This is a genomic window from Micromonospora sp. NPDC049374 (assembly GCF_040677165.1).
GTDB lineage: Bacteria > Actinomycetota > Actinomycetes > Mycobacteriales > Micromonosporaceae > Micromonospora.
Genome location: NZ_JBFAQH010000001.1, coordinates 282,377 through 340,047 on the forward strand (window position 1 = coordinate 282,377; position 57,671 = coordinate 340,047).

51 protein-coding genes and 1 pseudogene (2 of these 52 running past the window's edge) are annotated in these 57,671 nt (G+C 71.6%); 38 read left to right on the plus strand and 14 right to left on the minus strand.

Going from position 1 to position 57,671, the window contains the following annotated elements; genetic code table 11:
- The 5 genes from AB0J93_RS01370 to mutM all read left to right on the plus strand — a co-directional run.
- Positions 1 to 334: the 3' portion of a YceD family protein gene (locus AB0J93_RS01370; protein WP_363916966.1), read on the plus strand. The gene continues 230 nt to the left of window position 1, outside the view; 334 of the gene's 564 nt are visible here — the last part of the coding sequence; its start codon lies beyond the left edge, outside the window; the stop codon is at positions 332 to 334.
- A gap of 5 nt (positions 335 to 339) precedes the next feature.
- Positions 340 to 513 (plus strand): 50S ribosomal protein L32, encoded by a 174-nt coding sequence (rpmF, locus tag AB0J93_RS01375; protein ID WP_091435485.1) that lies wholly within the window; start codon positions 340 to 342, stop codon positions 511 to 513.
- A 129-nt stretch (positions 514 to 642) separates the two neighbouring features.
- A complete protein-coding gene (locus AB0J93_RS01380) occupies positions 643 to 1,596 on the plus strand; it encodes a phosphate acyltransferase PlsX (RefSeq protein WP_363917670.1) in 954 nt (317 codons plus the stop codon).
- Positions 1,593 to 2,465 carry a ribonuclease III gene (gene rnc / locus AB0J93_RS01385; protein ID WP_363916968.1) on the plus strand — a complete coding sequence of 291 codons (873 nt, stop codon included), beginning with the start codon at positions 1,593 to 1,595 and terminating at the stop codon, positions 2,463 to 2,465. The genes AB0J93_RS01380 and rnc overlap by 4 nt, the downstream gene beginning before the upstream one ends.
- Complete coding sequence (gene mutM, locus AB0J93_RS01390; RefSeq protein WP_363916970.1) at positions 2,458 to 3,315, plus strand: bifunctional DNA-formamidopyrimidine glycosylase/DNA-(apurinic or apyrimidinic site) lyase; 858 nt, start codon at positions 2,458 to 2,460, stop codon at positions 3,313 to 3,315. The genes rnc and mutM overlap by 8 nt, the downstream gene beginning before the upstream one ends.
- Before the next feature lie 107 nt (positions 3,316 to 3,422).
- Here the strand turns inward: mutM and AB0J93_RS01395 are convergent, their stop codons facing one another.
- Both AB0J93_RS01395 and AB0J93_RS01400 read right to left on the minus strand, forming a co-directional pair.
- The gene (locus tag AB0J93_RS01395; RefSeq protein WP_363916972.1) at positions 3,423 to 4,265 is read right to left on the minus strand and encodes an endo alpha-1,4 polygalactosaminidase; all 843 of its coding nucleotides are present in this window, start codon (positions 4,263 to 4,265) and stop codon (positions 3,423 to 3,425) included.
- A gap of 108 nt (positions 4,266 to 4,373) precedes the next feature.
- Positions 4,374 to 5,735, minus strand: coding sequence for a CAP domain-containing protein (locus AB0J93_RS01400; RefSeq protein ID WP_363916974.1), 1,362 nt, complete (start codon positions 5,733 to 5,735; stop codon positions 4,374 to 4,376).
- A gap of 371 nt (positions 5,736 to 6,106) precedes the next feature.
- Here AB0J93_RS01400 and AB0J93_RS01405 point away from each other — a divergent pair, with 371 nt between their 5' ends.
- The 3 genes from AB0J93_RS01405 (at position 6,107) to AB0J93_RS01415 (ending at position 10,833) form a co-directional block, all read left to right on the plus strand.
- Positions 6,107 to 6,301, plus strand: coding sequence for a hypothetical protein (locus tag AB0J93_RS01405; RefSeq protein ID WP_093401709.1), 195 nt, complete (start codon positions 6,107 to 6,109; stop codon positions 6,299 to 6,301).
- 297 nt (positions 6,302 to 6,598) lie between these two features.
- Positions 6,599 to 10,213, plus strand: coding sequence for a chromosome segregation protein SMC (gene smc, locus AB0J93_RS01410; RefSeq protein ID WP_363916976.1), 3,615 nt, complete (start codon positions 6,599 to 6,601; stop codon positions 10,211 to 10,213).
- Entirely contained in the window at positions 10,213 to 10,833 is a 621-nt protein-coding gene (locus AB0J93_RS01415; RefSeq protein WP_363916978.1) for an HAD-IA family hydrolase, read from the plus strand. Before smc ends, AB0J93_RS01415 begins: the two co-directional genes overlap by 1 nt.
- A 34-nt stretch (positions 10,834 to 10,867) precedes the next feature.
- Here AB0J93_RS01415 and AB0J93_RS01420 read toward each other — a convergent pair whose 3' ends face one another.
- Both AB0J93_RS01420 and AB0J93_RS01425 read right to left on the minus strand, forming a co-directional pair.
- A complete protein-coding gene (locus AB0J93_RS01420; RefSeq protein ID WP_363916980.1) occupies positions 10,868 to 11,389 on the minus strand; it encodes a DinB family protein in 522 nt (173 codons plus the stop codon).
- 53 nt (positions 11,390 to 11,442) lie between these two features.
- Positions 11,443 to 13,152 carry an alkaline phosphatase D family protein gene (locus tag AB0J93_RS01425; protein WP_363916982.1) on the minus strand — a complete coding sequence of 570 codons (1,710 nt, stop codon included), beginning with the start codon at positions 13,150 to 13,152 and terminating at the stop codon, positions 11,443 to 11,445.
- 187 nt (positions 13,153 to 13,339) lie between these two features.
- Between AB0J93_RS01425 and ftsY the strand changes: the two genes are divergently transcribed.
- From ftsY to AB0J93_RS01520, 19 genes and pseudogenes are all read left to right on the plus strand, one after another.
- Positions 13,340 to 14,524, plus strand: coding sequence for a signal recognition particle-docking protein FtsY (ftsY, locus tag AB0J93_RS01430; RefSeq protein ID WP_363916984.1), 1,185 nt, complete (start codon positions 13,340 to 13,342; stop codon positions 14,522 to 14,524).
- 6 nt (positions 14,525 to 14,530) lie between these two features.
- Positions 14,531 to 15,394 carry an aminoglycoside phosphotransferase family protein gene (locus AB0J93_RS01435; RefSeq protein WP_363916986.1) on the plus strand — a complete coding sequence of 288 codons (864 nt, stop codon included), beginning with the start codon at positions 14,531 to 14,533 and terminating at the stop codon, positions 15,392 to 15,394.
- 250 nt (positions 15,395 to 15,644) lie between these two features.
- Positions 15,645 to 16,970 (plus strand): ammonium transporter, encoded by a 1,326-nt coding sequence (locus AB0J93_RS01440; protein WP_363916988.1) that lies wholly within the window; start codon positions 15,645 to 15,647, stop codon positions 16,968 to 16,970.
- 25 nt (positions 16,971 to 16,995) lie between these two features.
- A complete protein-coding gene (locus tag AB0J93_RS01445; RefSeq protein ID WP_166458079.1) occupies positions 16,996 to 17,334 on the plus strand; it encodes a P-II family nitrogen regulator in 339 nt (112 codons plus the stop codon).
- A 12-nt stretch (positions 17,335 to 17,346) separates the two neighbouring features.
- The gene (locus tag AB0J93_RS01450) at positions 17,347 to 19,722 is read left to right on the plus strand and encodes a [protein-PII] uridylyltransferase (protein WP_363916990.1); all 2,376 of its coding nucleotides are present in this window, start codon (positions 17,347 to 17,349) and stop codon (positions 19,720 to 19,722) included.
- A gap of 217 nt (positions 19,723 to 19,939) precedes the next feature.
- Positions 19,940 to 21,511 (plus strand): signal recognition particle protein, encoded by a 1,572-nt coding sequence (gene ffh, locus AB0J93_RS01455; protein ID WP_363916992.1) that lies wholly within the window; start codon positions 19,940 to 19,942, stop codon positions 21,509 to 21,511.
- A 198-nt stretch (positions 21,512 to 21,709) separates the two neighbouring features.
- A complete protein-coding gene (locus tag AB0J93_RS01460; RefSeq protein ID WP_363916994.1) occupies positions 21,710 to 22,789 on the plus strand; it encodes an amidohydrolase family protein in 1,080 nt (359 codons plus the stop codon).
- A gap of 147 nt (positions 22,790 to 22,936) precedes the next feature.
- Positions 22,937 to 24,343: a proline--tRNA ligase gene (proS, locus tag AB0J93_RS01465; protein ID WP_363916996.1), complete on the plus strand. Its 1,407-nt coding sequence runs from the start codon at positions 22,937 to 22,939 to the stop codon at positions 24,341 to 24,343.
- Between the two features lie 160 nt (positions 24,344 to 24,503).
- Positions 24,504 to 25,151, plus strand: a complete 648-nt coding sequence (locus AB0J93_RS01470) for a DUF402 domain-containing protein (RefSeq protein ID WP_363916998.1) — start codon at positions 24,504 to 24,506, stop codon at positions 25,149 to 25,151.
- A gap of 250 nt (positions 25,152 to 25,401) precedes the next feature.
- Positions 25,402 to 25,881 (plus strand): 30S ribosomal protein S16, encoded by a 480-nt coding sequence (gene rpsP / locus AB0J93_RS01475; RefSeq protein WP_363917000.1) that lies wholly within the window; start codon positions 25,402 to 25,404, stop codon positions 25,879 to 25,881.
- A gap of 1 nt (position 25,882) precedes the next feature.
- Entirely contained in the window at positions 25,883 to 26,116 is a 234-nt protein-coding gene (locus AB0J93_RS01480; protein WP_013732101.1) for an RNA-binding protein, read from the plus strand.
- 2 nt (positions 26,117 to 26,118) lie between these two features.
- Entirely contained in the window at positions 26,119 to 26,673 is a 555-nt protein-coding gene (gene rimM / locus AB0J93_RS01485; RefSeq protein WP_363917672.1) for a ribosome maturation factor RimM, read from the plus strand.
- Between the two features lie 17 nt (positions 26,674 to 26,690).
- Positions 26,691 to 27,464 carry a tRNA (guanosine(37)-N1)-methyltransferase TrmD gene (gene trmD, locus AB0J93_RS01490; RefSeq protein WP_363917002.1) on the plus strand — a complete coding sequence of 258 codons (774 nt, stop codon included), beginning with the start codon at positions 26,691 to 26,693 and terminating at the stop codon, positions 27,462 to 27,464.
- 145 nt (positions 27,465 to 27,609) lie between these two features.
- Entirely contained in the window at positions 27,610 to 27,966 is a 357-nt protein-coding gene (gene rplS / locus AB0J93_RS01495; protein ID WP_093401691.1) for a 50S ribosomal protein L19, read from the plus strand.
- A gap of 183 nt (positions 27,967 to 28,149) precedes the next feature.
- Positions 28,150 to 29,018: pseudogene (gene lepB / locus AB0J93_RS01500) on the plus strand (signal peptidase I).
- Between the two features lie 9 nt (positions 29,019 to 29,027).
- On the plus strand, positions 29,028 to 29,663 hold the full coding sequence (gene lepB / locus AB0J93_RS01505; RefSeq protein ID WP_363917004.1) for a signal peptidase I: 636 nt from the start codon (positions 29,028 to 29,030) through the stop codon (positions 29,661 to 29,663).
- An 89-nt stretch (positions 29,664 to 29,752) separates the two neighbouring features.
- On the plus strand, positions 29,753 to 30,241 hold the full coding sequence (locus AB0J93_RS01510) for an NUDIX domain-containing protein (protein ID WP_363917006.1): 489 nt from the start codon (positions 29,753 to 29,755) through the stop codon (positions 30,239 to 30,241).
- Positions 30,235 to 31,047 (plus strand): ribonuclease HII, encoded by an 813-nt coding sequence (locus AB0J93_RS01515; protein WP_363917008.1) that lies wholly within the window; start codon positions 30,235 to 30,237, stop codon positions 31,045 to 31,047. Before AB0J93_RS01510 ends, AB0J93_RS01515 begins: the two co-directional genes overlap by 7 nt.
- Complete coding sequence (locus AB0J93_RS01520; protein ID WP_007075222.1) at positions 31,044 to 31,367, plus strand: DUF2469 domain-containing protein; 324 nt, start codon at positions 31,044 to 31,046, stop codon at positions 31,365 to 31,367. Before AB0J93_RS01515 ends, AB0J93_RS01520 begins: the two co-directional genes overlap by 4 nt.
- Positions 31,368 to 31,443: 76 nt before the next feature.
- Here AB0J93_RS01520 and AB0J93_RS01525 read toward each other — a convergent pair whose 3' ends face one another.
- The gene (locus AB0J93_RS01525; RefSeq protein WP_363917010.1) at positions 31,444 to 32,094 is read right to left on the minus strand and encodes a class I SAM-dependent methyltransferase family protein; all 651 of its coding nucleotides are present in this window, start codon (positions 32,092 to 32,094) and stop codon (positions 31,444 to 31,446) included.
- 134 nt (positions 32,095 to 32,228) lie between these two features.
- On the opposite strand from AB0J93_RS01525, the gene AB0J93_RS01530 reads away from it, so the two are divergent.
- Complete coding sequence (locus AB0J93_RS01530; protein ID WP_363917012.1) at positions 32,229 to 32,963, plus strand: peptidoglycan DD-metalloendopeptidase family protein; 735 nt, start codon at positions 32,229 to 32,231, stop codon at positions 32,961 to 32,963.
- Here the strand turns inward: AB0J93_RS01530 and AB0J93_RS01535 are convergent.
- The 5 genes from AB0J93_RS01535 to AB0J93_RS01555 form a co-directional block, all read right to left on the minus strand.
- Positions 32,897 to 34,078 carry an aminotransferase class V-fold PLP-dependent enzyme gene (locus tag AB0J93_RS01535; RefSeq protein ID WP_363917014.1) on the minus strand — a complete coding sequence of 394 codons (1,182 nt, stop codon included), beginning with the start codon at positions 34,076 to 34,078 and terminating at the stop codon, positions 32,897 to 32,899. The two genes, AB0J93_RS01530 and AB0J93_RS01535, sit on opposite strands and share 67 nt — an antisense overlap.
- Before the next feature lie 312 nt (positions 34,079 to 34,390).
- The gene (locus AB0J93_RS01540) at positions 34,391 to 35,551 is read right to left on the minus strand and encodes a tyrosine-type recombinase/integrase (RefSeq protein WP_363917674.1); all 1,161 of its coding nucleotides are present in this window, start codon (positions 35,549 to 35,551) and stop codon (positions 34,391 to 34,393) included.
- A 124-nt stretch (positions 35,552 to 35,675) separates the two neighbouring features.
- A complete protein-coding gene (locus tag AB0J93_RS01545) occupies positions 35,676 to 36,896 on the minus strand; it encodes a DNA-processing protein DprA (RefSeq protein ID WP_363917016.1) in 1,221 nt (406 codons plus the stop codon).
- Positions 36,893 to 38,410, minus strand: a complete 1,518-nt coding sequence (locus tag AB0J93_RS01550) for a YifB family Mg chelatase-like AAA ATPase (protein WP_363917018.1) — start codon at positions 38,408 to 38,410, stop codon at positions 36,893 to 36,895. The genes AB0J93_RS01545 and AB0J93_RS01550 overlap by 4 nt, the downstream gene beginning before the upstream one ends.
- 156 nt (positions 38,411 to 38,566) lie before the next feature.
- On the minus strand, positions 38,567 to 38,929 hold the full coding sequence (locus tag AB0J93_RS01555; protein ID WP_363917020.1) for a YraN family protein: 363 nt from the start codon (positions 38,927 to 38,929) through the stop codon (positions 38,567 to 38,569).
- Positions 38,930 to 39,111: 182 nt separating this feature from the next.
- Here AB0J93_RS01555 and AB0J93_RS01560 point away from each other — a divergent pair, with 182 nt between their 5' ends.
- From AB0J93_RS01560 to AB0J93_RS01595, 8 genes are all read left to right on the plus strand, one after another.
- A complete protein-coding gene (locus AB0J93_RS01560; RefSeq protein WP_363917022.1) occupies positions 39,112 to 40,074 on the plus strand; it encodes a hypothetical protein in 963 nt (320 codons plus the stop codon).
- 360 nt (positions 40,075 to 40,434) lie between these two features.
- On the plus strand, positions 40,435 to 41,337 hold the full coding sequence (gene rpsB / locus AB0J93_RS01565) for a 30S ribosomal protein S2 (RefSeq protein WP_363917024.1): 903 nt from the start codon (positions 40,435 to 40,437) through the stop codon (positions 41,335 to 41,337).
- A 133-nt stretch (positions 41,338 to 41,470) separates the two neighbouring features.
- Entirely contained in the window at positions 41,471 to 42,298 is an 828-nt protein-coding gene (gene tsf / locus AB0J93_RS01570) for a translation elongation factor Ts (protein ID WP_363917026.1), read from the plus strand.
- A gap of 155 nt (positions 42,299 to 42,453) precedes the next feature.
- A complete protein-coding gene (gene pyrH, locus AB0J93_RS01575; protein WP_093401681.1) occupies positions 42,454 to 43,221 on the plus strand; it encodes a UMP kinase in 768 nt (255 codons plus the stop codon).
- An 80-nt stretch (positions 43,222 to 43,301) separates the two neighbouring features.
- Complete coding sequence (gene frr, locus AB0J93_RS01580; protein ID WP_093402027.1) at positions 43,302 to 43,859, plus strand: ribosome recycling factor; 558 nt, start codon at positions 43,302 to 43,304, stop codon at positions 43,857 to 43,859.
- 280 nt (positions 43,860 to 44,139) lie between these two features.
- Positions 44,140 to 45,531: a phosphatidate cytidylyltransferase gene (locus AB0J93_RS01585; RefSeq protein ID WP_363917029.1), complete on the plus strand. Its 1,392-nt coding sequence runs from the start codon at positions 44,140 to 44,142 to the stop codon at positions 45,529 to 45,531.
- Positions 45,532 to 45,634: 103 nt separating this feature from the next.
- On the plus strand, positions 45,635 to 46,786 hold the full coding sequence (rlmN, locus tag AB0J93_RS01590; protein WP_363917031.1) for a 23S rRNA (adenine(2503)-C(2))-methyltransferase RlmN: 1,152 nt from the start codon (positions 45,635 to 45,637) through the stop codon (positions 46,784 to 46,786).
- A gap of 31 nt (positions 46,787 to 46,817) precedes the next feature.
- A complete protein-coding gene (locus AB0J93_RS01595; protein WP_363917033.1) occupies positions 46,818 to 47,957 on the plus strand; it encodes a DivIVA domain-containing protein in 1,140 nt (379 codons plus the stop codon).
- Positions 47,958 to 48,105: 148 nt separating this feature from the next.
- Here AB0J93_RS01595 and AB0J93_RS01600 read toward each other — a convergent pair whose 3' ends face one another.
- Positions 48,106 to 48,327, minus strand: coding sequence for a DUF2631 domain-containing protein (locus tag AB0J93_RS01600; protein ID WP_093401678.1), 222 nt, complete (start codon positions 48,325 to 48,327; stop codon positions 48,106 to 48,108).
- 190 nt (positions 48,328 to 48,517) lie between these two features.
- Between AB0J93_RS01600 and AB0J93_RS01605 the strand changes: the two genes are divergently transcribed.
- A complete protein-coding gene (locus tag AB0J93_RS01605; RefSeq protein WP_363917035.1) occupies positions 48,518 to 50,086 on the plus strand; it encodes a Rieske 2Fe-2S domain-containing protein in 1,569 nt (522 codons plus the stop codon).
- Here AB0J93_RS01605 and AB0J93_RS01610 read toward each other — a convergent pair.
- The 3 genes from AB0J93_RS01610 to AB0J93_RS01620 all read right to left on the minus strand — a co-directional run bounded on the left by AB0J93_RS01610 (position 50,075) and on the right by AB0J93_RS01620 (position 56,136).
- Complete coding sequence (locus AB0J93_RS01610) at positions 50,075 to 51,673, minus strand: NAD(P)/FAD-dependent oxidoreductase (RefSeq protein WP_363917037.1); 1,599 nt, start codon at positions 51,671 to 51,673, stop codon at positions 50,075 to 50,077. The two genes, AB0J93_RS01605 and AB0J93_RS01610, sit on opposite strands and share 12 nt — an antisense overlap.
- Before the next feature lie 67 nt (positions 51,674 to 51,740).
- The gene (locus AB0J93_RS01615) at positions 51,741 to 52,619 is read right to left on the minus strand and encodes a YhjD/YihY/BrkB family envelope integrity protein (RefSeq protein WP_363917039.1); all 879 of its coding nucleotides are present in this window, start codon (positions 52,617 to 52,619) and stop codon (positions 51,741 to 51,743) included.
- A 352-nt stretch (positions 52,620 to 52,971) separates the two neighbouring features.
- Entirely contained in the window at positions 52,972 to 56,136 is a 3,165-nt protein-coding gene (locus tag AB0J93_RS01620) for a DNRLRE domain-containing protein (RefSeq protein ID WP_363917041.1), read from the minus strand.
- A gap of 444 nt (positions 56,137 to 56,580) precedes the next feature.
- On the opposite strand from AB0J93_RS01620, the gene AB0J93_RS01625 reads away from it, so the two are divergent.
- Positions 56,581 to 57,671, plus strand: partial view of a ricin-type beta-trefoil lectin domain protein gene (locus AB0J93_RS01625; RefSeq protein WP_363917043.1) — the beginning only. Its footprint extends 6,676 nt past the window's final position; the window shows 1,091 of its 7,767 coding nt (coding positions 1–1,091); the start codon lies at positions 56,581 to 56,583; its stop codon lies beyond the right edge, outside the window.

The window sequence follows — 57,671 nt, forward strand, 5'->3', positions numbered from 1 at the left end:
GATCCGGGGCGAGTGCGGTCGCTGCCTGCGCGAGATCAACGACTCGGTGACGGTGACGATCCAGGAGCTGTACGCGTACGAGAACAGCACCACGGACGCCACCACCGAAGAGGACGAAGTGGGTCGAATGCAGGGAGACCTGATCGACCTGGAACCGGCGTTGCGGGACGCGGTGGTGCTCGCGCTGCCGAACAATCCGCTCTGCCGCCAGGACTGCCCAGGTCTGTGCCCCGAATGCGGGGTGCACCGGGACGATCTGCCGGCCGATCACAGCCACCAGCAGATCGACCCGCGTTGGGCGGGCCTGTCGCAACTGACCCGTACAGAGGAGTAAGAACCGTGGCCGTCCCCAAGCGCAAGATGTCGCGCAGCAACACCCGGTCCCGCCGGGCGAACTGGAAGGCCGCGGCGGTCGCGACCGTCGCCTGCCCGCAGTGCAAGTCCGCGAAGCTGCCGCACGCCGCCTGCTCGGTCTGCGGCACCTACAACGGCCGCCAGGTCCTTGAGGTCTGACCCGGACGGCGCGTGACGTCTCCGACCACAGGTCGGGTGACGCACACCCCCCGGCGGTCGCCCGCAACTCCGGCCGACGCCGGCCGGCCCAGGCCGGTCGGCGTCGAGACGGAGTCGGGCGTCGCACGGATCGCCGTTGACCTCCTCGGCGGGGACGAGGCTCCCGCCGTCGTGGTGGACGGCGCTCTGCGGGCGGTGTGCGACGACCCGGACCTGCACCTGCTCCTCGTCGGGCCGACCAGGGCCGCCGGCGCGTTGATCGACGCCCTCGATCCGGCGCAACGGGACCGGATCACGGTCCGCCCGACGCACTCCGTCGTCGACATGGCCGACGACCCCAGCGCGGCACGCGCCGAGACCACCGTCCGGGCGGCGGTGGCCGCTGTCCGTGCCGGGTACGCTGACGCGCTGGTCTCCGCCGGCGCCACCGGCGCGACCGTCACCGCCGCCGCCCTCGGCCTCGGACGCTGGCCCGATGTACGGCGTCCGGCCCTCGCCGCCGCGCTGCCCGCCGTCTCCGGCACCGTCGTCCTGCTCGACGTCGGTGGCTCGCTGGAACCGAACCCGACGACGCTCGCCCGGCACGCCGCGCTCGGTGCCGCCTACGCCGCGGTCGCCCACGGCGTCGCCGCGCCCCGGGTGGGGCTGCTCTCCGTGGGCACCGAACCCGGCAAGGGCGACCGGGCCCGCCGGCTCACCGACCCCGTGCTCAGCGCGGCGGCGCTGCCCGGCGAGGCCCGCTACGTCGGGCTCGTCGAGGGTTACGACGTCTGCCTCGGCACGCGGGCCGATGTGGTGGTCACCGACGGGTTCACCGGTAACGTGCTGCTCAAAGCAGTCGAAGGCGCGTACGCCATGGCCGGCGGGACCCCGCCCGGTGGCGGCGCCCCCCGGGCGGCCGCGCTGCTCGGAGTGGCCGGCACCGTCGTCGTCTGCCACGGCGCCGCCCGCGCCGATGACATCGCCTCCGGCATCGCCCTGGCCGCCCACCTCTGGCGGCGCGACGCCACCGAGCGGGTCGCCGCGCTGCTCGCCGGGGACCGCACCGATCGCACGACCGACACCGAGGTACGCACATCATGAGCAACGACAAGCGTCGGCGGCCCGCAGTCGGCCACCTGGAGGCCGCCTTCGGCGTCTCACTCGACCCGGAGCTGCTGGAACGCGCGCTCACCCACCGTTCGTACGCGTACGAGAACGGCGGCCTGCCCACCAACGAGCGGCTGGAGTTCCTCGGCGACTCGGTGCTGGGTGTGGTGATCACGACCGCGCTCTTCCAGAACCATCCCGACCTGCCGGAGGGCCAGCTGGCGAAGCTGCGGGCCAGCGTGGTCAACATGCGCGCGCTCGCCGACGTGGCGCGCGGTCTGGGCCCGGACGGGCTCGGCCAGTACCTGCTGCTCGGCAAGGGCGAGGAGACCACCGGCGGCCGGGACAAGGCCAGCATCCTCGCCGACACCCTCGAAGCGCTGCTCGGCGCGATCTACCTCCAGTACGGCCTGGACACCGCCGCCATCGTCATCCACCGGTTGTTCGATCCGCTGATGGCCGAGTCCGCCGGCCGGGGCGCCGCGCTGGACTGGAAGACCAGCCTTCAGGAACTGACCGCCGCGCTCGGCCTCGGCGTCCCGGAATACCGGATCGAGGGCACCGGGCCGGACCACCTGAAGACCTTCACCGCCTGGGTGGTGGTCGCCGGCAACCGGTACGGCGGCGCCGACGGGCGGAGCAAGAAGGAGGCCGAGCAGCGGGCCGCGGAATCGGCGTGGCGGACCCTTACCGAGCAGGCTGAGGCAACCGCCGACGGCCAGGCAGGGGCGACCGCCGACGGCCAGGCTGGGCCGACCGCCGACGGTTCGGCCGACGATCAGGTGAACGCGGTGGTCGACGACCAGCGGGTGGTCGACGACCAGCGGGTGGGCGAGGTCGAAGCCCAGGCGCACCATGCCTGAGTTGCCGGAGGTGGAGACCGTCCGGCAGGGCCTGACCCGCTGGGTCATCGGCCGCCGGATCCACACCGTGGAGGTACGCCACCCCCGGGCGGTTCGTCGACACGTGCCCGGCGGGGTTCACTTCGCCGACGTACTGGCTGGCCGGAAGGTGCTCGACGTCCGGCGGCGCGGAAAGTATCTCTGGCTGCCGCTGGACAGCGGTGACGCCGTCGTCGGGCATCTCGGGATGTCCGGGCAACTGCTGCTGCAACCGGCGGACACGCCGGACGAGCCGCACCTGCGGGTCCGGTTCCGTTTCGACGACGGCGGGCCCGAGCTGCGCTTCGTCGACCAGCGCACGTTCGGCGGGCTGTCGGTCAGCGAGGGCGGCGGCACGCTGCCGGCGGAGATCGCCCACATCGCCCGCGATCCACTGGACCCGGAGTTCTCCGACGCGGAGTTCGTGGCCGCGCTGCGTCGGCGACGTACCGAGGTGAAGCGAGCGCTGCTCGACCAGAGCCTGATCTCCGGCGTGGGCAACATCTACGCCGACGAGGCGCTGTGGCGGGCCGGCCTGCACGGCACCCGGTCCACCGACGCGCTGACCCGCCCGGCCGCCCAGCGGCTGCTCGCGCACGTGCGGGACGTCCTCGCCGAGGCGATCACCGCGGGCGGCACCAGCTTCGACGCCCTCTACGTCAACGTCAACGGCGAGAGCGGCTACTTCGACCGGTCGTTGAACGCGTACGGACGCGAGGGGCAGCCCTGCTCCCGCTGCGGTGCCCCGATCCGCCGCGAGCCCTTCATGAACCGCTCGTCCTACAGCTGCCCCCGCTGCCAACCCCGCCCCCGCCCCAAAACCCGCCCCTGACCCCGCCCCCCTTTCTCGGCGATCTTGCAGTTTCTGTCCCCGCAAAGGCCGCAAAAGGTGCGTTTCGGCGACCAGAAGTGCAAGATCGGCGCAGCTGGGGTGGGCGGTCAGGGGGATGGGCAGGGTAGGCGCCAGGCGTCCAGGGTGCGGTTCTTGCGGATCGAGGCGAAGCCGTAGCCGACGCTGGTCACGCAGAAGTCGGTGGTGGCACCGGTGTACTCGACGTGGAAGACCGGTTTGCCGGCGTCGGCGAAGGGCAGCAACTTGTCGCACTGGCCCCGCCGTACGCACTCCTCGTTGACGGCGAAGTCGAAGTCCGGTGCCAGCGCGGCGACCTGCGCCAGATCGCCGAGCAGGCCCGGGGAGAGGTCGAGCGAGCGGGCCAGCGTGGCGACCCGACGGTTGAACCTCAACTGGTCGTCGAACTCCAGCGCGAAGCCGGAGTGCTTGTCGTAGCCGTCGGCGTCGGCGAACATCACCGCGCCGAAACCCTTCCCACGGCAGAGCCGGAACCGGTCGGCCAGCACCGGCCGCAGGACGTCCCACCGGCGTACGTCCAACCAGACGCGCCCGGTCCGGGCCACCGTCGCGCCGCGTACGCGTGCCGGGTAGCGGCTGGCGTCGGGATCGCTCGGACGCACCGACCCGATGTGCACCTGGCAGACCAGCCGACGGTGCCGGGAGCGCAGCTCGGCGGTCTGTGCGGCGGTGGTGTCGACCGGGTCGAGGACGAACACGTCCGCCTCGACGTCCGGATCGAGCACCCCGTCCAACTGCCACTGCCACTGCCAGTGCCGCGCCGAACTGGTCGGCCAACTGGTCGGCGCCCCGGGCGGGGTGAGGTCAGGCCGGCAGGCGGCAGCCGTGACGAGCAGCGTGAACGTCAGACCGGCCGGCAGCGCCCGGCGGTGCATCCACCGCGCCGGTCGCCCGCCCAGGCCGTACCGCATCGCCAGCTCCGCAGGTCGCGGGGGCGGCGTCGGGCCGCCCGAGCCGGTACGCCGGGTCTCGGCGTACCCACCCGGTCAAACGAGCGCAGACCCGACAAGGACTCGCGCTCAGCGCGGTGCGGCGAAGACCTGCGTCCAGTACGGGCCGTTGCTGCTCGCCACGCCGACGCCGATCTCGGTGAAGGCGCAGTTGAGGATGTTGGCACGGTGTCCGTCGCTGTTCATCCAGGCGTCCATGACCGCCGCCGGAGTCCGCTGGTTCCAGGCGACGTTCTCGCCGTAGGTGCGCCAGGCGTAGTCGACCCGGTCGATCCGGTCGCCGGGGTCGCTACCGTCGCTGCCGGTGTGCGACATGTTCCGGTGGTCGGCCTGGTCCTGGCTGTGCCGCTGAGCCGCGGTCATCAGCTTGTCGTCGATGCTCAGCGCGCCGCAGCCGGCCTTCGCCCGTTCGGCGTTGACCAGCGCGACCACCTCGGCCGCTTCCGAGGCGACGTTGCCGGAGGACGACGGACCGGCGGAGGCGGCCCGGCTCGGGCTGCCCTGGCGGTCGGCGCTCAGCCGGGAGGGGGCGGTGCTGCGCGAGGGCGCGGGTTTCGGCCGGGTGGTCCGGCTCGGTGACGGCGACGCCGTCGCGGCGCTGGGGGAGACGCTGGGGCTGGGACTGGCGCTCGGGCTCTCGCTCTCGGGCAGGTCGAGCGCCAGCTCCTGATCCTCCTCCGGCACGGCGGGCGCGCTGGCGACCGGTGCCTCGCCGGCCGTGGTGTTGGTCGGGCTGTCGTCGCCGGGCAGCGCGAGGGCCGCGACGCCGATGCTCACCACGAGGGTGGCGACCGCGGCGGCACCACCCATCACCAGGGGGCGTGGCAGCCGGCGGGACCGACGGGTCCCGGCGGTCGGTTCGAGCGGCGGCTCGTCGACACCGGCCAGCTCCGGGTGTCCGGCCTGCGGTCCGTAGTGAGGGCGGACGACCGGTTCGGCGTACGCATTGCGCCGGTCGGTGTACCCGATGGGCTGATCGGCGTACCGGTCGAGCCGATCATCGTAGGCGTACGGGCTCTCCTGCCGCGACGCGTGGTGCGTGGGCCAGTCGGCGGCGTGGACGGCAGTGTGGTCGTCGTCGCGGTGGTGCCGCCCGATCTCCTGGTGGAACGAGCCGGTCTCCTGGTGGAACGAGCCGGAGGCGTCGTACCAGTCCTGCCCCGCCACCGGGTACGACTGCTCCGTCGGCTGGTACGCCTCCGTCGGCTGGTACGACTGCTCCGCCGGCTGGTAGGGCTGGGCAGCGTCGGACCGCCACTGCTCGGTCGGCTGATCGCGGTACCACCCGTCGGCCGGATCCTCCGGGTCGTCGCCGAACAGGTAGGACGACCGTGGCGCCGGCCGGTCGGTCAACCAGGCCGGGTCGTCGGTCGGCGGTTCCGCGCGCCGCGGGGTGTGCTCCGGGTCGATCGGATCATTCCAGCCGTGCACGCCTGTCGCCTCCACGGGTCAGTTACGGGCCGGGGTGACGCTACGTGTTGTGTCTGAGCAGCAGCAATCTGGCTAAGGAAGAGTTAAGAGGAGCCTGTACGTCCGGGTGAGGTATTCGGTGATTCCGGAGCGTAGAGTCGGGGCGTCCGGACAGAGCGTGTCCGCGCCTCGTGGCAGCCTCCCGAGACGGGTGTGGCCGACGCCGAGATGATCTACGGCCTGCGAGAACTTGACGAAGCAGGGGCTGTCGGCTCAATATGGTGATGTCGCCAGTCGCGCCCGGCCGTGCCCAGAAATTGTGGGAATGGTAGTCGCGTTTGAAGGGGCGCGCGTTGGCCGGCCTCTCCGGCAGCGCACATCAAGGAGTAAAAATGGCGAAGGCCCTCTACGGCCACGTAGGTGCGGCGCCCGACCGGCGCCTGCTCGACGAGGTCACCCGACTGCGTGCCAGGGTTCAGTCACTGGAGTTCGAGGTCACGCGGCTGCGTGCCGAGAACGATCGGCTCGCGGCGGCCGCGGCGGAGGCAGACGATCTGCTTCGTCTGGCCGAGCCCGCGTTGACCTGACCTGGTCGCCGCACGAGCGACTGCACCACCTGGTCGCCGCAAGCGACTGAACCGCATGGTCGCCACAACTGAACAGCACCACCGCACTGAGCGCGCCGACACGATGTGCCGGCGCGCAGCTCTGTGCGTAGCCGATCGCATCGGCCGTTCGGTGCGGTGGCGCGGTCCGGTCGGTGTCCGACGGCCGGCAGGTGGGTCGCGTCGGGTGCTCCACCCGGTCCCGGGTTAGTCTGCGGGTTTACCAGGGTCCGCGCAGCCGGGCGACGGTACGGCGGCCACCGGACGAGGATCGAGAAGGTGCATCTCAAGAGCCTAACGGTGAAGGGTTTCAAGTCCTTCGCCTCCGCGACGACGCTCAAGCTGGAGCCGGGGATCACCTGCGTGGTGGGCCCGAACGGCTCGGGCAAGTCCAACGTCGTCGACGCCATCGCCTGGGTGCTCGGCGAGCAGGGTGCCAAGGCGTTGCGCGGCGGCAAGATGGAGGACGTCATCTTCGCCGGCACCGCCGGGCGGGCCCCGCTGGGCCGAGCCGAGGTGACCCTCACCATCGACAACACCGACGGTGCGCTGCCGATCGAGTACACCGAGGTCTCCATCACCCGCCGGATGTTCCGCTCCGGCGAGAGCGAATACGAGATCAACGGCGATTCGTGCCGACTGCTCGACATCCAGGAGCTGCTGTCGGACTCCGGCATCGGCCGGGAGATGCACATCATCGTCGGGCAGGGTCGGCTCGACGGGATGCTGCACGCCAAGCCGGAGGACCGGCGGGCGTTCATCGAGGAGGCGGCCGGCGTCCTCAAGCACCGCAAGCGCAAGGAAAAGGCGCTGCGCAAGCTCGACGCGATGCAGACCAACCTCAACCGGCTCACCGACCTCACCGCCGAGCTGCGCCGACAGCTCAAACCCCTCGGACGGCAGGCCGAGGTGGCCCGCCGCGCCGCTGTGATCCAGGCGAACCTGCGCGACGCCCGGCTGCGGCTGCTCGCCGACGACCTCGCCACCCTGCGGACCACGCTGGACAAGGAGATCGCGGACGAGACCGCGCTTCGGCAGCGCCGAGAGCAGGTCGAGGCCGAGCACGCCGAGGTGCAGTCCCGCCTCGGCGAGCTGGAGGAGGCGTTGGCCTCCGACGCTCCGCTGCTGGCCGCCGCCCAGGACACCTGGTACAAGCTCTCCGCGTTGCAGGAACGGTTCCGCTCGATCGAGCAGCTCGCCGTCGAACGGCTGCGGCATCTGACCGCGACGCCGGACGACGAACGCCCGGGCCGCGACCCGGAACAACTGGAGGCCGAGGCCGAACGGGTCCGCGAGCAGGAGGAGGAACTGCGCGCTGCGCTCACCGACGACCAGGTCCGGCTGGCCGAGGCGGTCGAGCACCGCCAGGAGCTGGAGCGGCAGCTCGCCGCCGCCGAGCGGGAACTGGTCGCCGCCGCGAAGGCCATCGCCGACCGGCGGGAGGGCCTGGCCCGGCTGACCGGGCAGGTGAACTCGGCCCGGGCGCGGACCACCAGCGCCGGCGAGGAGATCGAGCGGCTCGCCGCAGCGCACACCGACGCGATGGCGCGCGCCGAGCGGGCCCAGGCCGAGCTGGACGCGGTCGCCGAGCAGTCCACCGAGGCGGACCGGGACAACGCCGACCTGGACGCCAGGCACGCCGAGGCCGTCGCCGCCCAGGAGCAGGCACAGGCCAACCTCCGGTCCCTGTCGGACGCGGAACGGGCGGCGGAGAAGGATGCCGCGACCTGGAAGGCTCGGGAGGAGGCGCTCGCCCTCGGTCTGCGCCGCAAGGACGGGGCCGGGGCCCTGTTGGCCCGCGCCGACCAGGTGCCCGGCCTGCTGGGTGGTCTCGCCGGCCTGCTCACGGTGGCTCCGGGGCACGAGGCGGCGCTCGCCGCGGCGCTCGGCGGGCTGGCCGACGCGGTCGCGGTGACCGGCGTGGACGAGGCCGTCGAGGCGATGCGCCTGCTGAAGATCTCGGACGCCGGGCGGGCCGGGCTGCTCGTCGGCAGCCCGGCCGGGCCGGGGATGTCCGGCTCGGCCGACGCGTTGCGTCCGAAACTGCCCGAAGGTGCCCACTGGGCACCCGACCTGGTCGACTGCGACGCCCAGATCCGGCCCGCAGTGTACCGGGCGCTGCGGGACGTGGTGCTGGTGGCGGACCTGTCCGCCGCCGCCGAGGTGGTCACCGGAAATCCCGAACTGCGGGCGGTCACCCGGGAGGGTGACGTGGTCGGCGCGTACGCGGCGGCCGGCGGGTCGGCCAAGGCGCCCAGTTACATCGAGGTGCAGGCGGCCGTCGAGGAGGCCCGGGCCAATCGGCTGGCGGCCGAGCGGACCAGCGCCGAACTGCGGGAACAGCTGGTCGAGGCGCGCGCCGAGGTGGCCACCGCCAAGGAGGCGGTGCAGCACGCCGCGGCGGCCAAGCGGGAGGCGGAGAGCCACCGCAACGCCGCCGCACGGCGGCTCGCCGAGCTGGGTGCCGCCGCCCGGTCGGCGAAGGCGGAGACCGACCGGCTGGGCGAGTCCCGATCGCGCGCCGAGGCGGCCCGGGAACGGGACCTGACCACCCTGGCCGAGCTGGAGGAGCGGCTGCGGTTGGCGGAGGCCACCCCGATCGACGCGGAGCCGTCCACCGAGGAACGCGACCAGTTCGCCGCCATGGTGCCGCAGGCCCGGCAGAACGAGATGGAGGTCCGGCTCGCGGTGCGTACCGCCGAGGAGCGGGTCGCCTCGATCGCCGGGCGGGCCGACTCGTTGCGTCGGCAGGCCGGTGCCGAGCGGGCGGCCCGGGAACGGGCGGCGGCCCGGCGCGCGGCGCGGACCCGGGGCGCCGCCATCGCCCGCGCGGTGGCCGGTGGCGCACGCACGGCGTTGACCCAGCTGACCAGCAGCATCGCCCAGGCCGAGGAGCACCGCGACGCGGTGGCGCGGGAACGGGCCACCCGCGAGGCGGAGTTGCAGGAGGTGCGGGCTGCCGCGAAGCGGTTCGGTGCGGAGTTGGAACGGCTCACCAGTCAGGTGCACCGGGACGAGGTCGCCCGCGCCGAGCAGCGGTTGCGCATCGAGCAGCTGGAGGCCAAGGCCGCCGAGGACTTCGGCCTGACGGTCGAGACCCTGGTCGCCGAGTACGGCCCGAGCCAGTTGGTGCCGCCAACCGAGGCCGAGGTGGCCGCCGCCGAGCGGGACGGCCTGGCGGTGCCCGAGCCGGTCCGCTACGAACGCCCGGTGCAGGAGAAGCGAGCCGCCAAGGCCGAACGGGAACTGGCCCTGCTCGGCAAGGTCAACCCGCTCGCTCTGGAGGAATTCGCGGCGCTGGAGGAGCGGTACAAGTTCCTCTCCGAGCAGTTGGAGGACCTCAAGGCGACCCGGCGGGACCTGCTCACCGTCGTCAAGGACGTCGACGAACGGATCCTGGAGGTCTTCGCCAGCGCCTTCGCCGACACCGCCCGAGAGTTCGAGCAGGTCTTCACCGTGCTGTTCCCCGGTGGCGAGGGCCGGCTGATCCTCACCGACCCGGACGACCTGCTGACCACCGGTGTCGAGGTCGAGGCCCGCCCGCCGGGCAAGAAGATCAAACGGCTGTCGTTGCTCTCCGGCGGAGAGCGGTCGCTGACCGCCGTGGCGATGCTGGTGGCGATCTTCCGCGCCCGACCGAGCCCGTTCTACATCATGGACGAGGTGGAGGCGGCCCTGGACGACGTGAACCTGGGCCGGCTGATCACCCTGCTGGCCCAGCTACGGGAGAAGAGCCAGCTCATCGTCATCACGCACCAGAAGCGGACGATGGAGATCGCCGACGCGCTCTACGGTGTGACCATGCGCGGCGGGGTGACCCAGGTGATCAGTCAACGGCTCAACCGGGCCGACGGCGATGACGAGCGGCAGGGCCGCGGCGAGGAGAACGGGTAGTGGCTCGGGAACGCGCGACGGCGCTCCTGGTGGACTTCGACGGTGTGCTGCGGCGCTGGGATCCGGCGGTCGCCGCCGGCGTCGAGCGGGAGTACGGCCTCTCCGCCGGTGTGCTCGGCGAGATCGCCATGCAGTGGGGGCGGCTGCAACCGGTGCTGACCGGCCAGGTCAGCCACGCCGACTGGATGACCAGCGTGGCCGACGCGCTCACGCCGTCCGTGGGTGACGCCGAGCGGGCGCGTGCGGCGGTGGCGCAGTGGCAGCGCTATCGCGGTGAGGTCGACCCGGACGTGCTGGCGTTCGTCCGCGAGGCGAGGGCCGCCGGCATCCGGGTCGGGCTCGGCACCAACGCCACCGACCTGCTCGACGCCGACCTGGCCGCGTTGGGGCTCACCGACGAGTTGGACGTGGTGGTCAACTCGTCGGCCATCGGGGTGCACAAGCCGGCACCCGAGTACTTCCAGGCAGCCTGCGCGGCGCTGGAGACCCCGCCGGCCCGGGTGCTCTTCGTCGACGACGAGGACCGGGCGATCAGTGGCGCCCGGGTCGCCGGGCTGTCGGCGTACCGCTGGAACGGGTCGGCCGACCTGCGCTACCTGCGCGCCGTCCTGGCCGGCTGAGGCGCCACCGGGCGTCGACCAGCCGCACTTCCGGTCACTCGCCGACGGCGCCGTCGATGCGTTCGCGGATCAGGTCGGCGTGCCCGTTGTGCCGGGCGTACTCCTCGATCATGTGGACGTAGACCCAGCGCAGGTTGAACGTGCGCCGTTTCGGGCCCACCTCGGTGAACGTCTCGTCGAGCGACCGGCCGACGACGGCGGCGCGGGCCAGCGCCACCTGGCGGTGGTGGGTGGCGAAGTCCGCCTCGGCGTCGGCGGTGCTGACGTCGTGGTCGGCGTCCGGATCGTCATCCGTGTAGTACGGGTAGTCGACAGGCTCGCCGGCGAAGTTCTCCCGGAACCACCAGGCCTCCACCTCGGCCAGATGCCGCACCAGCCCGAGCAGGGTGAGGCCGGACGGCTCGACGCTTGCGGTGCGCAACTGCTCGGCGGTGAGGCCCGCGCACTTGAGCAGCAGGGTCTGCCGGTGATAATCCAGCCAGCCCTCCAGCATGGTGCGCTCGTCGCCAACGTAGGGCTCGGGGGTCCGGTCGACCGCCGGTGCTGTCCATGTCATCCGGGCATTCTGGCCCGGACATCTGACTGCCGGCGACAGCTTTTGTGGTTCGTTCAGCGGCCGTGCGCGAGCCGGTGCCGGGCGACCTCGTGCAGGTGACCGTCACCGGTGGTGCCCTCGATGACCACCTCGGCCCCACGGCCGGCGTGGGTGAGCGTCGCCACCGCGTTGCCGAAATAGGGCCCGGCCAGCTTGCGCCACTTGACCAGGGGCCGGCGGACCCCGGCCGTGCGGGCCAGGGCACGGGCCGCTCCGGCCGGGCCGCGTGCCCACCCGAGCCGCATCAGCGGGCGCATCCCGGCCGGCACCTGGTTGTGGATCGGCGAGCAGGTCAGCTGGTGCACCGGGGTGTGCACCCCAGGGTCGGCGAACCTGACTCTCGCCACGTACGAGTGATGCACGTCGCCGGAGAGCACGCTTATCGACGCCGGTGGCGGGTACGCCGGCCCGGCGCCCTTGCGGTCGTCGGGCTTACCGGGTGCGCCGGCGCCGATGCGGGCGAACAGCTCCGCCAGCGCGTCGAACGAGCGGCGGAACGCGGCCCAGTGCTCCAGATCCAGCGCGCGGCGCAGCCGTTCGCCCAGCCCGGCAACCCACCGCCGGGGCGAGTCGGCCAACTTCTCGTTCCACGTCTCGACGTGGTGGATGCCGGGCGGCAGCAGCCACGGCAGCGAGGAGCCGACCACGAGGTGGTCGTAGCCACCGTGGGCACGGTCGACGAACCACGACCACTCACCGGGCGGCAGCATCGCCCGCCGACCGGGTAGCAGCACCCGGCTGCACCGGTTGTCCAGCATCACCAACCGGGTGCGCCCCAGGTCGAGGGCGTAGCTCCACTGGTACTGCACCGCCCGCCAGCGCTCGGTGTCGTGGGCCAGGTCGGCCTCGGTGTCGACCCGCGCACCGAACTCCCGCAGCACCCCGGTGGCGTCCTCCGCCGTGCTCACCTTGGCGAACACCGGGTCCGCGGCGATCTCGTCCGGGGAGAGGTTGCCCAGGTGCTGGTAGACCCAGTAGGAGGCCAGCCCACTGGCGATCCGCTCGGCCCACCACGGCTGATCGCGCATCTCGGCCCGCCAGGAGGCCGAGGTGTTCCAGTCGTCGATGATCTCGTGATCGTCGAAGATCATCACGCTCGGCACGGTCGAGAGCAGCCAGCGGATCTCCGGGTCGCGCCAGGACTCCAGATAGAGCTTGGTGTACTCGTCGAAGCTGACCACCTGGTCCCTCGGGGCGCCCTCCGGACGCCTCCGCCGGCGGCGCAGCAGGCGCTTCACGGTCGGCGAGGTCTCGTCGGCGTAGACCTGGTCGCCGAGCAGCAGCAGCAGGTCGGGCAGGGCCGCCGGGTCCGGGTCGGCGATCACCCGCCGGGCGTACGCGTCGAGCGCGTCCGGCGGCAACTTGCGGGTGGTCGCGTGCTGGGTGGTCTCCCGACAGGAACCGAAGAGCAGTCGGACCGGCTGGTCCCGGTCGTCGGAGGCCCGGGTGCGGATGACACTGGGTGGGAAGCGACTGTCCGGCGTCGGCCAGACCACCTCGTCGTCGACAAGCACCTCGTACGCGCTCGTGCTGTCCGGGGTGAGCCCGTCGACCACCACGAGCGCGTAATGATGGTCGTACGCGCTGAAGGTGGGTGCGGTGCCGGTGGCGCCGCCGGCCGTGCGGATGGTGACCACCGCCGGCGTCGTGGTCTCCACCCAGACGGTGGCCCGAGTGCCGACGACCCGGCGCAGCAGGGGGCCGATGAGCAGCTCGGCGGGCATACGGGACCTCCAGACGAGAGAACTTCATCCTTTACTACCCGGCCGGTGGCGCACCACTGCCAACTGTGGCCGAGACTACCGCCGCTTCCTGGGCCGACACCGGGAGCGGTCGGGCGCCGGGGAACTGCCCGGGCCCGGCGGGAGCGGTGGCTGAGACGTGATCGCCGGCATCTGACAGGATTCCGGCATGACGGAATACCTCCTCATCGCTCTCGCCCTGCTCGGTCTGCTGATCCTCGGCGGCATCGGGCTGGTCGTGCCGCGGCTGCGTCGACGGCCGCAGCCGCCGTTGCCGCGTACGGAGGTCGACACCCGGGCGGAGGAGGATCTCGCCGGGCCGCCGGTGCAGGCACCGGAGGCCGATCTGTCCACCGGTGTCCTGGTCGAGCCGCCGGTCGAGGCGCCGGCACCGACCGTCGAGGTGCCCGAGCCGACCGCCGGCCGGCTGGTGCGGCTGCGCTCCCGGCTGTCGCGGTCGCAGAACGTGTTCGGCAAGGGCCTGCTCGGCCTGCTCAGCCGGGACCGGCTCGACGAGGACGTCTGGGAGGAGATCGAGGACAGCCTGATCACCGCCGACGTGGGCGTCGACGCCACCCGGGACATCGTCGACCGGCTGCGGGAGCGCACCCGGGTGCTGGGTACCCGGTCGGTCGCCGAACTGCGCTCCCTGCTCGCGGCCGAGCTGGTGAACGCGCTCGACCCGGGGCTGGACCGGTCGCTGCACACCGCCCCGAAGGAGGGCGTGCCGGCGGTGCTGCTCGTGGTCGGGGTGAACGGCGCGGGCAAGACCACCACCTGCGGCAAGATCGCCCGGGTGCTCATCGCCGACGGCCGCAGCGTGCTGCTCGGCGCCGCCGACACCTTCCGGGCCGCCGCCGCCGACCAGTTGCAGACCTGGGCCGGGCGGGTCGGGGCCGAGACCGTCCGCGGTCCCGAGGGCGCCGACCCGGCCAGCGTCGCCTTCGACGCGGTCAAGCGGGGTATCGAGACCGGGGTGGACACGGTCCTCGTCGACACCGCCGGCCGGTTGCAGAACAAGATCGGCCTGATGGACGAGTTGGGCAAGGTCAAGCGGGTGGTCGAGAAGCACGGCCCGATCGACGAGACACTGCTGGTGCTCGACGCCACCACCGGTCAGAACGGGCTGGAGCAGGCGCGCGTCTTCACCGAGGTGGTAAACGTCACCGGTGTGGTGCTGACCAAGCTCGACGGCACCGCCAAGGGCGGCATCGTCATCGCCGTGCAGCGCAAGCTCGGCATCCCGGTGAAGCTGGTCGGCCTCGGCGAGGGCCCGGACGACCTGGCGCCGTTCGACCCGGCGCAGTTCGTCGACGCGTTGCTGGGTACCGAGTCCTCCGGTCAGACCGCGTAACCTCGGGTGACCAGAGACGACCGCGCGTACGCGGGCTGGCGCGAACCGAGCCACCCGTCGCAGCGCCTCGGGAGACCGTACGTGACCTCGCAGGAGATCCCGCTGCACGGCGGGAACGTGAGCACCGTGGTGCGGGTCGGTGACACCGTGCGGCGCAACGCCGGGCCGTGGACCCCGTCGGTGCACGCCCTGCTGCGTCACCTGGAGTACGTCGGGTTCACCGGTGCGCCCCGTGCCCTCGGCATGGACGAGCGCAACCGGGAGGTGCTGTCGTACCTGGAGGGGGAGTGCGGGGAGTACCCGCTGGCCCCGCACTGGGTCACCGACGAGGCTCTGGTCACCGTCGCCACCATGCTGCGGATGTTCCACGACGCCCAGTACGGTTTCGTGCCGCCGCCGCAGGCGGTGTGGCGCTCGTTCGGCCCGCCGCCGCCGGACACCGAGGTCATCTGCCACCACGACGCGGCACCGCACAACGTGATCTGGCGGCCGGACGGCACCCTCGGGCTGATCGACTTCGACCTCGCCTCGCCCGGTGCCCGGATCTACGACGTCGCGTACGCCGCGTGGACCTGGGTGCCGATCTTCTCCGACCGGGACTCCATCACCCTCGGCTGGAAGCGCCCCGACCGACCGCGCCGGCTGCGGCTCTTCGCCGACGCGTACGGGCTCATTCCGCGCGACCGGCACCGGCTGATCCGGACCATCCGCAAGCGGATCGTCGACCACGTCGAGGGCATCCGCCGGATGGCCGCGGCGGGGGAGCCGGCCTTCGTCCGGATCGTGCACAAGGGCCACCTGCGCCGGCCGATGCGGGATCTGCGGCTGCTCGACTACGAGCGACACGCCCTCGAGCACGCCCTGCGCTGAGAGATTTGCGGGGTCTCCCGCCGATCTCTGGGCCGTCGGGGGGATAGACCGGCACCAAATGGCCGATCCACCCCCGTCGAAGCGCTGAGGTGTGCGTTTTTCTTCACACGTCCGAAACAAGCCGTCACGGTTCGGAAACCAGCCGGGGACCCTGGGTGAAACAGCGGACTACCAGGCTTCCGCGCAACCGGCGTACGGGCGATGCTGCGCGATGCCGGGAGGGAGGGAAAACAACCCGAGAGGAGGCAGCGTGCCGGAGCTAGATTCTGGTGCCACCGCCTGGATTTTGACTTCAGCCGCCCTGGTGTTGCTCATGACGCCCGGCCTGGCGCTTTTCTACGGCGGCATGACGCGGTCCAAGTCCGTGCTCAACATGATGATGATGAGCTTCGGTGCGATCGGCCTGGTCAGCCTGTTGTGGGTGTTCTACGGCTACAGCATCGCGTTCGGTGAGGACGTGGGCGGGATCACTGGTGATCTTTCCGCCGCCGGTCTGCGCGGCATGCTGGAGAGCGGGACCGAGGGTGGCATCCCCGACCTGCTCTTCGCCGGTTTCCAGTTGATGTTCGCCGTGATCACCGTCGCGCTGATCAGCGGCGCGATCGCCGATCGGGCCCGGTTCGGCCCGTGGCTGCTCTTCGCCGGCCTGTGGGCCACCCTGGTCTACTTCCCGGTGGCGCACTGGGTGTGGGGCGGTGGCTGGATCTTCGAGCTGGGTGTGCTCGACTTCGCCGGTGGCACCGCGGTGCACATCAACGCCGGTGCCGCGGCCCTCGCCCTGGCGCTGGTGCTCGGCCGCCGGGTCGGCTGGCCGAAGGACAGTTTCAAGCCGCACAACCTGCCGATGGTGCTGCTCGGTGCCGGCCTGCTGTGGTTCGGCTGGTTCGGCTTCAACGCCGGGTCGGCGCTGGCCGCCAACGGCACCGCCGCGGTCGCCTTCATCAACACCCAGGTCGCCACCGCTGCCGCGGTGCTCGGCTGGCTGCTGGTGGAGAAGCTCCGCGACGGCAAGCCGACCACCCTCGGTGCGGCGTCCGGTGCCATCGCCGGCCTGGTCGCCATCACCCCGGCCTGCGCCTTCCTGGAGCCGCTCGGCGCCATCGCGCTCGGCGTCATCGCCGGTGTCGTCTGCGCGCTGGCCGTCGGCCTCAAGTACCGCCTCAAGTACGACGACTCGCTCGACGTGGTCGCCGTGCACATGGTCGGCGGCATCATCGGCTCGCTGCTCATCGGCTTCCTGGCGATGGAGGTGCTGGCCGGTGAGGGCAACGACGGTCTGCTCTACGGCGGCGGCGTGACGCTGCTGGGCAAGCAGGCCCTCGGTTCGGTCGCCGTGCTGGCGTACTCGTTCGTGGTCGCGTACCTCATCGGCTTCGTGATCGACAAGACCATCGGCTTCCGCGCCAGCGCCGACGCCGAGGTCGAGGGCATCGACAACGCCGAGCACGCGGAGAGCGCGTACGAGTTCAGCTCCACGGGTGGTGGCGGCGGCGCGTTCGCCGCTGCGGGCATCGGTACCTCGGCGGCGCCGAAGACCGAGCCCACCGAACCGGTAAGCGAAAAGGTCGCCGGCTAACGTTTCGGGAATGGAGGGGTTGGACATGAAGCTGGTGACCGCGGTCATCAAGCCGCACCAGTTGGACGCCGTCAAGGAGGCCCTGCACACGCTGGGCGTGGCTGGCCTGACGGTGAGTGAGGTCCAGGGCTACGGGCGGCAGAAGGGCCACACCGAGGTCTACCGGGGCGCCGAGTACACCGTCGAGTTCCTGCCCAAGATCCGGGTGGAGGTGCTCACCGACGAGATCGACGTCGAGAAGATCGTCGACGCCGTCGTGTCGGCCGCCCGGACGGGCAAGATCGGTGACGGCAAGGTCTGGGTGACCGCCGTCGAGGAGGTCGTCCGGGTCCGCACCGGCGAGCGCGGCCTGGACGCACTGTAGGACGGAGCATCGATGACCTCGTTGACCAGTAGGACAGCCTCGGAATTCCCCGGTAGCGCTGACCTCCTGGTCAACGAGGTCGTCGGCGTACCGGCCGGGGTCGGCGCGACGGCGCGCCGGGCCCGGGCCGACGCGTACGACGCCTGGCTGGCCCGGCTGCTGCCGGCCCGGTCGGGCGTCGCGCTGCTCGCGGTCGGCGGGCTGGGCCGGCGGCAGTGCGCCCCCTACGGCGACCTCGATCTGGTGCTGGTACACGCCGGGGTGCCCGGCATCGACGAACTGGCCGCCGCGCTCTGGTACCCGATCTGGGACGCCGGGCTGCGGCTGGACCACTCGGTCCGGACCGTCGCCGAGGCGCTGTCGGTCGCCCAGGACGACGTCAAGGTGGCCCTCGGGCTGCTCGACGCCCGGCTCGTCGCCGGTGATCCGGACCTCGCCGACACACTTGTGAGCAGCGCGACCGACCACTGGCGGCGCACCGCGGTCCGCCAACTCGCGCCGCTGCGGGAGAGCAGCGCCGCCCGCTGGCAGGCCCACGGCGAACTGGCCCACCTGCTGGAGGGCGACCTGAAGGAGGCGGCCGGGGGGCTGCGTGACGTGGGTATCCTGCGGGCCATCGCCACCGCCGGGATCACCGACGCGCTACGACCCGCCGTACACGCCGCACACCTGCGGCTGCTGGACACCCGGGACGCGTTGCACCAGCAGGTCGGCCGGCGCATCGACCGGCTGCTCGCCCAGGAGCGCGACGGGGTGGCCGCCCTGCTCGGCCTGCGCCGGACACCGTCCGCTGAGGGTGTCCCGCCGGGCGCGGTGCCGCCACAGTCTGCCGGCACGTCATCGGACCAGCGGTCCGACCCCGCGTCGCGTCCCGAGGACGGCGACGGCGACACCCTGCTGCGTCGGGTCGCCGGCGACGCCCGGACCGTCAGCCACGCCCTGGACGACGCGTTCCGCGCCGCCGACCGGCTGCGCTCCGGTCGCCGTCGGGGCGCCGACGGAAGGCCACTGCGCCGCCCGGTAGCCCGGGACGTGGTCGAGCACGACGGCGAGCTGGTGCTGGCCCGCACCGCCATCGGTGCCCGCCCCGACGCCAGCCTGTCGCTGCGGGTGGCCGCCGCCGCGGCGACCACCGGGCTGCCGATCGCCCGGGCCACCTGCGAATGGCTCGCCGCGTACTGCCCGCCGCTGCCGACGCCGTGGCCGGCCGAGGCCCGCGCCGCCCTGACCACGCTGCTCGGTGCCGGCGCCGGCATGATCCCGGCCTGGGAGACCTGCGACCGGTACGGGCTGATCGACGGATGGTTGCCGGAGTGGACCCGGCTGCGCAGCCTGCCTCAGCACAATCCGGTGCACCGGTTCACCCTGGACCGGCACCTGGTCCAGACGGCCGCCGAGGCCAGCCGGCACACCCGCGACGTGGACCGCCCCGACCTGCTGCTGCTGGGCTCGCTACTGCACGACGTCGGCAAGGGCCTCGCCGGTGACCACAGTGTGGTGGGCGCGCCGATCGCCGAGGGGATCGCGACCCGGATCGGCCTGCCGACCGCCGAGGCGGCGCTGATCGGCAAGCTGGTCCGGCTGCACCTGGTGCTGCCCGAGGTGGCCACCCGGCGGGACCTGTCCGACCCGGTCACCATCGCCCGGGTGGCCGAGTCGGTCGGCGACGTGACCACCCTCGACCTGCTGTACGCGCTGGTGCGCGCCGACGCCGCCGCCACCGGTCCGGCCGCCTGGTCGGACTGGAAGGGCCGGCTGGTTGCCGAACTGGTCGCCCGGGTGCGCACCACCCTCGACACCGGCGACGTACCCGCCCCGCCGGCACCGGACCCGGCGCTGGTGGCCGGGCCACTGCCGGTCGTACACCTGACCGGGGACCGGGTGGCGGTGGCCGCAGCCGATCGTCGCGGCCTGCTCGCGACGGTGGCCGGCTGCCTGGCCCTGCACCGGTTGGAAGTGCTCGCCGCCGACGCCTCGACGGTGGACGGGCGGGCCCTGGTGCAGTGCCGGGTGCAGCCGCGCTACGGGCTGGCCCCGGATCCGGTGGCGTTGAGCGCGGACCTGCGCCGCGCGGTGCGCGGCGACGTGTCGGTGACCCAGCGGCTACGCGGTCGGGCCCTGGCCGCACGGGGGGCCGGGGCCCAACCGCGGGTGGTCTGGCACCGGGACGCCGCCACCGACGCGGTGCTGCTGGAACTGCGTGCCGCCGACGCCGCCGGTCTGCTCTACCGGGTCACCAGTGCGTTGGACGCGGCCGGCGCCCAGGTCCGGGCGGCCCGGATCGCCACGCTCGGCGGCGACGTGGTCGACGTCTTCTACCTGGTCGGTGGCTGGCCCCCGGAGCACGAACGGACCCGCCTAGAGACAGCCGTCCTAGCCGCCGTCTAACCCACCCCCCGCATCTGTGGCAGTAGAGGTGTCTACGGATCGGCGTGTCGACTACCGCAACTGCCACAGATCGTGGCGCCTTCAGTGGGTCGGGTGGGTGGGGGTGGGGTGGCCGGCTGGGAGCGTGGGTGTGGGTGGCGGGCTACCCTAGCGGTGGTCGGACAGCTCTCCCGGCCTCGTTCGTGCTCGCCGGAACACTGACAAACGGGATGTTCGCGTGTTTGACACCTTGAGTGACCGCCTCTCCGGGATCTTCACCAAGCTCCGCGGCAAGGGACGTCTCACCGACGCCGACATCGACGCCACCGCGCGCGAGATCCGCCTCGCGCTGCTGGAGGCGGACGTCGCGCTGCCAGTGGTCAAGGGCTTCATCGCGAACGTCAAGGAGCGAGCCCGCAGCGCGGAGGTCTCCCAGGCGCTCAACCCCGCCCAGCAGATCATCAAGATCGTCAACGAGGAACTCATCGCCGTGCTGGGCGGCGAGGGGCGGCGGCTCCAGTTCGCCAAGCAGCCGCCGACGGTGATCATGCTGGCCGGTCTCCAGGGCTCCGGCAAGACCACCCTCGCCGGCAAGCTGGCCCGCTGGCTCAAGGCCCAGGGGCACCAGCCGTTGCTGGTCGCCGCCGACCTGCAACGCCCCAACGCGGTCGGGCAGCTCCAGGTGCTCGGTGGCCGCGCCGGGGTCGAGGTGTACGCCCCGGAGCCCGGCAACGGCGTCGGCAACCCGGTGCAGGTGGCGAAGTCCTCCATCGAGCACGCCCGACGGGCCGCCCGGGACGTCGTAATCGTCGACACCGCCGGCCGGCTCGGTATCGACGCGGAGATGATGCAGCAGGCCGCCGACATCCGTGACGCGGTCGACCCCGACGAGGTCATCTTCGTCATCGACGCGATGGTCGGGCAGGACGCGGTGCGGACGGCCGAGGCGTTCCGCGACGGCGTCGGCATCACCGGCGTGGTCCTCTCCAAGCTCGACGGCGACGCCCGTGGTGGTGCCGCGCTGTCGGTCCGTGAGGTGACCGGGCAGCCGATCCTGTTCGCCTCCACCGGCGAAAAACTGGAGGACTTCGACGTCTTCCACCCCGACCGGATGGCCAGCCGGATCCTCGGCATGGGCGACGTTCTCACTCTGATCGAGCAGGCCGAGGCGGCCTTCGACACCGATCAGAAGGAGAAGATGACCGCCAAGCTGATGGGCGGCGAGCAGTTCACCCTGGAGGACTTCCTCGACCAGCTCATCGCGGTGCGCCGGATGGGGCCGATCGCCAACGTACTGGCCATGATGCCGGGCATGGGGCAGGTCAAGGACCAGCTCGCCGAGCTGGACGACAAGCACTTCGACCGGATCACCGCGATCATCCGGTCGATGACCCCGGCCGAGCGCACCAACCCCAAGATCATCAACGGTTCTCGGCGGGCCCGGATCGCGAACGGCTCCGGCGTGACCGTGATGGACGTGAACCAGCTGCTCAACCGCTTCACCGACGCGCAGAAGATGATGAAGCAGATGGGCGGCATGATGGGCCTGCCCGGGGCCGGCCGGCGGAAGGCGACCAAGTCGCCGAAGAACAAGCGCAAGGGCACCAAGGGCGGCAACCGGCCGCGCAGCGGTGCCGGCACCCGGGGTGTGCAGGGCGGGCTGCCGGGTGGCTTCCCGGGCGGGATGCCACAGTTGCCGCCGGGGATGAACCCCGACGACCTGGCCGCCGGACAGGGCCTGCCGCCCGGCTTCAAGCTGCCGAAGATCGACTTCAACAAGTTCGGCAAGGACGGTAAGCCGCCTCGCTGAGCGTGTCGGTGACGGAGGGCGATGACCTTGACCGAGTACACCCTCAGCGCGTCCTGAGACTACGCGGTCGCGACCCGCACCGAGGACCTCTTCGTGAGCGAGCGGCCCTGGAAGGTGTCGGTGGATCTGCCCGCGCTGATTGTGCGGCGGGCGGGGCTTCTGGCGCACGACGGGCAGTGATCGGGTAGGACTGTGCGCATGGCTCTGCATGTGCGCGGTGTGCTCCTGCCCGACGACGAGGTACGCGACCTGTGGCTGGTCGGTGACCGGGTCACCTTCGACCCGGTGCCCGGCGCGGAGACGGTCGCCGACGGTGGCTTCATCCTGCCCGGCCTGGTGGACGCGCACTGCCACATCGGCATCGCCCGGGGCGGCGCACCGATCACCTCGCTGGATCAGGCGCGCGCGTTGGCGCGTATCGACCGCGACGCCGGTGTCCTCGCTATCCGGGACGCGGGCTCCCCGTTCCCGTACCCGGAACTGGACGACGAAGCCGACCTGCCCAGGCTGATCCGTGCGGGCCGGCACGTGGCACCGCCCAAGCGGTACCTGCGCGACATCGGCGTGGAGGTCGGTGCCGCCGAGGTGGCCGCGACCGTGGCGGAGCAGGCCGCCGCCGGCAACGGCTGGGTGAAGCTGGTCGGCGACTGGATCGACCGGGGCGTCGGTGACCTGGCACCGGCCTGGGACGCCGACACGATGACCGCCGCCGTGGCCGCCGCCCACGCCGCCGGGGTGCGCGCCGCCGTGCACACCTTCAGCGAGTCCGCGGTGGAGATCATGGTGCGGGCCGGGGTGGACTCGGTCGAGCACGGCACCGGGCTCAGCCTCGACCTGATCGACCTGATGGCCCGGCAGGGCACCGCGCTGATCCCCACGATGATCAACATCCGTACCTTCGGCCACATCGCCGATCAGGCCCGGGAGAAGTTCCCCGGGTACGCCGAGCACATGCTCGCCCTGCGAGACCGCTTCCCGCAGGTGGTGCGGGCCGCGTACGAGGCCGGTGTGCCGATCTATGTCGGCACCGACGCCGGTGGCGGCATCGACCACGGTCTCGCCGTCGAGGAGATGCTCCTGCTGCACGAGCAGGCCGGCATGTCCACCCTGGACGTTCTCGCCGCCGCCTCCTGGGCGGCCCGCGCCTGGCTCGGCCTCCCCGGCCTGGTCGAAGGCGGCCTCGCCGACCTCTCCATCTATCCCCAGGACCCCCGCCAGGACCTCACCACCCTCCGCACCCCCACCCACCTCATCCTCCGCGGCCACCCCCTCCCCTGACCCTCGACCACCCCCGCCAAACTCCTTCCGTTGACCATGAAGTTGTTGTCGCGACACGCCGGACGGAGCCGCAACAACTTCATGATCAACAGTGAGGTGGGCGGGGGAGGCGGTGCGGGGATGGGCGGGCGCATAGGATGTGCGGTCATGGCGCGCGTGCTTACTCCCCGGGCTGAGGACTTTCCTCGCTGGTACCAGGATCTGATCGCCAAGGCGAAGCTGGCCGACAACGGGCCGGTGCGAGGGACCATGGTGATCCGACCGGCCGGCTACGCCATCTGGGAGCGGATGCAGGCCGAGATGGACGACCGGATCAAGGCGGCCGGGGCGGAGAACGCGTACTTCCCGCTGTTCATCCCGGAGAGCTACCTCAAGCGCGAGGCCGAGCACGTCGAAGGCTTCTCGCCGGAGCTGGCCGTGGTCACCCACGGCGGCGGCAAGCAGCTCGCCGAACCGGTGGTGGTGCGGCCCACCAGCGAGACGGTCATCGGCGAGTTCATGGCCAAGTGGATCGATTCCTACCGGGACCTGCCGCTGCTGCTCAACCAGTGGGCGAACGTGGTCCGCTGGGAGCTGCGCCCCCGGGTGTTCCTGCGGACCAGCGAGTTCCTCTGGCAGGAGGGGCACACCGCGCACGCCACCCGGGAAGACGCCCGTGCCTACGCCCGCAAGATCCTGCACGAGGCGTACGAGGACCTGATGGTGAGCGTGCTCGGCATCCCGGTGGTGGTCGGGCTCAAGACCGCCCGCGAGCGTTTCGCCGGGGCGACCGCCACCTACACCTGCGAAGGCATGATGGGCGACGGCAAGGCGCTCCAGCTCGGCACCAGCCACGAGCTGGGCCAGAACTTCGCCAAGGCGTTCGACATCAGCTACTCCTCGGCCGAAGGTGGCCGGGAACACGCCTGGACCACCTCCTGGGGCACCTCGACCCGGATGCTCGGTGGCCTGATCATGTGCCACGGCGACGACAACGGGCTGCGGGTGCCGCCGCGACTGGCGCCGACCCAGGCGTACGTGATGGTGGTCAAGGACGGCGACGGCGTCACCGAGGCGGCGGCCAAGCTGCGCGACGCGCTGCGTGACGCCGGTGTCCGGGTCGCGCTCGACGACCGCACCGACACGCCGTTCGGCCGCCGGGCCGTCGACGCCGAGCTGCGCGGCTATCCGGTACGCGTCGAGGTCGGCCCCCGCGATCTGGCCGCCGGTAACGCGGTGGTGGTCCGCCGTACCGACGGCTCGAAGGCACCCACGCCGGTGGCGGACGTGGTCGGTGCGGTGCTGGCGGCCCTCGACGCCGACCAGCGGGCGCTGCACGACCAGGCGCTCGCCTTCCGCGAGTCGCGCACGGTCGACGTGGCGACGCTCGACGAGGCGCTGGAGGCGGCAACCACCGGCTGGGCCCACGTCCCGTGGTCGGCTGTCGGCGTCGACGGCGAGGCGAAGGCCAACGCCCAGGGCGTCACGGTGCGCTGCCTGATCCGCGCCGACGGCACCGTCCCCGACACGGAGGACGAGCCCGACCTCATCGCCATCCTCGCCCGCGCCTACTAACCCACCCCACCCCCACCCCACCCCCACCCCACCCCCACCCCCCTCGCCTGGTTGATCATGAGGTTAGCGGCGAAGTTGATCGCTCTAACTGCCGCTAACCTCATGATCAACAGGAAGTCGGGCGGGCGTGGTGGGTGTGGGGCGGCGGTAGGGTCGGGGCGTGAGGTTCGAGCCGGGTCGGGTGGTCGTGCACCGCAACGTGCGGCGGGGGCGGATCGGGTGGGTGCGGCCTGCCCGCGTGGTTCGCGACGACGAGCGAGGGCTGCTGCTCTGGGTGGCCGAGGGCACGCCGGTGGCCGGCGAGGTCAACGAGGCCGGGCTGGGCATGCGAGCGGTGCCTTTCCGGGAGTGGCTGAGCCCGACCTACCGGTTGGCGCAGGGCCGCTGGAACGGTCCACCGCTGTTGAAGTTTCTTCCTACCGACGCGGCCCACTCCGTCTGGTGGTTCCGCGACGTGCGGGGCCGCTTCGCCGGCTGGTACGTCAACCTGGAGGAACCGGGCGTCCGCTGGGACGACGGGGGGCTGGCCGGCGTCGACATCGTCGACCAGGACCTCGACGTGTGGGTCCGCCCGGACCGATGCTGGGAGTGGAAGGACGAGGACGAGTTCGTCGAGCGGCTGGCCTTCCCGGAGCACTACTGGGTGACCGACGAGGCGGCGGTGCGGGCTGAGGGCAAGAGGGTGATCGCGCTCGCCGAGGCCGGCGTCTTCCCGTTCGACGGCACCTGGTGCGACTTCACCCCACCGGCGCACTGGACCGTCCCCGATCGCCTGCCCGACGGCTGGGATCGACCGCCGGTACGCTGACGGGATTTGATGTGTTCTTCGTCACGTAAGTCCCGCCCCGGGTGATGCGGGCCGGTGCGGTGTCAGCGTTCCGGTCGGGATCTGGCAGAATGGCTGGCTGGTATCCGGCGCGTGTCCGGCGCCCTCTAACCCGGGCACGTCGCCAGTCCACCCGAGTGGTCTCCGGCCCAACCCCACTGTGCCGGTTGGCGCTCACCCATGCACACCACCCGTACCGGGTCGGTGAGATCGCAACAGGAGCGAAACAACCGTGGCCGTAAAGATCCGGCTCCTGCGGATGGGCAAGATCCGCAACCCGCAGTACCGCATCGTCGTCGCCGACTCGCGTACCAAGCGCGACGGCCGGGCGATCGAGTTCGTCGGCATCTACCAGCCGAAGGAGGACCCTTCGGTCATCGAGGTCAAGTCGGAGCGGGTCCAGTACTGGCTCTCCGTCGGCGCCCAGCCCAGCGAGGCGGTGCAGCGGCTGCTGGAGCTGACCGGTGACTGGCAGAAGTTCAAGGGCCTGCCGGCCCCGCCGCCGCTGAAGGTCGCTGCCGAGCGGGCTGACCGCAAGGCGGCCTACGAGGCCGAGGCGAAGGCTGCCGCAGGAGTGGCCGACACCCCCGCCAAGCCGGCGAAGAAGGCAGCCAAGGCCGCCGAGGCACCGAAGGCCGCCGAGGCGCCGAAGGCCGAGGAGGCCCCGAAGGCCGAGGAGCAGCCCGCCGCGGACTCCGGCGAGCAGGCCTGACATGGCGCTGCGGCCGGCGTTGGAGCACCTGGTCAAAGGCATCGTCGACCACCCCGATGACGTACGCGTCCGGATGGTCGATTCCCGTCGAGGGAAGCGGCTGGAGGTCCGGGTGCATCCCGAGGACCTGGGCACCGTGATCGGGCGGTCCGGGCGGACCGCCAAGGCGCTGCGCCAGGTGATCGGCTCCATCGGTGGGCGCGGCGTACGCGTCGACATCGTCGACTCGTACTGATGCTGCTCATCGTCGGCAGGATCGGCAAGCCGCACGGCATCCGCGGTGAGGTCACCGTAGAGGTGCGTACCGACGAGCCCGAGACGCGGTTCGCCCCCGGCATGGTGCTCAACACCATGCCGGGGGCGAACGCCGCCCCGCCCGCGCCGGACGGTCCCGGTGTGCCGTTCCGGATACCCGACACGTTGACCGTCGAGTCCGCGCGTCGGCACCAGGAGCGGCTGCTGGTCGCCTTCGAAGGGGTGCTGGACCGCGACGTCGCCGAGGCGCTGCGCGGCACCCTGCTCGCGGTGGACAGCGCGGACGTCGCCGCACCGGAGGATCCGGAGGAGTTCAACGACCACCAGTTGGTCGGGTTGGCGGTGGTGACCCCGACCGGCGAGCGGTTGGGCGAGGTCGCCCGGATCGACCACGCTCCCGCGTCCGATCTGCTGGTGCTGCGGCGTCCCGAGGGGGGCACGGCGCTGATCCCGTTCGTCAAGGAGATCGTCCCCGAGGTCGATCTCGCCGGTGGCCGGGTCGTGGTGGACCCGCCCGGCGGCCTGCTCGATCTCTAGCTGGCGGAGCACCCCTGATGCGCGTCGACATCGTGTCGATCTTCCCGGAGTACTTCGCCCCGCTGGACCTGTCGCTGATCGGCAAGGCGCGAGCCAACGGGACACTGCGGCTTGCCGTACACGATCTGCGCGGTTGGACCCACGATGTACACCGGACCGTCGACGACACCCCGTACGGCGGCGGGCCCGGCATGGTGATGCGGCCGGAGCCGTGGGGCGAGGCGTTGGACGCCCTGGCGCCGACGGAGCTGACCCCGCCGCGACTGTTGGTGCCGTCGCCGGCCGGCGTGCCCTTCACCCAGGCGTTGGCCCACGAGCTGGCCGCCGAGCCGCACCTGCTGTTCGCCTGCGGCCGGTACGAGGGCATCGACCAGCGGGTCCTCGACCACGCGGCGACGCGGATGCCGGTCACCGAGGTGAGCCTCGGTGACTACGTGCTCTTCGGCGGTGAGGTGGCGGTGCTGGTGATCCTGGAGGCGGTGACCCGACTGCTGCCGGGGGTGCTCGGCAACGCCGGTTCGCTGGCCGAGGAGTCCCACGCGCACGGGCTGCTGGAGGCGCCGATGTACACGAAGCCGGCGACCTGGCGTGGACTGCCGGTGCCGGAGGTGCTCCGTTCCGGCGACCACGGCCGGATCGCCCGCTGGCGCCGCGACGAGGCGCTCGTCCGGACCGGTCGCCGCCGGCCGGACATGCTCACCGCACTGGATCCGCAGAGCCTGGACAAACGGGACGTGGCGGCGTTGGACCGGGCCGGATTTCAGGTGCCCGGACCGGATGTGGCAAAGTAGGGGGGTTGCCGCAGTCGTCTGCGCCCGTGGGCGGCTGCGAGGATCTTCGACCGGGGTCGGTTCGCACCGGCCACCACCCGGGGATCAGTATCACCCATCCGCGCGCCGAGTGACGGTGCGCCGTGAGCCTCACGAGGACACAGCGATGAACATCCTGGACGCCCTTGACGCCCAGTCGAAGCGCACCGACCTGCCCGACTTCCGTGCCGGTGACACCGTCAAGGTGCATGCCCGGGTGGTTGAGGGAGCCCGGTCCCGGGTCCAGATCTTCCAGGGCGTCGTCATCCGTCGCCAGGGCGCTGGGCTGCGCGAGACCTTCACCGTCCGCAAGCTCAGCTTCGGCGTCGGGGTCGAGCGGACGTACCCGATCAACAGCCCGGCGATCGACCGGATCGAGGTCGTGGTTCGCGGTGACGTCCGCCGCGCCAAGCTCTACTACCTGCGTGAGCTGCGGGGCAAGAAGGCCAAGATCAAGGAGCTGCGCGAGAAGCAGCCGAGCTGACGTCGCGCTGCGCCACGCCGCCCGAGCTGCGCGTATGCCGTACTGGCCAGTCCGCACTACCCTGGTCGTACGGGCGCAGCGCGGCGGTGACCCGCCTCGTGTGGCGGGCGACCTCCACTACCGCCCGGGGAGCCTCGACGAGGTTCCCGGGCGGTAGTCGTTTCTGCGGACCGGGGAGTGGGCGTGGTGCAGGCGCTTGACGACAGCGGTGCGGTCGATCCGTGGCGCCGGCGCACCCGGCGCGGTAAGCGGCAGATGCCGCTCTGGCAGGAGCTGCCGCTGCTGCTCATCGTCGCCTTCTGCCTGGCGGTACTGATCCGCACCTTCCTGCTCCAGGCGTTCTTCATCCCCTCCGGGTCGATGGAGGACACCCTGCTCGTCGGCGACCGGGTGGTGGTCAACAAGGTCGTCTACAACGTCCGGAACCCGCAGCGGGGCGAGGTGGTGGTCTTCCGGGGCACCGACAAGTGGGTTCCGCAGGTTGACGTGCAACCGCCCACCAGCTTCGCCGACAAGCTCGGCCGCACCGTCGGTGATCTGGTCGGCGTCGGTCGTCCGGGTGAGAAGGACTTCATCAAGCGGGTCATCGCGCTGCCCGGGGACCGGGTGAGCTGCTGTGACGACCAGGGACGGGTGCTGGTCAACGGCACCCCGTTGGACGAGTCGGCGTACGTGCTGCGGGACTCGCCACTGGATCTTCCGCCGAACCCCGACGAGTGCCGCTCCCGGCGGTTCGAGGAGATCGTCGTCCCGCCCGGTCAGATGTTCGTCCTCGGCGACCACCGGCAGGTCTCGCAGGACGCGCGCTGCCAGGGGACGGTGCCGATCGACAACGTGGTCGGACGGGCGTTCGCGGTGGTCTGGCCGTCCAGCCGGTGGCACTCGCTGCCGATCCCCGAGACCTTCGCAACCGTCGCCCCGCCACCCGCAGCCGGTGGCGCGGCCCCGGTACGCCCCGACCCCGCCGGGGGTGTCGTCCTGCTTCTCCCGATTGCGGCCACACTATCCGTTCTCGCGCGTTCCGGACGGTGGCGCTCGGTCGGGCAACGTAGGCTCCTCCCGTGATTGACGAGCAGACCGACAAGCCGCGCCACTCCTTCTGGAAGGAACTGCCCATCCTCCTCGGGGTGGCGATCCTGGTCGCGGTACTGGTACGTGCCTTCGTACTGCAGACCTTCTTCATTCCCTCGCCGTCCATGGAGAACACTCTCAAGATCGACGATCGGGTACTGGTCAACAAGCTCGTCTACCACACCCGTTCGCCCCATCGCGGCGAGGTCATCGTCTTCAAGGCCCCGCTGGAGTGGAGCGGCAATCCGGCGGGGGAGGACTTCATCAAGCGGGTGATCGGCGTCGGCGGAGACCGGGTGGTCTGCTGCGACGACCAGGATCGCCTGCTGATCAACGGAACACCGCTGGACGAGCCGTACATCTTCTCCGTCGATGGTCAGCGGGACAAGCCGGCGGACCAGGAGTTCGACGTGCAGGTGCCCGAGGGGCGGCTCTGGGTCATGGGCGACCACCGATCCGCCTCCGGCGACTCGCTGGAGCACTACCAGCAGTCCGGTCAGAACATTCAGTCGGCCACCATCCCCGAGGACGACGTGGTGGGACGGGCCTTCACCATCTTCTGGCCGTTCGACCGGGCGACCCTGCTGACCGTGCCGGAGGAGTTCGACGCGATTCCGACGTCCTGACCAGGGCCGGCCCGCCGCCCGCCGATGACGGGCAGCCGCCGGTTGTGCCGGGCGTGGGCGACGTCGCAGGAGTCTGGCAGTCTGGTGCGGTGACCGTCTACACCCCGAGGTGTGCCGCTCGCGTCCTGCTGGTCGACGCGGCCGGTCGGTTGCTGCTGTTCCGCGGCTTCGACCCGGCCCGCCCGGAACGCGGGCGGTGGTGGTTCACCCCCGGCGGAGGACTTGATCCGGGGGAGACGTACGCCGAGGGCGCGGTCCGTGAACTGGCTGAGGAGACCGGGCTGCGGCTGACCGTGGCCGATGTCGGTCAGCCGGTGCACGCCGACGTCGTCGAGTTCTCCTTCGACGGCGTGTGGTATCGGCAGGAGCAGCAGTTCTTCCTGGTACGCGTGGCGGCGCACGAGGTCGACACGGCCGGGTTCAGCGAGGTGGAGCGGGGCAGCGTCGACGGTCACCGGTGGTGGTCGGCGGGCGAGTTGAGCGGCACCGGGGAGCGCTGCTACCCACTTGACCTTGCAGAGGTGCTGGCCCGCGCGTTGGCCGGTACGACGGCTGTCATCGAGGGACGGGCATGCTGACTCCACCACGCACCGTGGTACGCCGCGAGGCCGGGCTCTACGCGTTGGAGCGGGCCCTGCAACGGCGCGGCTTCCGGTACGTCGCGGGTGCCGACGAGGCTGGCCGTGGTGCCTGCGCGGGGCCGCTGGTCGCCGCCGCCGTGGTGCTGCCGGAGGGCCGGCGGGGTGAGATCGACGGGCTGGCCGACTCCAAGCTGCTGACTCCGGCCAGCCGGGAACGGATCCACGACGAGGTCGTCGAGCGCGCGCTGGCGTACGCGGTGGTCGTCATTCCGGCCGACGAGGTCGACGCCCGGGGGCTGCACGTGTGCAACCTGGCCGCGATGCGGCGGGCGCTGGCCTTGCTGGCGGTCCGGCCGGAGTACGTGCTGACCGACGGGTTCGGCGTCGACGGCCTGGGCGTTCCCGGGCTCGCGGTGTGGAAGGGTGACCGGGTCGCCGCCTGCGTGGCGGCGGCGAGCGTGCTGGCGAAGGTCACCCGGGACAGGATCATGGTTGGCCTGGACGCCGAGCATCCCGGCTACGGGTTCGCCGAGCACAAGGGGTACATCACCGCCGAGCACACCGTCGCGCTGCGCGAGCGCGGGCCGTGCCGGGAGCACCGTTTTTCGTACGTGAACGTGGCCGCCGCCTCCGGGCTCGACGACCGGCCACCCCGCTCCCGCCGACCGTTGGGCGCAAGTCGGGAAGAGGCGATGGAGCGCTCGGGCGCGGCAGGGGGTACCGTCGGCGTGGCGTTGGGCGAGCAGCCTCGGCCTCCGGCGCCGGTGGGGGAAGATGTGGTCATGGAAGGCGGAGTGCGATGAGCGCGGAAGATCTCGAGAAGTACGAGACCGAGATGGAGCTCCAGCTCTACCGGGAGTACCGCGACATCGTCCGTCAGTTCTCCTACGTGGTGGAGACCGAGCGCCGGTTCTACCTCGCCAACCAGGTCGACCTGCACGTCCGCAACTCCGACGGCGAGGTCTACTTCGAGGTCGAGATGCACGACGCCTGGGTCTGGGACATGTACCGCCCTGCCCGGTTCGTGAAAAATGTCCGAGTGATGACGTTCAAGGACGTGAACGTCGAGGAGTTGGAGAAGCCGGACATCTCCCTACCCGCCGACTCGGGCTTCGGCGGCTGACCGCCCGGTACCGGCTGGCACGGCGACGGCGTCCCCCCCGCGCCGTCCCGCGTCCACAGTGCACCGGTTTGGTTCGTCAGTGCCCGGCGGTCTGCGGGCGCCCGACGAACTCGAACATCGTCGCGTCGGCTGGCCGCTGTCGGGGCGGACCGAGCAACCGGTGCGCGCCCACTCCGACCCCCTCCGCCGGAGTGCTGACCGCGACCTGCTCGAACCCCTCCGCGACGAACCAGTCGCAGATCGTCGGCACCAGGTCCGGCTCCCATCGGCCCCGGGTCCAGATGACGGTCCCGCCGGTGGCGCAGAGCCAGGCGCAGTGTCCCACCACCGCCCGTACGTCGGTGTCGGAGATGTTGCCGAAGATGCCGCAGGCCAGCACCAGGTCGGCCGGAACCATCCCGGCGTAGGCATCGGTGCGGGCCGCGTCGCCACCCACCACCTCGACTGCGGACAACCCCGCCTCGCGGACGGCGGCGCGAGCCAGCTCCACGTTGCGGGGCTCCTGCTCGACCAGCAGAGCGGTCACCTCACCGCCACGCGGATGGGTTGCCAGCACGGGAATCAGATCCCGGCCCTGCCCGGCGCAGAGACTGACCGCCCGCAGCGGCCCCGGCGATGCCTCGTCCAGGACGGCGCCGATGCGCCGACGCACCTCGGTCAGCCGCCGCGACAGCGATGAATCCGGATCCTCGTAGTGGTGGTGCCAGGCGTACCAGTCGCGGGTCACGCCCCGAGCCTAGGCGACGCTCGCCCATAGCAGATCGACAAGTTCGTGCGTGGACCGTCCACAGGACGCCCGGTCGTCCACAGATCGGCCGCTCGGGGTGGTGGACTCCGATGGGCCCGGTCAGGCTCGACGGCATGTCGCCACGGATGTCGATACTCGGCGGGCTCACGACGCTCCTGCTACTGGCCGCCACCGGACCGATGGGCGGTGCGGCCGGGGCACGTGGTTGGTCGCCCGCGCCGTCCGCGCCGAGCGGCTGGTCGCGCCCGGTGGCTCCACCACTGCAGGCGAGGGGCACTCCGGGCACCGGTGGTGGCGGGCCGTTGCGGTGGCCGGTCGAGGGGGTGCCGCAGGTCGTCGGTGGCGAGCGGTTCCGGTGGCCGGTCGACGGCGTGCCGCAGCCGGTTCGCAGGTTCGACCCGCCGCCCCGACCGTGGCTGGCCGGTCACCGGGGAGTCGACCTGCTGGCCCCGGCCGCCGCCACGATCCGGGCGGCCGGCCCCGGCACGATCCTGTTCGCCGGCATGGTCGCCGACCGACCGGTGGTCACTGTCGGCCACGCCGACGGCTTACGGACCACCTACGAACCGGTCCAGCCCGCCGTCACGGCAGGCACGGTGGTGCCGGCCGGGGCGTCACTGGGCACGCTGCTGCCCGGCCACGCGGGCTGTCCCGCCGCCGCGTGCCTGCACTGGGGACTGCGCCAGGGCGACGACTATCTCGACCCGCTGGCCCTGCTCGGTCTCGGGCGGGCCCGACTGCTGCCCGTCGGTGACCTCACCGTCGCCGCGGGTGCGTCCGCTCAACGCTGGGCGAGCAGACCGGGCAGCCCGACCGCCAGGCGCTGGTACTCCTCGGGCGCGTTGTAGACCTGGCCGCACAGCCGCAGCCAGCCGCGGCCGTCCCAGGTCGTGACCGCGACCTGGGCGGCGAGCCGCTCGGCGATCCGGGTCTGCAACGCCCGGGCACCGTCCAGGGTCGTGGCGAGGCCCGCCGGCAACGGAATGAGTCGCATGGCGACCGTCGGTCCGCCGGGGTCGGGCAGGTCGGCCGGTGGCACGCCGAGCGCGTCCCCCACCACCCGTTGCCCGTACGCGGCCAGTCCGGCGTTGTGCGCGCGTACCCGGTCGACGCCGAGGCTGCGCAGCGTGTAGAGCCCCGCCGGTGCGCTCAACCAGCCCGTGTAGTCGGCGGTGGCCTGCCACTCCAGGCGAGCCGGGAACCCCGAGTCCTGTTCCCAGGAGACCACCAGCGGCTCGATCCGGTCCCGCCACGGGGCTGCCACCACGAGCACGGCGGTGCCGCGTGGGGCGTACCCCCACTTGTGCAGGTTGCCCACCCAGAAGTCGGCTCCGATGCTGCGTACCGACGCCGGCAGCATGCCCGGAGCATGCGCGGCGTCGACAAGCACCGGCACGCCGTGCTCCCCGGCCACCCCGACGATCGCGGCGACCGGGAACAGCCGTGCCGTGGCCGAGGTGAGCTGGTCGACCACCAGCAGGCGGGTACGGCCCGGACGCAGCCCGTTCCGCACGATCTGCACCACCTCCTCGTCGGTGGCGGTCAACGGCACCCGCAGGACCCGATGCGTCGCCCCGGTGCGGCGGCACTCCCGGCGGATGGAGTATTCGACGGCACCGTAGCCATGGTCGGTGGTGAGCACCTCGTCACCGGAGCGCAGCCCCAGGGACTGGAACACCACGGCGGCACCGGTGGTGGCGTTCGTGGTCAGGGCGGTGCCGTCGGGATCGGACCCGAGGAAACTGGCCAGATGCCGACGAGTGTGCGCGATCCGGTCGACCAGGCCCCGCGTGAAGAACCGCAGCGGGTCGGCCTCCATCTCGTCGCGCAGCCGTTGCTGCGCCCGCTGCGCCACAATCGGGACCGCCCCGAACGAACCGTGGTTGAGGTGACTGACCGCTGGGTCGAGGGAGAAGAGCAGACGGGCGCCCGTGATCGGCTCGGGCGGTGGCGGGACGCTCACCCGATGATCATAGCCGTCAAGCGCGGCGCGTCCGCCCCAGCTTGCCGCCCATCACCGCTCAGGGACGGCGTGCCGCCGCCCGTTGCGGTCGGGGATGCGTGCCGCGGCCCGTTGCGGTCAGGGTTGCGTGCCGCCGCCGGGAGATTCGTGCGTGACCGCACGGAAGGTAGATGCATGGAAGCTCTAATGTCTGAGTGACATTTTGGTGTCACTCAGACATAGGGCTCGCCAGTCTTAACGACCCGACCCGACCCGACCCGACCCTGCCCCGCCCGGTGCCGCCTGGGCTTCCCCGGCGTGGCCGTGCGGTCGTCAGGCGCGAGGGTGGGCCTGACGGTAGGCGGCCCGGAGTCGTTCCACCGAGACATGTGTGTAGATCTGGGTGCTGGCCAGCGAGGAATGCCCCAGCAGTTCCTGAACCGCCCGTAGGTCCGCCCCGCCTTCGAGCAGGTGGGTGGCGGCCGAGTGGCGCAGCGCATGGGGACTGGTCCGGGGTAACCCCGCCGCCTCGGCGTAGCCGCCGACGATTCGGCGGGCCGTGGTCGGGTGCAGCCGGCCACCGCGGGCGCCGAGCAGCAGCGCGTCGCGGGAATCGGGGACCGCCAGCACCGGCCGTCCGTGTCGCAGCCAGTCGTCGAGGGCGCGTTGCGCCGGCAGCCCGTACGGCACCGTCCGCTCCCGCCCACCCTTGCCACGTACCCGGACGACCCGCCGATCCTGGTCGACGTCGCCCATGTCGATTCCGCACACCTCGCTGACCCGAACTCCGGTGCCGTAGAGCAGTTCGAGCAGTATTCGGTCGCGCAGCCGTACCGCCTCGCCGGTGTTCTCGGACGCATCGGCCACAGGCGACTCCTCGGCGGTCGCCGGATCGGCACCGGCAGCGAGCCCACCGGCTGCCGATCCGCTGGGTGTCGGCCCGCTGGGTGTCGGCCCGTTGGGTGTCGATCGGCTGGGCGTCGATCGGCTGGGTGCCGGCCCGCTGGGTGTCGGCCCGCTGGGTGTCGGCCCGCCGAGTACGGGCGTGGCCGGGCGGCGGGCAGGTTGCTCGACGAGCAGGGCCGCCTGCTCGGGGCGAAGCACCGTGGGTAGCGTCCGGCGCGGTCGGGGGCTGGCCAGCGTGGCGGCGACGTCGGTGGGCAGCAGCCCTTGCCGGTGAGCCCAGGCGCTGAAGGTCCGAGCCGCGGCGGCCCTGCGGGCCAGCGAGGTGCGGGCGGCGCCGGTCGTGCGTTGTCGGGACAGCCAGCTGCGTACCGTGTCGAGGCTCAGCTCGGCCACTTCGGTGCAGCCCATCCGTCCAGCATGATCCAACAGCGACACCAGATCGGCGACGTACGCCCGCACGGTATGTGCCGAACGGTTTCGGACCGCAGCGAGATGACCCGCGAACTCGTCCACCGCGTCTCGCAACGGTGCCGGCAGCGCGTCGTGCATGGCCCGGGTGCCGTCGGTGGTCGGCTCCTGCCCGCCCATCCTGCCCACGGAATCCACCCTACGATCGAGACGCCCCGACGGCTAACGGGCGACACGTTCGACGCCGACCGCTGATCAGGCAGGTGATGCGGCCGTGTGCCGAGCAGGCCCTGGTGGCCTCAGGTCACCGCCGATCGGACTGCTCGCTGGCATCCCCGGGGCGGACCGCTGCGCTCCGCCGGCTCGGTGTGACCAGGGCATAGCCGTCCTCCCGCCGCACCACCAGGGCCAACTCCTGCAACAGCGGCAGTTTGCGTAGCACCGTGCGGACGGCAAGGCCCGCCCGCGCCGCGAGGGCGTCGACACCGATGCGGCCGCGTCGCGGCATTGCCTCCACGATCGACCGGGCGTCGTCGTCGAGCAGATCGGTGGGCCGTTCGGGCCCACGCGGCACCGGGGCCAACTCGCCGATCCGACCCACCTCCTCCAACACCTGGGCGAGGCCGGTCACCAACCGCGCCTCCGGATGTTCCCGCAGCACCTCGTGGGCACCGACCGACATCGCCGAGGTGACCGGGCCCGGCACCACCATCGCCGGTCGATCCAGGGCGATGGCCCGCCGGGTGGTCTGCGTGGCGCCGCTGCGGGCTGCCGCCTCGACCAGCACGGTGCCCCGGGTGCCCGCCGCGATCACCCGGTTGCGGATGAGGAAGCGGGGACGCAGCGGCTCCGCGCCCGGCGGCCACTCGCTGACCAGCAGACCGGTGTCGGCGATCCGGTCGAACAGCGCGGCGTTGCCCATCGGGTACGCACGGTCCACACCGCAGGCGAGCACCGCGACAGTGAGCCCGCCGGCGTTCAGTGCCCCACGGTGCGCGGCGGCGTCGATGCCGAACGCGCCGCCGGAGACGACGGTCCAGTCCCGGTCGGCCAGGCCGTAGCCCAGATCCGTGGCGATGTGGGTGCCGTACGCCGTGGCGGCCCGCGACCCCACCACCGCCACGGACCGGTCCAGCGCCTCGGCCAGCGGCCACGAGCCGCGTACCCAGAAGCAGAGCGGCGGCGCGGTCTCGACGTCCACCCGGCGGCGGGCGTCGAACAGGCGGAGCTTGCGCAGGTGCTCCACCGTCCCGGGCCATTCGTCGTCGCCGGGAATGACGACCCGGACACCGAGCCGGTCGGCGCGGTGCAGCGCCTCGGCGGCGACCACCCTGGCATCACCGGCCCGGCTGCGCGCCGCCACGGACTCGCGCAGTGCCTGCTGTGGTGCTCCGCCGTCCAGCAGCAGTTCCAGCGCGCCCACCGGGCCGAACTCGTCGACCAGTCCGTGCACCGACCGGGTACCCGGCTCGGCCAGCCAGGTCAACGCCACCCGCGCCAGGGTCAGCTCCTCGTGGGTGCTCATGTGCCCTCTCCCGTCCTGAGCGTGATGGCCTCGTTGACGTCCCCGGCTTCCGGCCGTGCCCGCCCGTCGAGGTCGGCGATCGTCCAGGCAAGTCGGACGACCCGGTCGAAGCCGCGGGCGGAGAGCGACCCGGAGTCGAGCCGAGACCGCAGCTCGACGGTGACCCGGCCGGGCAGCCGCCACGGCGCCCGACGCAGCTCCGGACCAGGTATCTCGGCGTTGAGCCGCCGACCCAGCGGTGCCCAGCGCTCGGCCGCCGCCGCCCGTGCCGCCGCCACCCGCCGGGCGACCACCGCTGAGGACTCGTGACTGGTGGTCTCCATAAGCTCGGCGGCACGCATCGGTGATAGCCGCACCTGGAGATCGATCCGGTCGAGCAGCGGACCGGAGAGCCGGCCGAGGTAACGACGGCGGGCCAGTGGGGGACACTCACAGCGGTCGTCGCCGGCCGGGTTCGCACACGGGCAGGGGTTGGCTGCGATGACCAGTTGGGCGCGGGCCGGATACTCGGCGCTGCCCCGGCTGCGGGTCAGCAGCACCCGGCCATGCTCCAACGGCTGACGCAGCGCCTCCAGCGCCGCCTTGCTGAACTCGGGCGCCTCGTCCATGAGCAGGACCCCGCGGTGGGCGAGCGAGATCGCACCGGGGCGGGCGAGCCCGGACCCACCACCGACGATCGAGGGAACGGTCGCGGTGTGATGAGGTGCCTGGAACGGTGGGCGGCGGATCAACCGGCCACCCGCCGGCAACAGGCCGGCGATCGAATGCAGCGCGGTGACCTCCAGCGCGGCCTCGTCGTCCAGTTCCGGCAGGATCGACGGCAGGCGTTCGGCGAGCATCGTCTTGCCCGCTCCCGGGGGCCCGATCAGGGCCAGATGGTGGCTACCGGCGGCAGCGATCTCCAGAGCGCGGCGGCCCAGACCCTGCCCGGCGACCTCGGCCAGGTCGGGGCCGGGTGCGGCCGGCGGCGGGGCGTCAACCGGCGGCTCGATCAGCGGCGTGCCGTCGCGGACGAAGGCGACCAGCCGGTGCAGGGTGTCCACGCCGCGTACCAGCAGCCCGGGCACGACCGCCGCCTCGGCGGTGTTGTCGGCCGGGACGATCACCCGTTGGACGCCGGCCTTCGCCGCCGCGGCGACCATCGGCAGTACGCCCCGGACCGGTCGCACGGTGCCGTCCAGGCCCAACTCCCCAAGGACCGCCACGCCGTCCAGCGGCAACAGCGGAAGCTCGCCGGAGCCACCGAGCAGCGCCACCGCGATCGCAAGGTCGAACGCCGAACCGAACTTGGGCAGGGTGGCCGGCAGCAGGTTGAGGGTGATCCGGCGGTTCGGCCACCGCTGGCCGGAGTTGACCACCGCGGCCCGGACCCGGTCGCGCGCCTCGTGCAGGGCGGTGTCGGGTAACCCGGAGATCACCACCCCGGGCAGGCCGGCAGCGAGATCCACCTCCACCTCCACCAACTGCCCGGTCACCCCGACCAGACCGACGCAGAGCACCCGGGCGTAACTCATCGCGCCACCTCGCGTCGCTCGGCGTCACGATGAGGTGCCACCACACTGGGCCGAATGATTCGTTCGCTGCGCTCACTCATCGCGCCACCTCGCGTCGCTCGGCGTCACGATGAGGTGCCACCACACTGGGCCGAATGATTCGTTCGCTGCGCTCACTCATCGGAAGGCGTCCTTGAGGTGCTCGACGCGTGCCCGGCCGATGCGGGGCAGCAGCACCGAGATGACGTCGAAACGGACCTCGTCGGCGGTGGTGCCGGTGGCGGCGAGCCAGGCGGCGGCAAGCCCCCGGAGGCGGCGGGCCTTACGGGGCACCACCGCCTCGGCAGGGCTGCCGAAGGTCGCGGTGCGCCGTGTCTTCACCTCACAGAAGGCGAGCACCGGCCCGTCCCAGGCGATGATGTCGATCTCTCCGGTGCGGCAGCGCCAGTTGCGGGCGACCGGGCGTAGTCCCGCTTCGATCAGGTGCCGTACGGCGCAGCGTTCCCCGTACCCGCCGATCGCCTGGTTCCGCTTGGTCATGACCGGCACCCTGCGCCCGTGCGGGGTCTCGCGGCGACCCCGCCGTGCTGTCCTGTGGACAGCCGAGGGTGTTGTGGACGAACGGACGATCATGTCCTAGATGTGCTATAGCGCCCTTCCTGGGGCTGGTCAGGCGTGGGGTCGAATGGCGCACGAACCGCTGGTCGCATACGGTGCCGGGCGTGGACGGACGACGCAGCTTCGCCGACGACCAGGAGTCGCGCTGGTATCCGGGCGATCATGACCGTGGCTACGCCGACCCGCAGTGGCATCCGGTGGGAGAGGGGCACTACCCCGGCGACGAGCCGCGCGCGGTGCCTGAGCAGCGTGGTGACGACGACGACCGGTACGGCTCGCCCCGACGCGCCGCCCTGACGGACCCGCTCGGGGACGTCGCGGCGGAGACTGAGCGCTACCGGGCGTCACGTTCCCGCCGGGCGGAACCGACGGAACCGGATGTCTCCGGCGAGCTGCCGGTCGATCGCTCGGGCCGACGTGCCGCCCGCGAGGTGGGCCCGACCGGCGGCGGAGCGCCGGTGTCGACGGATCCGACCCGCGCGCTGGCCGGGTACCCGATCGTCGAGGCCAAGCGTGGGCCCGAGGCGACCAACCCGCTGGAACAGCCGACGGGGCCGGTGCCGTCGGTGGTACCCCGGACGGAACCGCCGGTGGGCGAGGTACCGCCCGGCTCCGCCGACGCCGTGTCCGGTCACCCGACGGCCGGTCATCCGACGGCCGGTCATCCGATGACGGGCCACCCGACGCCCGGTCACTCGACGCCCGGTCATCAGGGGGGCGGTCACCAGGCGGGCGGCGTCCAGCCAGGGGTGCCGGCCGGTGACGGCGTCTACCGGACGCGGCGACCGGTGCTCGCGGTGCTTTTCGCCGTGCTGGTCGTGATCTTCGAGTTGCCTGCGGTGCGGGTGCTGCTGCACGGCGCGACCGCGGACCCGGTTGCCGCCGGGGACGTGCTGGCGGGCACGTTCCTGGTCTGCGGGCTGCCGATCTTCGCGGCCGGCCTCTACGGGCTGCGGACGACCGGGTTCTCGCTGAGCGACGGCGCGCGAGGGTGGCTGCGACCGCCGACCGCGTACCTGACGATCGGCTTGGCGCTCTTCCTGGTAGCCGCGGTCGCTGCCGGTTGAACGAGACCGCGCCGCCGGCTGCGCGTGGCCCCGCCAGCGGTTGAGCGGAACCGTGCCGCCGGTTGAGCGCGGCTGTGCGGCCGGCTGCGTCTGGGCCTGCCGCCGGTTGAGCGTGGCGCGCCGACGGCGTGAGCGGAGCGTCGCCGCACCCGGGCGTGGAACGGTCGCGAGGGCGCGTACACTGGTCAACCGGCGACCGCCTCGTGCGGTCGACCTCGCGTGCCCTCCTCACGAGTCGTCGTGTGGCGGCGGCCTCCCTGGTCCCGACCCCGGTCGGGCCCACCATGGTCGACGACTGGGCACCAGGACGCCCGGCCGCCGGTCGGGCGAGACAACCAGGGACCGCAAGGAGTACGAATCATGGCCGTCGTGACCATGCGTCAGCTGCTGGAGAGTGGTGTTCACTTCGGGCACCAGACCCGGCGCTGGAACCCGAAGATGAAGCGCTTCATCTTCACCGAGCGTAACGGCATCTACATCATCGACCTGCGTCAGACCCTCGACTACATCGAGAAGGCGTACGACTTCGTGCGCAACACGGTGGCCGAGGGCGGCAGCATCCTGTTCGTCGGCACGAAGAAGCAGGCGCAGGAGGCGATCGCCGAGCAGGCGACCCGCGTCGGTCAGCCGTACGTCAACCACCGCTGGCTCGGCGGCATGCTGACCAACTTCCAGACGGTGTACAAGCGGCTGCAGCGGATGAAGGAGCTGGAGGCCCTCGGTGACCTCAGCGGCACCGCCGCCGGCTACACCAAGAAGGAGACCCTGCAGCTCTCCCGCGAGAAGATCAAGCTGTCCCGCACCCTGGGCGGCCTGCGGGACATGCAGAAGCTCCCGGCCGCGGTCTGGGTGGTCGACACCAAGAAGGAGCACATCGCCGTCGACGAGGCCCGCAAGCTGGGCATCCCGGTGATCGCCGTGCTCGACACCAACTGCGACCCGGACGAGGTCGACTTCCCGATCCCGGGTAACGACGACGCGATCCGCTCGGCCGAGCTGCTGACCAAGGTCGTCGCCGCCGCCGTGGCCGATGGCCTGATCGCCCGCTCCGGCCGCCGCCGGGGCGGCGACGAGAAGCCGGAAGCGGGCGTAGCCGCCGACGAGCCGCTGGCCGAGTGGGAGCGCGAGCTGCTCGAGGAGCCGAAGAAGGCCGCCGAGCAGCAGCCGACCGCCGAGCAGCCCGCAGCCGAGCAGCCCGCAGCGGAGCAGCCGGCCGCCGAGCAGCCCGCGACCGAGCAGCCGGCAGCCGTCTCCGGTCAGTGATCGTGCCGCCGTCCGGTCACCGTCCGTTCCGCTGACGGTGACCGGCGGCGGGTAGACCGGGCACGAACCTCTCGGAACCGGGTAATCGTCACCTCAGACCATTCCACGCAGTCTCAACACCGAAGAGAGAGCCATGTCCCAGATCACCGCCGCGGACGTCAAGAAGCTCCGCGACCTGACCGGCGCCGGCATGATGGACAGCAAGAAGGCGCTGACCGAGGCCGAGGGCGACTTCGACAAGGCCGTCGAGATCCTGCGCGTCAAGGGCGCCAAGGACGTCGGCAAGCGGGCCGGCCGGACCGCCGCGAACGGTCTGGTCGCGCACTCCGGCAAGGCGCTGCTCGAGCTCAACTGTGAGACCGACTTCGTCGCCAAGAACGATGCCTTCATCGCGCTGGCCCAGCAGCTTGTCGAGCACGGCGAGCGCTCCGGCGTCAGCAACGCCGAGGAGCTGCTCGCCACCGAGATCGACGGTCGTCCCGTCGCCGACCTGGTCCAGGAGCAGTCCGCCAAGATCGGCGAGAAGCTGGTGCTCAACCGGTTCGCCAAGCTCGACGGCACCGTCGCGGTCTACCTGCACCGTAAGGCGCAGGACCTGCCGCCGGCGGTCGGCGTGCTGGTGCAGTACGCCGGCAAGACCGACGAGGCGGGCGACGCCGACGCGCGTGGTGCAGCGATGCAGGTCGCCGCGATGCGGCCGCAGTACCTCACCCGTGACGAGGTGCCGGCTGAGGTCGTCGAGTCCGAGCGGCGCATCGCCGAGCAGACCGCCCGTGAGGAGAACAAGCCCGAGGCTGCGCTGCCGAAGATCGTCGAGGGCCGGGTCAACTCCTTCTTCAAGGACTTCGTCCTGCTGGAGCAGTCCTCGGTGACCGACAACAAGAAGACGGTGAAGCAGGTGCTGGCCGAGGCGGGCATCGAGGTCACCGGCTTCGTGCGGTTCGAGGTCGGCCAGGCCTGAGCCGGCTCGGGGCGCATCGCGCCCGTGGGCTGGGAACAACGACGAGACGAGGAGGCCGCCGGTGTACGCGACACACACCGCGGCCTCCTCGTCCCATAAGGTCGGCAGCGGCAGGTACGCGCACCTGAGCGCGCCAGTGGGGGAAGGACGGGCGGATGACGCAGGTTGTGAGTGACCGGACGTTGGCGGCGGACGATCCGACGGCACCACCGCCCGGCCGGGCCCGGCGGGTGGTGTTGAAGCTGTCCGGCGAGGTGTTCGGTGGGGGCGCCATCGGCGTCGACCCGGACGTCGTGCAGGCCATCGCCCGGCAGATCGCCACCGTGGTACGCCGGGGTGTGCAGGTCTCCGTGGTGGTCGGCGGCGGCAACTTCTTCCGTGGCGCGGAGTTGCAGAAGCGGGGCATGGACCGTGCCCGGGCGGACTACATGGGCATGCTCGGCACGGTGATGAACTGCCTGGCCCTCCAGGACTTCCTGGAGAAGGAGGGTATCGAGACCCGGGTGCAGAGCGCCATCACGATGGCCCAGGTGGCCGAGCCGTACATTCCGCTGCGGGCGATCCGTCACCTGGAGAAGGGCCGCGTGGTCATCTTCGGCGCCGGCGCGGGCATGCCGTACTTTTCCACCGACACGGTGGCCGCCCAGCGCGCGCTGGAGATCCACGCGGACGTCGTGCTGATGAGCAAGAACGGCGTGGACGGCGTCTACACTGCCGACCCCCGGATCGATCCGACCGCCAGCAAGTTCGACTCGATCACCTTCTCCGAGGTGCTGCGTCGCAACCTCCGGGTCGCCGACGCGGCCGCCTTCAGCCTCTGCATGGAGAACGGCCTGCCGATGCTGGTCTTCGGCGCGCAGGGCGACGACACCATCGTCCGGGCCGTGGGTGGCGACAAGATCGGCACGCTGATCACCACCTGAGCCGACCGCCGACGGCGATCTCGGCGGTCCCGGTGACCCGACAAGCCCACGACGAGCACAAGAAGGAGGCGAGGAGACCGGTGATCGACGACACCCTCCTCGAGGCCGAGGAGAAGATGGAGCGTGCGGTCGAGCACGCCAAGGAAGAGTTCGGCGCCATCCGCACCGGTCGCGCGACTCCCGCCATGTTCTCCAAGGTCATCATCGACTACTACGGCAGCCCGACCCCGCTGACGCAGATGGCGTCGGTGGCCGTTCCCGAGCCGCGGATGGCCATCATCAAGCCGTACGACAACTCGCAGATCAACGCGATGGAGAAGGCGATCCGCGACTCGGACCTCGGGGTCAACCCGAACAACGAGGGCAACCAGCTACGCATCCTGCTCCCGCAGATGACCGAGGAACGCCGCCGCGACATGATCAAGGTGGCCCGGCACAAGGGTGAGGAGGCGAAGGTCGCCATCCGCAACATCCGCCGCAAGGGCAAGGAGGAGCTGGACCGGCTCGTCAAGGACGGCGAGGTCGGCGAGGACGAGGGCCGTCGCGCGGAGAAGGAGCTGGACGACCTGACCCAGCGCTACGTGTCGCACGTCGACGAGTTGGTCAAGCACAAGGAGTCCGAACTCCTGGAAGTCTGAAGCCGAGGTCACCACCTGCTTGATCATGAAGTTGTTGCCCTCGCCACCGGCGTGGCGTGGTGACAACTTCATGATCAAGGCAGTGGGAGCGGACACCGGTACGTCCTGTCGGGCGGACGGGTGCAGTAGGCTCGGCACGATTCCCGGTGACCCGACGGTGAACGGTGGGGATCGGCCAGCCGACAGGCCGGCATATCAGACGGAGCGCCTCGCGCGGGTAGGGGATGGTAGTGGCTGTGCGTCAAGTGGTGGATCTCGTACCGCTCACCCCTGGTGCGTGATGTCCCACCTCGACCCCTACGGCGGCGCCGAGGCCCGTGACTGGGATCGCCCCGACCGACCCACCTCGCTGCCCTGGCCGGACCCGGACGTAGAACCCGGTCAGTGGGGCCGTGGCCCGCAGCCCGGTGCCGGGCTGTACGCCAATCCGCGCACCCGCCCCGGTCCGCAGTCCGAGCACCCCTACGCCCACCGTCCCGACGACCGGGGTCCGGTCGGCGCCGGGTTCGGCGAGCCGTACGACGCTGAACCCGATCGACGCGGCCGGTACGTCGGCGACCGACCCGCCCAGGAAGGCCGGAACGGGCGCGGACCGGCCGGCTGGGACCATCCACCGCACGGGCACAACGGAGCCCGCGACCTGGACCACGGCGACGCGCCCACCGCGCAGATCGCGCCGGTGCGGGTCGGTGCCGGTCGGGACCACGACGACGCACCCACCACCCAGCTCGCGGCGGTGCCGCCCGGAGACGCGGAACCCGAGACGCCACAGCCCGACGGGCCGGACGGGCCGAGCCGGCGCCACCGGGGCCGGCGTCGGGCCGGTGCCGGCCGGCCGGCTACCCAGCAGGGCACGAGCCGGGCCGGGCGGAACCTGCCGGCGGCCATCTCGGTCGGGGTGTGTCTGGGCGCGGCGGTCCTGCTGCCCCTGTTCCTCTACACGCCGGCGTTCCTGCTGGTGCTCGCCGCCGCGTTCGGCGTCGGCACCTGGGAGATGTCCCGCGCGGTGCGCCGTGGCGGCGCCGAGGTGCCGCTGGTGCCGCTGGTCGCCGGTGGGGTGCTCACCGTCACCCTGGCCTGGTTCGCCGGGCTGGACGCGCTCCTGCTCGGCCTCCTGGTCACCGTGGCGGGCACCTTGGTCTGGCGGCTCGGTGACGGTACGGCCAACCTCCGGCGGGACATGACCGCGGCGACGCTGATCGCGGTGTACGTGCCGTTCCTCGGCGGTTTCGCCGCCCTGCTCGCGTCATCCCCCGGTGACGGTGCGCTGCGGGTGCTGGTGACGCTGGTCGCGGTGGTGCTCTCCGACACCGGCGGGTACGCGGCCGGCGCCAACTTCGGCAAGCATCCGATGGCGCCGACGATCAGCCCGAAGAAGTCCTGGGAGGGCTTCGGCGGCTCGGTCGGCGCGGCGGCGTTGGGCAGTGCCGTGCTGCTCTGGGCGCTGTTCGACGTGGCGCCCTGGTGGGGCGCCGTGTTCGGGGTGGCGGTCTCGGGTGCCGCGGTCCTCGGTGACCTCGCCGAGTCGATGATCAAACGGGATCTCGGCGTGAAGGACATGAGCAACCTGCTGCCCGGCCACGGCGGCCTGATGGACCGGCTCGACTCCGTTCTGTTCGCGGTGCCGACGGCGTACCTGCTGCTCGTGGTGTTCGTTCCGGCGGTGAACTGAGCATGGCCCACGCCGGCCGGAACGGGGCGCGGACGAGGCGGGAGCGGATCCGACGCCTCCGCAGAGGTGCGTTCCGGGCCGGGCGTGCCAGACTGGACGTGACATGACGAGCCTTCCCCTGATCCCGGTCGACCCGGACGCGCCTGGCGCGCGCCGGGCGGCGATGCCACCGCAACACCTCGCCGACCTCGACCTCGCCGGCCGGAAGGACCTGGTCACGAAGCTGGGCGAGTCGGCGTTCCGGGCCCGACAGGTCTCCACCCACTACTTCGGCCGGCTGGTGCGCGACCCCGCGCAGATGACCGACCTGCCGGCGTCGTCCCGCGAGCGCCTCGCCGACCAGCTGCTGCCCCGGCTGCTCACTCCGGTCCGCGAGCTGGCCTGCGACGACGGCGCGACCCGCAAGGCGTTGTGGCGGCTGCACGACGGCTCGCTGGTGGAGAGCGTGCTGATGGGCTACCCGGACCGGGTCACCGTCTGTATCTCCAGCCAGGCCGGATGCGGCATGGCGTGCCCGTTCTGCGCGACCGGTCAGGCCGGCCTGACCCGCAACCTCTCCACCGCCGAGATCGTCGATCAGGCGGTCTACCTGGCGGGTGTGGCCGCCTCCGGCAAGGTCGCGGGGTCACCGCCGAGGCTGTCGCACGTGGTCTTCATGGGCATGGGCGAGCCGCTGGCGAACTACAACCGGGTGATCGCGGCGATCCGCCGCCTGGTCGCGCCGCCACCCGAGGGGCTCGGCCTGTCGCAGCGTCACATCACCGTTTCCACGGTCGGGCTGGTGCCGGCCATCCACCGACTGGCCAGCGAAGACCTCTCGGTGACTCTTGCGTTGTCGCTGCATGCCCCCGATGATGAGCTGCGCGACGAACTCGTGCCGGTCAACCAGCGCTGGAAGGTGTCCGAGGTGCTGGACGCAGCCTGGGCCTACGCGGCCCGCACGGGCCGTCGTGTGTCGATCGAGTACGCGATGATCAAGGACGTGAACGACCAGCCGTGGCGAGCTGACCTGCTCGGCCGGCTGCTGGCCGGCAAGTTGGCCCACGTGAACCTGATCCCGCTCAACCCGACTCCGGGCAGCCGCTGGGACGCCAGCCCGAAGCCGGTCGAGCGGGAGTTCGTCCGGCGGTTGCGCGACGCCGGGGTGTCCACCACGGTGCGGGACACCCGGGGTCGCGAGATCGACGGAGCATGTGGGCAGCTGGCCGCCGCGGAGGACAGTGGCACCGACCCGGCCGGGGAGATGACGGCGTGACCGGGCGTGGCGAACGAGACCAGGAGACATAGTGGCGAGTCAGGGTCAGCGTTTCCGGCGTAAGGCGCTCCGCCGGGGATACAAGGTTGACGAGGTGGACGCCTTCCTGGACCGGGTCGAGGCGACACTCGCCGGGCAGCCGGTCGGAGCGCCGGTGGCCTCGCAGGAGGTCCATGACGTCGTCTTCCGGGTTCGCTTCAACGGCTATGACGAGTGGCAGGTCGACCTGCACCTCGACCGGGTCGAACGGCAGTTGGCGGAGCTGGAGGAGCGCGGTGGCGTGCCCGGCCGGGGCGATGGCCGGATGGGCCCGATGGAGCGGATGGGTCCCGGCATGCGCGAGGACCGAGGCATGTCCCCGGTGCCGCAGCCGCCGATGCCGCCTCGGACGATGCCGGCACAGGCCGGGCCGCCCTATGGCCGCTACGACGAGCCGACGGGCGCCTTCGCCGGTGGGTACGACAACGCTCCCCGGGGTGGTTACGACGGCCCGCGTGGCGCCGCCGCCCCGATGGGCCCGGGCGGGCCGATGGGTCCTCCCGGTGGCATGGGGCACGGTGGGCCTCCGCCGCGTGGACTGCCCGCAGGCCCCGGCGGCTACGGTCCGCCGGACGCGCCGGGTGGCTACGGTCCGCCGGACGGTCCCGGTGGGTACGGTCCGCCGGATGGACCCGGTGGATACGGTCCGCCGCCGGACGAGCAGCGCTTCGACGGGTTCGAGGCGGGTCGGCACGGCCGTACCGACATGACCGCCGAGATCAGGCTGCCGGACCGGGATCCCCGGCGTGGCCCGGCGGGACCGCCCGGCATGCCGCAGCAGGCGCTCGGCGGGCCTCCGATGGGCGGCCCCCCGGCGATGGCCGGTCCGCCTGCGATGGCCGGCCCCTCGATGGGTGGGCCACCGATGGCCGGCCCGCCCGGCAGCGACCTCTACCGGGTGGACCAGATCCGACGCAGCTTCCAGGTCCGCCGCTTCGGCAGCGGGTACGACCCTGACCAGGTGGACCGGTTCTTCGAGTCGCTGCTCGGCGGGATGGCCGGGCGTAACCAGATGCCGGTCAACCCGAAGGACCTGGACACGCTCCGCTTCGGGCTGGTGCAGGGTGGCTACTTCGAGGCCGAGGTCGACGCCGCACTGAAGAACGTGCAGGACATCCTCTTCGGCCGCTGACAGTCAGCGATGCGCGAGGGCCCGTCTCCGGAGACCGGAGCGGGCCCTCGCGCTTGCTCGCCCAGGTGGGTGCGGCGGTGGACCGACAGGACGTCGCGCCGGGGCCCGGTCACTCAGGAGCGCAGGCCGTCGCGGGTTGCCCGTTCCGTCAGGAGCGCAGGCCGTTGCGGCGCAGCACCACGTCACCGATCACGATGAGCAGCAGGAGCGCGGCCAGACCGATCAGCCAGAGGTTCTCGACCCTGCCCTCGTGGTTGCCGCAGAGCATGGCCAGCAGCGCGAACGCGGTCAGCACCGCGCCGATCCGCCCGGCCTTACGGTGCCCGGGCTTGTGCTGGTCTGGCGACGTTACCGGCTCGCTGCCTGCCACTGTCGGTCCTTCCTCGCGAACGGATCTCCGGCTAGTCTGGCACGTCCCTCGCGAAGGTTTCCGGCCAGGGCCGATGGGCCCCGCTCTGGTGGGTGGAAGGGCACTACCGGCGTCGCGGGGCGAGGACCAGACTGCCTCCGGTAGCGTTCTGGGGCGTACACCTTGATTGTCTTTTTGAGGGGGAACTGCGGTGCGAGTGACCGGTACGGGGCACGCGAGCATGCGGATCGACACGGCCGCGGGCAGCATCCTGTGCGACCCGTGGGTCAATCCGGCCTACTTCGCCTCCTGGTTCCCGTTTCCGGACAACTCCCAGCTCGACTGGGAGGCCCTCGGTGACGTCGACTACCTGTACGTCTCCCACCTGCACCGGGACCACTTCGACGCGGCTCACCTGAAGCGGTACGTGTCGAAGAAGGCGACCGTGCTGCTGCCCGAGTTCCCCACCTCCGAGATGGAGGACGAGTTCCGTGAGCTGGGCTTCACGAACTTCCTGAAGACCCGCAACGAGGAGGTCGTCGAGCTTGACGGCGGCCTGAAGGTGATGATCCAGGCGCTGACCAGCCCGACCGACGGTCCGATCGGTGACTCCTCGCTCTGGGTGGAGTACGACGGCGTCCGGCTGCTCAACCAGAACGACGCCCGTCCGACCGACCTGAGCACCTTCGCAGAGCTGGGCCACGTGCACGCGCACCTGCTGCAGTTCTCCGGCGCGATCTGGTACCCGATGGTCTACGAGTTGCCGAACGCGGCGAAGACCGCCTTCGGCAAGCAGAAGCGGGACCGGCAGTTCGACCGTACCTGGCGTTACATCGACGACCTCAAGGCCGACCACGTCTTCCCGATCGCCGGCCCGCCGTGCTTCCTGGACGACGAGCTGTGGCAGTTCAACGACATCTTCGGCGACGAGGGAAACATCTTCCCCGACCAGTCGGTCTTCCTGGCCGAGTACGCCAAGGTCGGTGGCACCAATGGCATCGTGCTGCTGCCGGGCAGCGTCACCGAGGTCACCACCACCGGGGCCACGACCACCCACCCGATGCCGGTGGCGGAGTTCTTCGCCAACAAGGTCGCTCACCTGGAGGAGATGCGCGAGCGTAAGCGGCCCATCATCGAGGCGGAGAAGGCGTCCTGGCGGCACCCCGAGGTGGACGTGCTCAAGGAGCTGAAGCGGCGGATCGAACCGCTGCTCGACGAGTCGATCTACCTGGCCAAGGGGGTCGGTGGTCCGGTCCGCTTCGACCTGGTCGGCTACGACGGCGAGAGCGTCGAGTCGATCGTGGTGGACTTCCCCGGCAAGCAGGTGCGGCCGTACGCCGACGAGAAGGTGCGCTACCGGTTCCGGACCGAGCGGGCGCTCGTGGAGCACCTGCTGCACATCGGCGAGGTGGACTGGGTCAACTCGCTCTTCCTGTCCTGCCGCTTCTCCGCCGCCCGGATCGGGCAGTACAACGAGTTCGTGTACGCCTTCTTCAAGTGCCTGTCCACCGAGCGGCTCCAGTACGCCGAGGGCTGGTACGACGAGCACGAACGGGCGGTGGACGCCGAGGACATCACCCTCGGCGACTGGGTGGTGCAGCGGCGTTGCCCGCACCTGAAGGCGGACCTGAGCCGGTTCGGCATCGTCGACGGCGACCAGCTCACCTGTCAGCTGCACGGCTGGCGGTTCGACCTGCCCAGCGGGCGTTGCCTGACAAGCGTCGGCCACAAGGTCCGCGCCCACCGGGTCGGCGAGGAGGCTCCCGCCTCAACGACCTAGGTCGGCGAGGATGCGTTGAGCGGCGTTGTGGCCGGCGGCACCGATTACGCTGCCGGCCGGGTGACAGCCGGCGCTGCCCGCGTACACCCCGTCCACGCCCGTGGCGTAGGGCATCCGGTCGGCGAACGAGACGGTGTTGTCGACGTGGTGGATGTGCCCGCCGGTGATGCCGAAGTGCGCCTCGATGCCGGGCGGCGGCAGGGGCACCGCGTCGGCGATCAGGTCGCCGGTGCCGGGGGCGTAACGCTCGCAGATCCCGACCAGCCGGTCGACGTAGCCGGGCAGCTCCGCGTCCCAGGTGGTGCCGGCCAACTCGTACGGCACGGACTGGACGAACAGCGCCGACGAGTGGTGCCCGGCCGGGTCGGCCAGCGACGGGTCGACTGTGGTGTGCAGGTACCACTCGATTGTCGGCTCCTGCGGCAACCGCCCGGCCCGCACGTCGGCCCACATGGCGCGCAGCGCCGCCATCGGTGATTCGCCCGTGCCACCGGCCAGCGTCGCCGAGCCGGGCAGCAGGTGAATGGTCGAGCCGAACGGGCTCGGCGCGTTCTCGGGCAGACAGGAGAAGCGGGGCAGGCCACGCAGCGCCAGGTTCAGCTTGAGGGTGCTGCCGGTGCGCCGGACCGCCGCCATCCGTCCGCTGAGCGTGGTCGGCAGCGCGCCGTCGGGCAGCAACTCCATCAGCCGGTACGGGTCGCAGGCGCCGAGCACCACCTCGGCGTCGACCTGGCGGCCGTCGGCGAGCACCACGCCCCTGGCGGCACCACCGTCGAGGGTGATCGCGGCTACCGGGGCACCGGTGACGATCCGGGCACCGGAGGCCCGGGCCGCGTCGGCGAAGATCCGCGACACGGTACCCATGCCGCCCTCGGCGATCATCCAGGTGCCACCCGAACCAGGCAGCCGGCACATGTTGTGCACCAGGAAGTTGTGCCCGGTGCCGGGGTCGTCGGGGCCGGCGTTGAGCCCGGACAGGCCGTCGGTGACCGCGTACATGCTGACCAGCAGCTCGGAGCGGAAGTCGAAGCGGGCCAGGTAGTCGGCGACGGAGCCGCGTACCAGGTCGACGAAGACCTGGCGCAGCGCGGGACGGACGTAACGGTCGGCGGTCTCCTCGACGCTGAGCGGCTCGGCCAGCCAGGCCGGGGCGAGGTCTTCGCGCAACGCGGCCAGCTCGGCCTGCAACGCCTCGTCGGCGGCGGCGTCGGCGGGGGAGAAGAACTCGGCGAGCTGCGCCCGGGTGGCCGCCGTGTCGGTGCCGAAAAGCAGGTAGGGCGAGCCGACCCCACCGGGGGTGGGCAGGAAGTAGTGCGGGTCGCGGCGCAGCACCGGGATGCGGACGTCAAGTGCGGCCAGCAGCTCTGGCGGCATCAGCCCGAGCAGGTACGACCCGGTGGAGTGACGCAGCCCCGGTACCTTGGGGAACGGGTTCTCGGTCCGCGTCGCCCCGCCGATCACCTCGGCGGCCTCCAGCACCAGCACGTCCAACCCGGTCCGAGCCAGCAGGATCGCCGACACCAACCCGTTGTGCCCCGAGCCGACAACCACCACGTCAGCCCGCCCCGGCACCTCACCACCCACCATCCCCGCACCCTAACCCCTACCCGCCCCACACCGCCCGGCCCTGCCCCAGACCTCGTTGATCATGAGGTTAGCGGCGGTCTTGATCTCCTCTAGTGCCGCTAACCTCATGATCAACAGGGCTGGAGCGGCGGGTGCGCCAGGAGGAGAGGGCCAGGGTGGCGGAGTAGCCGGCCAGCACGATCACGTGGAACACGTAGAGCCAGAGCAGGATCGCCACGGCGGCACCCACCTCGTCGAGGCCGCCGAAGGGCACGCCCAGGTCGAGTGGCAGCGAGGCGAACAGGACGAAACCGTGCAGGAAGCCGGAAAGGTTAGCCGCGGTGAAGGAGCCCATCCCCAGTGTGGAGAGCCAGTCCGGCGAGGCCGGGCCGACCACCCGGAACACCCACATCAGCACCGGCGTGAGGACCAGCCACACCGCCAGGAACGACAGCACCACCCCCAGCGCGCCCGCCCAACCGCCGCGCCGGACCAGCCCGGTGGTGGTCGGCAGGGCCAGCAGGATCGACAGCAGCAACGCCGGGGCCGGTGCCAACAGCGGCAGCAGCAGCAGCCGGCCCCGCCAGCCGATCAGGTGTTCGTCGGAGCGGGGCGCGGCGACCGAGACGAACGCCCGGCGCAGCCCTTCGCCGTACAGCGACGCCGGCAGCAACGCGGCCAGCGCCAGCCACGGCGTCAGGCCCACCCCGGCCTCGACCAGCGCGGCCACCGCCTGCGGCGCACCGATCGCGTCCGGCAGCGCCTCCACGGCGTACCCGGTGAGCTCCCGCACCTGGGACGCCCCCGCCAGCAGCGAGGTGAGCCAGATCGCCAGCAGGGCCACCGGCACCACGGCGATCGCACCGTAGAACGTGATCGAGGCGGCGTGCAGCGACAGATCCCGGCCACGGACCGGGCGGAAAGCCCCCCTGGTGATCCGTCTCGTCCGCTCCCACGCACCGCCCATCGCGCTCCAGTTCCCCGTCGATCCACCCGGCAACCGTCCCTGTTACCCGCGCCGCACGAGCACCTCCTGCTCGTCATCCTCGCCGAGGATGACGGCCTGCCCGGGCGGGTGCGATCAGATCAGGCGGCCGGGCCGGCGGTAATGACCCGGCGATGCGCGGGTGACAGTACGGCCGTACGCCGACTGGATGCGTGAGAGCGTGAGCGGTTCAGCTCGACAGCATCCACCGGGCGGTACGACTGCGGCGGCCGACAGTGTGCCGGCTCAGGTCGAGCGTGACCGCGGTGCCTGGTCGAGGTTGGTGGGCCGGCCGGCACGAACACCGGCCGGCGCGAACACCGGCCGGCGCGGGTCAGCCGAAGGCTCGGAAGGCTGAGTAGTTCGGCGACAGGACCACCTGCACCGACGCGTCGATGTTGGTGAGGGAGGGCCGGTGCAGCCGGATGCTGCCGTCGGTGCCGGAACGGGTCCAGAGGTCTGGTATCCCGTCGCCGCTGACGTCCGGGATGCCGACGACCGCGTTGTAGGCCGCCTCCGTCCAGCCCGTGCCGATCCGGACGTCACCGTCCCGGGAGTTGTTGGCGAGCTTCAGTGACTCCAGGGTCACGCTGTTGGCTCCCGTGCCGGGCAGCCCGTGGCGCACGTAGAGCGTGCCCGCGTCCATGTTGCGCCAGAGCAGATCGGGCGTGCCGTCCCGGTCGAAGTCGGTGATGTTGAGGACCTCCCGGCGGGCCCAGGCGTCGTGATTCATCATGGTGGCCTCCTGGAATGCCGCCCCGGTGTATCCGGACAGCACCCAGAACTCGGGACCGGAACGCAGGGCCAGGTCGGGCCGCTTGTCGCCGGTGATGTCACCGAGCGCCTTGATCTGGGTCCAGGTCGACGGGGCCGGCGCGTTCGACGGCAGCATGATCCGCAGCCGCTTGTCCACGTTGAAACTGCCGTAGCCGTCGCCCGGGTAGAGCCAGAATCCGCCGTCCGGGGTACGGGCGAACAGGTCGGTGAGCCCGTCGCCCGGGTACCCGTCGGAGTGCTTGGTGATCAGGGCCGCCTTGCCGGTGGCCGGGTCGTACCAGTGCCCGGGTGGGTTCTGCTCGCCCTTGTCGGTGTATGAGGCGGCGAGGTGGTCGTACAGCTCGCCACCGGCGTCGCCGATGTAGGTGCGCAGGTGGCCGTCGCCGTTGACGATCAGCATGTCGGGCAGTCCGTCACCGGTGGTGTCAGCCGGACCGTCGGCCGCGTCGCGCGGCGGTACGAAGAACGTGTAGTCGGTGCGGGCGCTGCGGTTGCCGACGGCGTCGTAGGCGTACACGTGCAGGGTCGTGGGACCGGCGTGCCGTGGTGCGAGGTCCGGCACCGTGGCGGTGCCGTTGACGGCATCCACGGGCTGGGCACCGATGGCCTCGAAGGCGTAGGTGAACCGGGTCGCGCCCGTGGCGCTGAAGGTGATCGCACCGGTGCCGCCGAACGACACGCTTGCCCAGGTCGCACCGTCGGGGGTGGCCTCCGGGAACACCTCACTCGTCACGGTGGGCGCGGGCGGCGCCGAGGCGTCGATGGTCAGTCGGCAGGGGTCGGTGCCGGGCGGGAAGTAGCTCGACGAGGCATTTGACTCGTCCTCGGCGCGTACGTCCCAGGAATAGGTGGTCTTGTCCTCCAGACTGCTGGACGGCACCAGGAGTTCCGCGCTGCCATCGCTGCGAGCGGTGACCAGGGTGCCCGACGGGACGGTCGAGCCGGTCTTCCAGAAGCGGAAGCGCAGCGCCTTCAGGTTGTCGTCCGGGTCGGTGGCCTTGGCGTACAGCGTCAGATTGGTCCTGGCGACCGTGCGACCGCCGCCGGGGCCGGGTACGCAGTCGCCGCCGGGTGTGGTCTTGCCGCCCGTCGGTTCCTTCGGCGGCGTGTTGTAGACAACCGTCAGCTCGGTGCTGCTGACCTTGAACCTGCGCCAGGTCAGCGTGTCGCCTTCACTTGTCGCCTGCATGCCGAGGGTCACGTTCGACCAACCGCCGTCGGCGCCGTTCTGGGCGATCTTCTTCACGTCGAAGCTGACGTAGTCGTCAGCGCAGCTGCTTCCGTAGCCGAAGGCGAACGACTTCTTCTGCTGCACCTCGACCCAGCTCGGCTGCTTCTTCCAGGTCGTGGCGGAGGAGATGGAGCCGGTGCGCCACACCTCCATCTGGCGCGCGGTGCAGTTCCAGGAATGGTTGTTGAACACCTTGAACGTGGCCGAGCTGACCGTCGCGCCCTTCATGCTGCTCTTGAAGCCCATTCGCCAGAAGGAGCGGGCGGTCAGCGGAGTCCGCTCCTCGTAGCCGACCCGGGCGTCGGTGCTGCCGGAGTTGAAGTTGGTGCCGTTCCAGGTGTTGGTGCTGGGGTGCTGCTTGTAGACCGTCGCCCAGGCCAGCGTGGCGCTGCGCAGCGTCGGGTCGAGGAAGAGCGGAAACATCGCGTTCGTGTCGGTGAGCAGGCCGGTGGCGGCGACGTCGAGGTGCAGGCGTACGTTGCCGCTGCCGTCGCCGTCGAGGCTGATCGGCATCGCGGCGTGCCGGGCACCCGCCTCGACTCCGTTCAGCCCGGAGAGGTTCAGCACGTCGGTGGTGGTGGCGACGGCGGTGCGCAGGGTCGGCTGGGGCGAGGTCGGGTCCTGGCCGGCGGAGTCCCAGGCGAACGGGGTGGACATCGAGCCGATCTCGACCTGGCCTGCGGCGTCGAGGATCCGCACGCCGCCGGTCTCCTGGTCGTGGCGGAAGATCGCCGTCGGGGATTGCAGGCCGTACGTGAGGGAGCGGACCGCCTCGACGGTGGCGCTGTTCCGGTTCTTGACGATCAGCAGCTGCCCGAATCCGCCCTCGTCGCGAGCCACCACAAGCAGATCGACACCGGTCCGGACCTCGGGATAGAGCAGGCGCGGGCCGTCGAGTACCGGCTCCGGCAGCGGGCCGGGCCACAGGTAGGTGACGGTGTGACCGTCGATCTCAACCTCGGCGAGGGGTGTGTCCACTTCGGTGCGGGCGACCAGGCGCATCGACTGGGCGGAAGGACTCGTGGACGGCGTTGCGCCGGGCCGCGCCGGGCCGCCGGAGAACCGTACCGGGGTGGGTGGGTTGACCGGGCGGATGCCGAGGCCGTCCGATGCGTCGGCGTCGTGGGTCAGGGTGAGGTCGATCGGCGCCCACTGCCCGGTGGCGTTCCTGGCCCGCTGGGGGATGGCGTGGGTGGTGGTGCGCCACTGCCCGGCCGGCAGCGCCCAGGTGAGCGACGTGGCCGTGGTCGCGGTCTCGACGAGGACTTCCGTGCCCGTCCGGAGCGCCTCGGCCATCGCGGTCGCCTCGTCGCGCGGTGGCTTCGACGCCGGGGCGGCGTCGGTGACGGCCTCCGGCCGGCTGTCGCCGCCGTCGATTCCCGGCCACCACGGCAGGGACGCCGCGATGACGGCGACCAGCAGGAGGCCCATGGTGCAGATCAGCCGGGTGCGCGTACGCATGAACGGGCTGAGCAGGCGAGGCGCTGTCACGGCGGTCTACTCCCGTGGGCCGGGCGGACAGGAAGGACGCGAAACCAGCCCCGTCAGCCGGGCCGAGGGGCAGAAACGCGGGCACACGATCGCACGTCACCAGGGCATCTCGTCCATCCCGTCAACGTTACCGATTCGTGATGTTCACTTTCTGATCATTGACCGGTACGCCAGAATTCGATCTTGTGTGGGTGGGTTTGCCGACGCCGTATATCGGACATAGCCGAATTAGCTTCTTGGCTCAGTTCTTTCCGGTGTGCGGCCCTACGTGGCAATAGCGGCATGACGTGGATCACATCCATGCATGGAAGATCACTTTATGTGACCTTGAGCTCTGACCTGCCCTGACGGAGAGTGCTCACGCACGTGCCGATCCGGCGCGTGTCCTCGCGGTTCTTCCGCGCTTTCCTTTTCGTCTTCGCGCCTGGGTGGGAGTCGACGCGCATGCCTGGTACCGGTTTGCTGGCCCGGCGGCGGGGGCGTCCCGCCCGTACCGCGTTCATCCTGGCGCTGTCCATGACCATGACGGTGACGGCCCTGCCCGCCCCGGCCTTCGCGGTGCCGGGCCCGGGCATGAGCCGCGGCGCGATCGAGCTCCCGGAGATCCCGGAGGTCGCGCAGATCGCGCCCGACGAGCAGGCCGTGACAGACCTGCTCACCGACGAGCCGGAGCCGCTCGACCCGTACGAACCGTCCGCCGTGGACGCCTGGGACGAGGGCAGCGGAACGGTGGACCTGACCGGTGTCGCCGCCGGTGAGGCGTTGCCGGTCGACGACCTGCCGGTCGCCCTCGGCGTACCGGACGGCGGCGACCCTGCCGCCCTCGCCGGCACCTGGGCGGTGGACCTGGCTGCCCCCGAGGCGTCGCACGACGCCGGGGTCGCCGGCCTGATCATGAAGATCACTCCGCCGGCCACCGCGGACCCCACGGCCGAGGTCGCCCTCAGCGTCGACTACACGCCCTTCGCCGACTTCTACGGCCCCCAGGCCGCCGACCGGTTCGGCGTCGTCCTGCTGCCGGACTGCGTCTTCGACGACCCGGACGGTGGCGACTGCGCTGACGGCGGAGCGGGCATCCAGTCCACCGAGCCGGCCGGTGTCACCGGACAGGCCGTCTCCAGCGAGGTGGAAATCCTCCCGGTCGCCGGGGCGTCCGCCCGCAGCGCCGCGATCGCGGGCGTCGACGAGGGGGCCGGCGACCGCCGGATCGTCACCGGCAGCGTGCCGGTCGGGTCGCTGGTCGGGACCGACGGCGCGGTCGCCGGCCGATCCGCGTTCGGGGCCCAGTCCAGCGCGACGGACGCCAACGTCGTCGGCGTACTCGACACCGGCGGGTCGGCTTCCGGCGACTTCACCGCCACCCCGCTGCTGTTCTCCGGATCCTGGGCGGCGGGTTCCTCCTCGGGCGCGTTCACCTACTCGTACCAGGTGCAGGTGCCCGAGACGGCCGGTGGCCTGATGCCGAAGGTGGCGCTGTCGTACTCGTCGCAGTCGGTGGACGGGCGCACCTCGGCCACCAACAACCAGGCTTCCTG

Coding starts and splice junctions, on each gene's coding strand:
- rnc (WP_363916968.1), top strand. CDS start 1,593: ATGAGCAACGACAAGCGTCGGCGGCCCGCAGTCGGCCACCTGGAGGCC.
- mutM (WP_363916970.1), top strand. CDS start 2,458: ATGCCTGAGTTGCCGGAGGTGGAGACCGTCCGGCAGGGCCTGACCCGC.
- AB0J93_RS01395 (WP_363916972.1), bottom strand. CDS start 4,265: ATGCGGTACGGCCTGGGCGGGCGACCGGCGCGGTGGATGCACCGCCGG.
- AB0J93_RS01405 (WP_093401709.1), top strand. CDS start 6,107: ATGGCGAAGGCCCTCTACGGCCACGTAGGTGCGGCGCCCGACCGGCGC.
- AB0J93_RS01420 (WP_363916980.1), bottom strand. CDS start 11,389: ATGACATGGACAGCACCGGCGGTCGACCGGACCCCCGAGCCCTACGTT.
- AB0J93_RS01425 (WP_363916982.1), bottom strand. CDS start 13,152: ATGCCCGCCGAGCTGCTCATCGGCCCCCTGCTGCGCCGGGTCGTCGGC.
- ftsY (WP_363916984.1), top strand. CDS start 13,340: ATGACGGAATACCTCCTCATCGCTCTCGCCCTGCTCGGTCTGCTGATC.
- AB0J93_RS01445 (WP_166458079.1), top strand. CDS start 16,996: ATGAAGCTGGTGACCGCGGTCATCAAGCCGCACCAGTTGGACGCCGTC.
- AB0J93_RS01450 (WP_363916990.1), top strand. CDS start 17,347: ATGACCTCGTTGACCAGTAGGACAGCCTCGGAATTCCCCGGTAGCGCT.
- AB0J93_RS01460 (WP_363916994.1), top strand. CDS start 21,710: ATGGCTCTGCATGTGCGCGGTGTGCTCCTGCCCGACGACGAGGTACGC.
- proS (WP_363916996.1), top strand. CDS start 22,937: ATGGCGCGCGTGCTTACTCCCCGGGCTGAGGACTTTCCTCGCTGGTAC.
- AB0J93_RS01480 (WP_013732101.1), top strand. CDS start 25,883: ATGGCGCTGCGGCCGGCGTTGGAGCACCTGGTCAAAGGCATCGTCGAC.
- trmD (WP_363917002.1), top strand. CDS start 26,691: ATGCGCGTCGACATCGTGTCGATCTTCCCGGAGTACTTCGCCCCGCTG.
- rplS (WP_093401691.1), top strand. CDS start 27,610: ATGAACATCCTGGACGCCCTTGACGCCCAGTCGAAGCGCACCGACCTG.
- AB0J93_RS01515 (WP_363917008.1), top strand. CDS start 30,235: ATGCTGACTCCACCACGCACCGTGGTACGCCGCGAGGCCGGGCTCTAC.
- AB0J93_RS01520 (WP_007075222.1), top strand. CDS start 31,044: ATGAGCGCGGAAGATCTCGAGAAGTACGAGACCGAGATGGAGCTCCAG.
- AB0J93_RS01530 (WP_363917012.1), top strand. CDS start 32,229: ATGTCGCCACGGATGTCGATACTCGGCGGGCTCACGACGCTCCTGCTA.
- AB0J93_RS01540 (WP_363917674.1), bottom strand. CDS start 35,551: ATGGGCGGGCAGGAGCCGACCACCGACGGCACCCGGGCCATGCACGAC.
- AB0J93_RS01545 (WP_363917016.1), bottom strand. CDS start 36,896: ATGAGCACCCACGAGGAGCTGACCCTGGCGCGGGTGGCGTTGACCTGG.
- AB0J93_RS01550 (WP_363917018.1), bottom strand. CDS start 38,410: ATGAGTTACGCCCGGGTGCTCTGCGTCGGTCTGGTCGGGGTGACCGGG.
- AB0J93_RS01555 (WP_363917020.1), bottom strand. CDS start 38,929: ATGACCAAGCGGAACCAGGCGATCGGCGGGTACGGGGAACGCTGCGCC.
- rpsB (WP_363917024.1), top strand. CDS start 40,435: ATGGCCGTCGTGACCATGCGTCAGCTGCTGGAGAGTGGTGTTCACTTC.
- tsf (WP_363917026.1), top strand. CDS start 41,471: ATGTCCCAGATCACCGCCGCGGACGTCAAGAAGCTCCGCGACCTGACC.
- pyrH (WP_093401681.1), top strand. CDS start 42,454: ATGACGCAGGTTGTGAGTGACCGGACGTTGGCGGCGGACGATCCGACG.
- AB0J93_RS01585 (WP_363917029.1), top strand. CDS start 44,140: ATGTCCCACCTCGACCCCTACGGCGGCGCCGAGGCCCGTGACTGGGAT.
- rlmN (WP_363917031.1), top strand. CDS start 45,635: ATGACGAGCCTTCCCCTGATCCCGGTCGACCCGGACGCGCCTGGCGCG.
- AB0J93_RS01610 (WP_363917037.1), bottom strand. CDS start 51,673: ATGGTGGGTGGTGAGGTGCCGGGGCGGGCTGACGTGGTGGTTGTCGGC.
- AB0J93_RS01615 (WP_363917039.1), bottom strand. CDS start 52,619: ATGGGCGGTGCGTGGGAGCGGACGAGACGGATCACCAGGGGGGCTTTC.